39 protein-coding genes and 1 pseudogene are annotated in these 43,331 nt (G+C 39.1%); 13 read left to right on the forward strand and 27 right to left on the reverse strand.

From position 1 onward, the window contains the following. The 3 genes from AC33VI_RS10205 to AC33VI_RS10215 all read right to left on the reverse strand — a co-directional run. On the reverse strand, positions 1-1,750 hold a 1,750-nt coding region (locus AC33VI_RS10205), incomplete at its 3' end, for a tetratricopeptide repeat protein (RefSeq protein ID WP_491782155.1). A 27-nt stretch (positions 1,751-1,777) separates the two neighbouring features. Continuing rightward, on the reverse strand, positions 1,778-4,780 hold the full coding sequence (locus AC33VI_RS10210) for a two-partner secretion domain-containing protein (RefSeq protein WP_491782156.1): 3,003 nt from the start codon (positions 4,778-4,780) through the stop codon (positions 1,778-1,780). Positions 4,781-5,027: 247 nt separating this feature from the next. After that, positions 5,028-6,212 (reverse strand): hypothetical protein, encoded by a 1,185-nt coding sequence (locus AC33VI_RS10215; RefSeq protein ID WP_491782157.1) that lies wholly within the window; start codon positions 6,210-6,212, stop codon positions 5,028-5,030. Between the two features lie 367 nt (positions 6,213-6,579). Between AC33VI_RS10215 and AC33VI_RS10220 the strand changes: the two genes are divergently transcribed. Next, positions 6,580-7,596: a pentapeptide repeat-containing protein gene (locus AC33VI_RS10220; protein ID WP_491782158.1), complete on the forward strand. Its 1,017-nt coding sequence runs from the start codon at positions 6,580-6,582 to the stop codon at positions 7,594-7,596. Positions 7,597-7,674: 78 nt separating this feature from the next. On the opposite strand, the gene AC33VI_RS10225 is transcribed toward AC33VI_RS10220, so the two are convergent. Further along, the gene (locus AC33VI_RS10225) at positions 7,675-8,037 is read right to left on the reverse strand and encodes a TSUP family transporter (protein ID WP_491782159.1); all 363 of its coding nucleotides are present in this window, start codon (positions 8,035-8,037) and stop codon (positions 7,675-7,677) included. Positions 8,038-8,263: 226 nt separating this feature from the next. Here AC33VI_RS10225 and AC33VI_RS10230 point away from each other — a divergent pair, with 226 nt between their 5' ends. Further along, on the forward strand, positions 8,264-8,785 hold the full coding sequence (locus AC33VI_RS10230; RefSeq protein ID WP_491782160.1) for a sll1618 family protein: 522 nt from the start codon (positions 8,264-8,266) through the stop codon (positions 8,783-8,785). A gap of 31 nt (positions 8,786-8,816) precedes the next feature. Here AC33VI_RS10230 and AC33VI_RS10235 read toward each other — a convergent pair whose 3' ends face one another. Continuing rightward, positions 8,817-9,530, reverse strand: a complete 714-nt coding sequence (locus AC33VI_RS10235) for a response regulator (protein WP_491782161.1) — start codon at positions 9,528-9,530, stop codon at positions 8,817-8,819. A gap of 180 nt (positions 9,531-9,710) precedes the next feature. Here AC33VI_RS10235 and AC33VI_RS10240 point away from each other — a divergent pair, with 180 nt between their 5' ends. Beyond that, entirely contained in the window at positions 9,711-10,343 is a 633-nt protein-coding gene (locus AC33VI_RS10240) for a YqiA/YcfP family alpha/beta fold hydrolase (RefSeq protein WP_491782162.1), read from the forward strand. 16 nt (positions 10,344-10,359) lie between these two features. Here the strand turns inward: AC33VI_RS10240 and AC33VI_RS10245 are convergent, their stop codons facing one another. The 4 genes and pseudogenes from AC33VI_RS10245 to AC33VI_RS10260 form a co-directional block, all read right to left on the reverse strand. After that, a complete protein-coding gene (locus AC33VI_RS10245) occupies positions 10,360-11,508 on the reverse strand; it encodes a pyridoxal-phosphate-dependent aminotransferase family protein (RefSeq protein ID WP_491782163.1) in 1,149 nt (382 codons plus the stop codon). Positions 11,509-11,650: 142 nt separating this feature from the next. Continuing rightward, positions 11,651-11,878 carry a macro domain-containing protein gene (locus AC33VI_RS10250; RefSeq protein ID WP_491782164.1) on the reverse strand — a complete coding sequence of 76 codons (228 nt, stop codon included), beginning with the start codon at positions 11,876-11,878 and terminating at the stop codon, positions 11,651-11,653. A 47-nt stretch (positions 11,879-11,925) separates the two neighbouring features. Beyond that, a pseudogene (locus AC33VI_RS10255) lies at positions 11,926-12,036 on the reverse strand (transposase); the annotation flags it as partial. Between the two features lie 52 nt (positions 12,037-12,088). Further along, on the reverse strand, positions 12,089-12,457 hold the full coding sequence (locus AC33VI_RS10260; protein ID WP_491782165.1) for an IS630 transposase-related protein: 369 nt from the start codon (positions 12,455-12,457) through the stop codon (positions 12,089-12,091). A gap of 834 nt (positions 12,458-13,291) precedes the next feature. On the opposite strand from AC33VI_RS10260, the gene AC33VI_RS10265 reads away from it, so the two are divergent. Further along, the gene (locus tag AC33VI_RS10265) at positions 13,292-13,564 is read left to right on the forward strand and encodes a helix-turn-helix transcriptional regulator (protein ID WP_491782166.1); all 273 of its coding nucleotides are present in this window, start codon (positions 13,292-13,294) and stop codon (positions 13,562-13,564) included. 17 nt (positions 13,565-13,581) lie between these two features. Here the strand turns inward: AC33VI_RS10265 and trpA are convergent, their stop codons facing one another. From trpA to rimI, 5 genes are all read right to left on the reverse strand, one after another. Then, a complete protein-coding gene (trpA, locus tag AC33VI_RS10270; protein ID WP_491782167.1) occupies positions 13,582-14,376 on the reverse strand; it encodes a tryptophan synthase subunit alpha in 795 nt (264 codons plus the stop codon). A 30-nt stretch (positions 14,377-14,406) separates the two neighbouring features. Further along, positions 14,407-14,712 carry a DUF3007 family protein gene (locus AC33VI_RS10275; RefSeq protein ID WP_491782168.1) on the reverse strand — a complete coding sequence of 102 codons (306 nt, stop codon included), beginning with the start codon at positions 14,710-14,712 and terminating at the stop codon, positions 14,407-14,409. Between the two features lie 9 nt (positions 14,713-14,721). Next, positions 14,722-14,952 carry an NAD(P)H-quinone oxidoreductase subunit L gene (ndhL, locus tag AC33VI_RS10280; RefSeq protein ID WP_491782169.1) on the reverse strand — a complete coding sequence of 77 codons (231 nt, stop codon included), beginning with the start codon at positions 14,950-14,952 and terminating at the stop codon, positions 14,722-14,724. Positions 14,953-15,156: 204 nt separating this feature from the next. Further along, entirely contained in the window at positions 15,157-17,628 is a 2,472-nt protein-coding gene (locus AC33VI_RS10285; RefSeq protein ID WP_491782170.1) for an ATP-dependent Clp protease ATP-binding subunit, read from the reverse strand. 113 nt (positions 17,629-17,741) lie between these two features. Next, positions 17,742-18,302 (reverse strand): ribosomal protein S18-alanine N-acetyltransferase, encoded by a 561-nt coding sequence (rimI, locus tag AC33VI_RS10290; protein ID WP_491782171.1) that lies wholly within the window; start codon positions 18,300-18,302, stop codon positions 17,742-17,744. A gap of 136 nt (positions 18,303-18,438) precedes the next feature. Here rimI and lysA point away from each other — a divergent pair, with 136 nt between their 5' ends. From lysA to uppS, 3 genes are all read left to right on the forward strand, one after another. Then, positions 18,439-19,848, forward strand: coding sequence for a diaminopimelate decarboxylase (gene lysA / locus AC33VI_RS10295; RefSeq protein WP_491782172.1), 1,410 nt, complete (start codon positions 18,439-18,441; stop codon positions 19,846-19,848). Between the two features lie 120 nt (positions 19,849-19,968). Then, entirely contained in the window at positions 19,969-20,889 is a 921-nt protein-coding gene (gene cdaA / locus AC33VI_RS10300; protein ID WP_491782173.1) for a diadenylate cyclase CdaA, read from the forward strand. Between the two features lie 45 nt (positions 20,890-20,934). Further along, entirely contained in the window at positions 20,935-21,687 is a 753-nt protein-coding gene (uppS, locus tag AC33VI_RS10305; protein WP_491782174.1) for a polyprenyl diphosphate synthase, read from the forward strand. 101 nt (positions 21,688-21,788) lie between these two features. On the opposite strand, the gene AC33VI_RS10310 is transcribed toward uppS, so the two are convergent. Then, entirely contained in the window at positions 21,789-22,334 is a 546-nt protein-coding gene (locus tag AC33VI_RS10310) for a TetR/AcrR family transcriptional regulator (RefSeq protein ID WP_491782175.1), read from the reverse strand. Positions 22,335-23,100: 766 nt separating this feature from the next. On the opposite strand from AC33VI_RS10310, the gene fusA reads away from it, so the two are divergent. Both fusA and AC33VI_RS10320 read left to right on the forward strand, forming a co-directional pair. Continuing rightward, positions 23,101-25,185 (forward strand): elongation factor G, encoded by a 2,085-nt coding sequence (fusA, locus tag AC33VI_RS10315; RefSeq protein WP_491782176.1) that lies wholly within the window; start codon positions 23,101-23,103, stop codon positions 25,183-25,185. A 269-nt stretch (positions 25,186-25,454) separates the two neighbouring features. Then, positions 25,455-27,401, forward strand: a complete 1,947-nt coding sequence (locus tag AC33VI_RS10320) for an ABC1 kinase family protein (RefSeq protein WP_491782177.1) — start codon at positions 25,455-25,457, stop codon at positions 27,399-27,401. A 213-nt stretch (positions 27,402-27,614) separates the two neighbouring features. Here AC33VI_RS10320 and AC33VI_RS10325 read toward each other — a convergent pair whose 3' ends face one another. Then, positions 27,615-28,205, reverse strand: coding sequence for a rhomboid family intramembrane serine protease (locus AC33VI_RS10325; protein ID WP_491782178.1), 591 nt, complete (start codon positions 28,203-28,205; stop codon positions 27,615-27,617). Between the two features lie 328 nt (positions 28,206-28,533). Between AC33VI_RS10325 and psbU the strand changes: the two genes are divergently transcribed. Continuing rightward, on the forward strand, positions 28,534-28,944 hold the full coding sequence (psbU, locus tag AC33VI_RS10330) for a photosystem II complex extrinsic protein PsbU (protein WP_491782179.1): 411 nt from the start codon (positions 28,534-28,536) through the stop codon (positions 28,942-28,944). A 102-nt stretch (positions 28,945-29,046) separates the two neighbouring features. Next, positions 29,047-30,687 carry an L-aspartate oxidase gene (gene nadB / locus AC33VI_RS10335; protein ID WP_491782180.1) on the forward strand — a complete coding sequence of 547 codons (1,641 nt, stop codon included), beginning with the start codon at positions 29,047-29,049 and terminating at the stop codon, positions 30,685-30,687. Positions 30,688-30,727: 40 nt separating this feature from the next. Here the strand turns inward: nadB and AC33VI_RS10340 are convergent, their stop codons facing one another. The 10 genes from AC33VI_RS10340 to AC33VI_RS10385 all read right to left on the reverse strand — a co-directional run bounded on the left by AC33VI_RS10340 (position 30,728) and on the right by AC33VI_RS10385 (position 41,267). After that, positions 30,728-30,940: a hypothetical protein gene (locus tag AC33VI_RS10340; RefSeq protein ID WP_491782181.1), complete on the reverse strand. Its 213-nt coding sequence runs from the start codon at positions 30,938-30,940 to the stop codon at positions 30,728-30,730. A 574-nt stretch (positions 30,941-31,514) separates the two neighbouring features. Beyond that, a complete protein-coding gene (locus AC33VI_RS10345) occupies positions 31,515-32,909 on the reverse strand; it encodes an ATP-binding protein (RefSeq protein ID WP_491782182.1) in 1,395 nt (464 codons plus the stop codon). Between the two features lie 117 nt (positions 32,910-33,026). After that, positions 33,027-33,953 (reverse strand): histone deacetylase family protein, encoded by a 927-nt coding sequence (locus tag AC33VI_RS10350; RefSeq protein ID WP_491782183.1) that lies wholly within the window; start codon positions 33,951-33,953, stop codon positions 33,027-33,029. Between the two features lie 107 nt (positions 33,954-34,060). Then, positions 34,061-34,621, reverse strand: coding sequence for a COP23 domain-containing protein (locus AC33VI_RS10355; RefSeq protein ID WP_491782184.1), 561 nt, complete (start codon positions 34,619-34,621; stop codon positions 34,061-34,063). Positions 34,622-34,765: 144 nt separating this feature from the next. Then, positions 34,766-36,088 carry a tetratricopeptide repeat-containing S1 family peptidase gene (locus AC33VI_RS10360; protein ID WP_491782185.1) on the reverse strand — a complete coding sequence of 441 codons (1,323 nt, stop codon included), beginning with the start codon at positions 36,086-36,088 and terminating at the stop codon, positions 34,766-34,768. A 285-nt stretch (positions 36,089-36,373) separates the two neighbouring features. After that, complete coding sequence (locus tag AC33VI_RS10365) at positions 36,374-38,206, reverse strand: PilW family protein (protein WP_491782186.1); 1,833 nt, start codon at positions 38,204-38,206, stop codon at positions 36,374-36,376. A gap of 288 nt (positions 38,207-38,494) precedes the next feature. Next, positions 38,495-38,953: a 50S ribosomal protein L9 gene (rplI, locus tag AC33VI_RS10370; RefSeq protein ID WP_491782187.1), complete on the reverse strand. Its 459-nt coding sequence runs from the start codon at positions 38,951-38,953 to the stop codon at positions 38,495-38,497. An 82-nt stretch (positions 38,954-39,035) separates the two neighbouring features. Continuing rightward, positions 39,036-40,463 (reverse strand): thioredoxin-disulfide reductase, encoded by a 1,428-nt coding sequence (gene trxB, locus AC33VI_RS10375; RefSeq protein WP_491782188.1) that lies wholly within the window; start codon positions 40,461-40,463, stop codon positions 39,036-39,038. A gap of 140 nt (positions 40,464-40,603) precedes the next feature. After that, positions 40,604-40,822: a glycogen debranching protein gene (locus tag AC33VI_RS10380; RefSeq protein ID WP_491782189.1), complete on the reverse strand. Its 219-nt coding sequence runs from the start codon at positions 40,820-40,822 to the stop codon at positions 40,604-40,606. 64 nt (positions 40,823-40,886) lie between these two features. Then, the gene (locus AC33VI_RS10385; RefSeq protein WP_491782190.1) at positions 40,887-41,267 is read right to left on the reverse strand and encodes a thiol-disulfide oxidoreductase DCC family protein; all 381 of its coding nucleotides are present in this window, start codon (positions 41,265-41,267) and stop codon (positions 40,887-40,889) included. A 441-nt stretch (positions 41,268-41,708) separates the two neighbouring features. On the opposite strand from AC33VI_RS10385, the gene AC33VI_RS10390 reads away from it, so the two are divergent. Together AC33VI_RS10390 and AC33VI_RS10395 are read left to right on the forward strand one after the other, a co-directional pair. Continuing rightward, positions 41,709-41,927 (forward strand): hypothetical protein, encoded by a 219-nt coding sequence (locus AC33VI_RS10390; protein WP_491782191.1) that lies wholly within the window; start codon positions 41,709-41,711, stop codon positions 41,925-41,927. A 3-nt stretch (positions 41,928-41,930) separates the two neighbouring features. Next, on the forward strand, positions 41,931-42,407 hold the full coding sequence (locus tag AC33VI_RS10395; protein WP_491782192.1) for a hypothetical protein: 477 nt from the start codon (positions 41,931-41,933) through the stop codon (positions 42,405-42,407). Between the two features lie 226 nt (positions 42,408-42,633). Here AC33VI_RS10395 and AC33VI_RS10400 read toward each other — a convergent pair whose 3' ends face one another. Continuing rightward, entirely contained in the window at positions 42,634-43,044 is a 411-nt protein-coding gene (locus AC33VI_RS10400; RefSeq protein WP_491782193.1) for an ArsR/SmtB family transcription factor, read from the reverse strand. Between the last annotated feature and the right edge of the window lie 287 nt (positions 43,045-43,331).

The raw sequence follows: 43,331 nt of genomic DNA on the forward strand, positions 1-43,331 counted from the left end.
GAACATATTTTACTTCTTTGGGGTTTAACTTCATTGCCTGTTGATAGCAAGAAATCGCTGCGGACAAGTTATTTTGGCTGGCTAAAATAGTTCCTAATTCCCAATAGGCTTCTGCATTGGGACTAATTTGCAAACCCATTTGATAAAAAGCAATGGCGGAAACAGCTTGATTTTGTTGGTGATGAACTCGTCCTAACAAAAAATAAGACCGAGCATTATCGGGTTGCATTTCGATCGCTTTGTAATAGGAATGGAAATATTCTGGTTCTAATTTAATCGCTTGATGGTAGCATTCTAAGGCTTCTTCAAAGTTGGCTTTTCCGTTGAGATTAAGAGGATCTATCTGGGAACTCAAGATATCTCCTAACCTTTCCCAACCATAAACATTAGACTCTAGTTGATTAAAACGACGGTAGGTAGCGATCGCATTATCCCATTGAGATAAACTGGCAAAAGTCTCTGCCAGGTGAAAATAAGACCAAGCAAAATCAGGATCTAAGGCGATCGCTTGTTTAAACACAGGAATGGCAGCTTGGTTCTGTTGGGAGCGTTTTAAAGCCATTGCTAGATGGTAATAAGACCAAGAATTGCCAGGATCTAGCTCGATCGCTTTGTTTAAAACCTTTTCAGCCAAAGAAAAATTTTCTAATTCAATAGCAGCTTCTCCCATTTGGCAATAGTTATCGGCACAATCTGGTTCGCGAGCGACAATCTGCTGATAAATCTCGATTGACTCAGAGTAATTACCACTTTTGACTAATGCCGTAGCAAAATTGCGATAATCTTCTAGGGAAGTCGAATATAATTCCAAAGCTCGACGATAGGCGACAACTGCTTCCTGATATTGCTTTTGTGCTAGTAAAGCTCGCCCTAAATCAGCCCAAACCTGTGGATTATTGGGTTCAAAAGCGATCGCCTTGCGACAACATTCGATGGCAGTCGTCCATTCTTCCAGTTCGATTAAAATTCGTGCCGATTCTTCATAGGCAGCAGTGCAACGATAATTGAGTTTTAAAGTTCTTCCATATAAAGCCACTGCATTATTTAATTTACCCTGAAGAGCGTAAATTCTGGCAAGATTGTAATAAGCTTCCCAGCAATTAGGATCTAGTTGAATCACTTGACGGTAACTCTCAATCGCTTCTTGCCAACGTTCTTGTTTAAATAGTGCTATTCCTAAGTTGAGATGGGCTGGTAGATAATTAGACTGGCGAGTGATCGCCCGCCGATAACAGGCGATCGCTCGTTCTAAATCTCCTTGGGAAAATAAAACTCGTCCCCAATGGCAATGTTCTTTTGCCGTAACTTTGGCTGGTTCTAACTCCAATGCCCTCAGCCAAGATTGCACCATTAAATCTTCCGCACCAATTTGTTGATAGGCTCTAGCTAAGTTACGATGAGTGGCTGCATAATCCTCCTGAATGGCTATTGCTTTGAGATAACAATCAATTGCCTCTTGCCATTGTTGCTGCTGAAAAAATAAGCTGCCTAAATTAAGATAAACTTCTAAATCTTGAGGATTTATGGCGACTGCCTTAGCATAGTAACCAATTGCCTCGATGGGCTTGCCTCTCTGGTGTAAAATGTTGCCCCAAACCTTATAAGCTTCAGCATAATTGGTTTCGAGTTTGAGAGACTCCTGACAGGCTTTAATTGCCCCTTGCCACTGACCTTTTTTATTTAATAATTTAGCTTGTTGCAGATAGACGACCGCTCCTGGATTGTAGTTGTTTTTTCCTTCCTCGTTCATCACTCATTACTTATTACTTATTACTTATTACTTATTACTTCGGCAGTTATAGGAAGCCACAAGATTCCGTTGTTTAATTTCAGTAGTAGGATAAGCAGTTAAAACAATCGTGCCATCTTCTCCAACTATTGCTCCTCGTGCGGGATAAATATCTCCTTTGTGGGTTGAGATCGGTTGATATAGACTATTGAGGGTTTTGCCAGTGGCGTTGTTTTGGGATTGGGAGATGGAAAGTTCGTCAACTAAAATGCGATCGCTAGATAATTTATCCACTGGTTTGGGAGGTACGCCCCCCTTACCCGAAACTACAAAACTACTGTTGTCATTAGCCGTCTGATTACCAGAGCAACTCCTGGCGACAGAATCATCTGGTTGCACGATATTAGAAGACAAATCCACAATTCCTTGAAGAGAATTAATATCGGGAGGATCGATAGAAACGTTGCCATCAAAACCAAACTCGGAACTAGCATCAATATCGTTAGTTCCATTACCAGGAGTTGCCACTCGCTCTTGCAAGCCTAAAATTTCTTCTGCCGTAATCTCGATATTTCCCCCCTCTCCTCTTTCCGCACTAGCAGTAATATCGCTGCCATTGGGACTTGAGGGAAAAGCGATAATGAGATTTGTGTCAATAGTCAGATTGCCTCCATTGGCATCATTAGAGGCGCGGGCGGTAATTAAACTATCATCTCGTAAAATAATGCGATCGTCGATCGCCAGAGTAATAGATCCCCCTTCTCCAAAGGGAGTGGAAGCAAAAATCGAGCCATTATTACTCAACTGCAATTCTTCTGCTTCAATCAAGATCGAACCGCCACTACCCCCACCTTGACTGGATACGGATATTTGCGCTTCGCCATTAGCAATATCAATTGTGGCATTGGGGCTAGTAATGTTTATATCGCCTCCATCACCGATTGCTCCCAACCTATTGCTAGCCAAAATTCCCGTAATACGTTCCAACTCAACATCTTGGTCGAGAAAAGGGGCAAATTCTGGAGGTATGGATGGAGCATTGCTGCCCTCAATATTAATGTTATTGGCAATAGTTAAATTAATATTTCCCGCATTACCACTACTGTTAGAAGTATTGGTCGCTATTTTTCCCCCAGAGATTAGATTGAGGGTATTAGCATTGATATTAATATCTCCTCCCAAAAACTCGTTGGCTCTAGTAGTGTTAATAATCGAAGCATCAATAATTGCTCCTTCTGACAAACTAACAGTATTAGCATTAATCTCAATCGCTCCAGCATCACCCCCAGCATTTTCTCTAACATTAGTGGCAATTAAAGCAAAATTGCTGACTGACAAAGAATCTGTGGTAATTTCTATATCTCCTGCGTTACCGTCGCTCGTAGTTCCCGCACCAATAGAAGATCTTCTGGCAACCATCAGTTCGTTGGTAGCATTGATGTTAATCCCTCCTGCATTGCCCGTTCCCTTAGTATCGGTAAAAATCCCCGAAGCTGTAGGTATTTGACTGGCAGAGTTAAAGATTTTCAAACTGGGACTGTTAATCGTAACGTTACCGCCATTACCGCTAGCATCTTCATCAACTTGAGCCAATATCGAAGCATTATCGAAAGTTACCGAATTCGCAGCATCGATTTCCACATTGCCTGCATTGCCTGCCCCGCGAGTATTAGAAAAAATTAAACTTCTAACTTCGGCAGAACCTTCTAGAGTTGCTGCATTTAAAATATTGGTATTGATTTGAATATTGCCTGCATTGCCAGAACCCCCTTCCCTGACCAAACTGCGTAAAGAACTGCCACTGTTAATCGAAATTGTATCTGCTGCGTTAATGGAGAGGTTTCCCGAATTACCCAAGCCAAAGGTTTGACTGCCCACAAAAGAACGATTATTCAGAGTCAAAGAAGAGGTTTCTAAAGCAATATCCCCTGCATTTCCCGCCCCTGCTGTCCCTACCTCGCTAACAATAAAACTATTCTCAGCTAAATTGATACCCGAACCGCTAATAATCTCAATTCCTCCACTATTCCCTTCAGCATTACTACCCGCACGATTGACGATAAAACTATTGCCTTCCAGATTGAGATTGCCCGAAGCATCGATCGCAATATTGCCTGCCTGAGATGTGGGCGCGCCGCTATCATCTGCTATCCCTGCGACTAAACGACTGTTTTCCGCTAGGCTGACATCATTACCATTAATCGAGATCGAACCACCATCATTAGAGGTGACATTAATCGCAACATCATTATTTAGAAAAATATCTGCCAAGGCTATATCTGCGGGAAAATTCAACCTGAGATTTTCATCTAATTCTACTGTTCCACCACCAGATATTGCTCCCAACTCAACATTTGCCCCAGGAGTAAATAGTTGAACTCCATCTCTCAAAGTGAGATTACCTCCCAAAAGGGTCAAACTTTGTCCCGATGCTACTGCCAAGCTAGAACCGTTAACTTCAATGGGAGCGGGATTGTCCCGAAAATTTAAACCTATAGGAGCATTAATCGTCAACAAGGGAGAATTATCAAAATCTGTCGCGCTAAATTCTCCCCCATCAAAAAGAATACTGTCTGCGGTACTGCCGTAGAAAGAACCACCGCCTAAATTCAGACTCGCATTATTGCCAAAAATAATTCCTGCGGGGTTGATTAAAAATAAATTAGCACCGTTCCCTCTGATCGCACCATTGATATTAGAAATGTTTCCTCCCGTAACGCGAGAAAAAATATTATCTATGTTCCCCCCACTATTAAAAAAAGCTTCGTTGCCACTAGAAATAGAAAAATCTTGAAAAGAATGAAATAAGTTAGCTCCTCTAGCCGAACCTCCCCCAATTTCCGTAACATTACCGTTCTGGTTAACTTCAGTATTTAACGATCCATCTGTAGTAATCTGAGCCAACAATAAGGGGTATTCTTTAGCTTTAACTTGGTAAGTTGTTACAGTTGAAATATTTTGAGCTTTAACGGCTGTGTATTCACCTAAAGCAAGAATATAGGCGATCGCACCTAGACTAATCTGCCCAGAGAGATAGAGATATTTACTCATAATTTTGAGGAACTAAAAAAGCATAAATAAACATTCGATTCAAAGCCAAGATTGTCGGTGTCAACTATTATCTAAATCTTATCTATTTTGAGAACTATAAATTTTTGTCAGGGTGGGTTAAAGGAAAAGGGAGAATGGGTAAAGGTTGAACTAGTAACTCTACGGCTAATTGTCAAATTCTAGTTTTCAATTTGAACAAAATTTGAAATAGCTTCTTTAGGAAAAGTATCTCACTAATTTGAAATATTTATTCAATGGGGAAAGAATAGTAAGCAATACCTTCAAATTGAAAATCATTAAGATTGTCTTCGACAAATGCTCTTTCATTTTCCGAAGGGCTATAGAAATGCGCCCCAGTAGTAGTGTTGAAGAAACGATAGATAGGAATAGTACCTTCAATTTGATTTCGATAAGCAAAGAAAGCCTCTCCCTCAAAGACAAAATTATCGAGATTATCTCGCACAAAATCCCGTTCGTTTTCATCAATAGTATAAAGATGTACTCCAGTATCTCGGTTAAAGAAACGAAATACGGGAACGGGTTGGGAATTCCCTGTTAAGGGATCGACTGCCAAAAAAGAAGCTCCCTCAAAGACAAAATTAGTCAGATTATCTCGCACAAAATCCCGTTCGTTTTCATCAGTGGTGTAAAGATGTACTCCCAAATCTCGATTTAAAAATCGATAAACGATATCTCCCTCATTAGAACTATTAAAACCAACTAGTTCTATATCTCCCAAAGAAATATCCAGTCCTGGGGACAATTGGGCTACCGAGCGATCGCCCGAAGCAACTATTCCAGTTTCGGCATCGTAAACTAATTCCTCTTCAAGCAGATCGCTATCAACAATCAAACGATCTTCTCCTGGCTGAAAATCAGTAATGCGATCGAGGTTGGCTGCGGTTTCGGCAATGGAATTCAATCTGAATATATCTCTGCCTGCCCCGCCAGTTAAAACGTTGTTTTCTCCTTCTTCCACAACCAGAGTGTCATTGCCCAACCCTCCATCTAACTCATTATTCGACCCTCTTACTGTCAATTCGTCTCGATCACCTCCGCCATCGAGAATATTAGAATTGCCAACTGCAACTATCGTATCGAGACCTGCACCACCAATCAGAGTATCGCTCCCCAAACCCCCTTCTAGAGAGTCATTTCCTGCCGAGCCTTCAAGACTATCATTACCCCGATTACCCCGCAAAATATCGTTACCAGCTTCGCCAAAAAGGCTGTCATTATCCCCCAACCCTTCGATAGTGTCATTTCCTGCAAACCCGCTTAAGATATCTGCTAAGTTTCCTCCTGAAATTAAGTCAGAATCTTCTGTTCCTTCCAATCTATTGATTTCAGCTTCAAAACCTAGAATGTCCAATCCTCCTTCAAGGTTTGGTGAAGAACTAGCGGGTTCAGTTGGATTAACAATTCTCGACATAAAACTTGTACGTAGTATTTAATACTAAATTTTCATATATTACTATTCAGTTTTCACATATTACAATGGTTCGGAAAAAAATTAGGCAGCAGATTCATTGTTACGAATGTTACAAAGCTGTGAGTAATATTAATTATTCAAATATACTACTACTTGATGACAACCTGGGAGTAATGACATCTTTTTATTTGTTAACTTAATTGCTTACATAAAAACAACTAATGTCTATAATTATAAAAAATGACTAAACCATCCAAGTCTGTCAACAACTATTCTAAAATTAAAGTTAATTCGTAAATTTTGACACGATCGTTTCCAGATAGTTTAAGTACAACTTAGGTAGCATTATTAAGGAAGGATTGCCATAGTGGTTCAAAACTTAGAAAAACACTATAAAGCCTTGGGACTCAAACCAGGAGCATCTTTGGAAGAGGTCAACCAAGCTTACAAAGATTTAGTATTTATTTGGCATCCCGATCGCCTTCCCCAAGAAAACGAGAGATTGATCCAAAAATCTGTCGAAAAGCTACAGCAAATTAACGAAGCTAGGGATTCTTTGCGTTCCTATCACCGACAAAACCCCAAAGCTGCCAAAACTAAGACCACAGCAAACAGAGAAGCTCATTCAACTACCTATCATCCTAGAGGCTATTCCAGCCACAATCCTAGAAGCAATGACTCTCATCGGAGTTATTCTAATCGAGGGTATTCTCGCAATAGTAATAGAGACCCCTATCGGGGTTACTCCAGTCATAGCAACAATTACAATAACTACAGTAACAGCGATCGCGCTAGCAGTCATCAAAGCGATCGTCAAAATACCTATTCCCAAAGCAATTCTCAATATACTCGAACCCATCGCCCCAGAGATACTTGGGACTATCGAGCCTATTACTATTCTCCCAAAAATGCTGGAGAGGGTAATTCTCGCACAAAAGATGGCTATCAAGACTTCCGCCAATCTAGTAATAATGACAGTACGACTCGTCAGTCCAATACTAATTACAAAAGACCCTATCAAAAAAGCTTGCGCGGTGCGGATTTAAGTCACTCTAACTTTAAAGAAAGAGACTTTTCTGGTAGAGATTTAGCTCAAGCGAATCTATCCTATGCCGACTTGAGCGATACTTTTTTACACAAAATTATTTTAGAAGAAGCCAACCTCCAGGGTGCTAATCTTAAGGGTGCTAATTTGCTTCAAGCCAACTTGAAAGGGGCTAATCTTAGAGAAGCCAATTTAATTGGGGCAGATCTGAGCGGATCGGATCTAAGTGGTGCGGATTTTACAGGGGCAAAAGTTGGTTTTAACGACAAAATTATGGTGAAGCTAACCGCAGTCAAGTTAACGGGAGCAATTTTACCCGACGGCTCGATTCATCCTTAGATCTAATATCTTATGGAATATATAATATTCATCAAGAATTTTTGCTCAATGGGTAATTCCTAACTTATACAAAAATACTTACTTAGAAAGCATCATCTTGATACCTAGGGCGCACATTGTCAGTCCAAAAATTCGTCTCAACCAAAAATCTGACAAACTAACAGCAAATTTAGCTCCCAGCAAACCGCCGATAAAAAAGCCAATGCAAATTAGCCCTGCTACTTTAAGATTGACATCTCCCTCTTGATAGTAAGTCCAAGCTGCTAATAAACCGATAGGAGGAACTAATAAAGCAATAGTCGTTCCTTGTGCGCTGTGTTGGGTAAAACCAAAGAGAAATACTAAAGCAGGAGTTAGTAAAACCCCTCCTCCAATACCAATGATGCCACTAATAATTCCAACAAATAGACCTAAAATAATAAAAAGACTAGCCTCTAGCAAAGATAACTCCTAATAGACTTGTTGCAACTAGTAATAAAAGCTTTTGCCTAGATTCACTTGGCAATAAAATTAAGTAATAAAATTAAGTAATATATTTCTTAATATAATATCATTTAGTCAGAGATTATCTCGCTCCCGCTTTATTATCCCCCTTGAGGGGGAGACGGGACTATGCCGTAAAACGACGAAGTTGGCTCTAATCGTTGGTCAAATTTATTTTTCATATATGACAGTGAATCAAAACCTTTCTTTTCCTCAAGCTATCGAAACTACACAATCTTTAATGGAAAAAATCGATGCGGGAAAATTAGATGAAGCAAGTATAGAACAAGAAGTTGCTAACCTAGTCAGTAGCAAAAATGGCGGTAGAGGATTTTTTGTGGCTTATTTAACCAGTGAAATGTCTCTTGCAGATCGACCTTCTATGGGAGTAATTAACGGTTTGAAATCTTCAACTGCTGTTGTAACGGAACTATTGGTCAAAAATTTAGCTATGTCTTCTGCTATGATAGTCGCTCATAGTCGCAACGACGATACCGATAATATTAGAGGATCGCAAACTGTTTGTCGGCGAACCAGCAATTTAATTCAACAAATTCAATTAAATGCGATCGCCCAGGAACTCGACAAGCTAAAAACTACAGTTTCTGAGGGAAAAGGCGAATACGAGGAGTTTATCAAACGTTGGGGTTATGATGCCGAGCAAAAAAAAGCGATCGAAACCGCAATTGCTAGTCTTTCTAGCTAGTTAAAGTAATCTAGTTAGATCGATCGCAGTCTTAAACTGGGTTGGAAATAGGATCGACTTCAAACTTGTAACCCACACCTCGAACGGTCTGGATAAAAGAAGGTTCTGCGGAATCTACCTCAATTTTCTTCCTAATCTGACCGATATGAACGTCTACGACCCTTTGATCTCCTACGTAATCATAGTCCCAAACATTTTGAATTAGCTCGTCTCTGCGCCAGACTCTTCCTGGTCTGGTAGCTAAAAAATGTAGCAAATCGAATTCTAATGCGGTTAATAAAATCAGTTCCTCATTAATTTTGACTTCTCTACGTACTGGATCGATAATCAAATTGCTAAATACTAGAGGTTGCTTTTCGGAAGTAGTGACAGTTCTTTGTCGTTTTAAAATAGCTTTAACTCGATACTCCAACTCCTGAAGATCGAAGGGTTTGGTTAAATAATCGTCTGCTCCTTTTAAAAATCCTTCTTTTTTATCGGCAGCATCAGAACGACTAGTTAGCATCAAAATAAATACATCAGTATTGCTCTGCATCTCTTCGCAGAGATTATAGCCCAGAGCGTCTGGAAGATTGACATCGAGTATTACTAAATCTGGGTTAAATTGCTCGAACACTTTTAAAGCAGTTTGTCCGTTTTCGGCAGATTCCAAAACATAGTTTTTTTGGCTGAGAAAACGGTAGATTAGATTGCGAATAGCAGGATCGTCATCTACGACTAAGATTTTTGCAGAGGCTGTGTGCATAATTTTAAGTAGTAAACTAAAAAATTGAATAAAGAAAAATTTACAGATTAATTAGGAAAACTTGTTCTTTTATATTCAGTCTTTTATGTAATGCCAACAACATAGATCACTTTTATAGTTATGTCTATCATTTATCTCGATTTTTCGGTGTTATTACGCCCTTAAACAGTAATAAAAAATATGGAATATATCTACCTTCATGGTTTTGCTTCTAGCCCTAAATCTAATAAAGCACAGTATTTAGGAGATCGCTTTAAATCTCAAGGTTTCGATCTGAATATTTTAGATCTAAATCAAGGTGATTTTAGCCATCTCACTCTTAGCAGACAAATCCAACAAACCATTGCTGCCTTTTCCGAGTCCGAGAGTCCGATAACTTTAATCGGATCTAGTTTTGGCGGGTTAACTGCCGTTTGGGTGGCAAATAAATGCGATCGCGTGAAGCAACTAGTTCTCTTAGCCCCCGCTTTCGGTTTCCCTCAAAGTTGGTATTCTCGATTAGACCCAAATCAGATCGAACAATGGCGAGAATCTGGTTGGCTGTCGGTTTACCATTATGGAGAAGGCAAACAAATTCCCCTCAAATATCAATTTCTTGAAGATGCAGACAATTATCCTATTTCCCAATTAAAACGCAACCTCCCTACGTTAATTATTCACGGTATCAATGACGAAGTAGTACCGATTCAAGTCAGTCGCGACTATGCCCGCAACCATTCTCAGGTAAATTTAATCGAATTAAATAGCGACCACGGCTTAAACGATTCCCAAGAAATTATTTGGCAGGAGATTCAGAAATTAGATCTGTTTTGAAAACAGACAAAGTCTTTTATCGCTGCAAAACTTTTTCTAAAGCATCCAATAATAAAAGAACGTTTTCAGGACGGCTATTGTAACCCATCAAGCCGATCCGCCATACTTTGCCACCTAATTCGCCCAAACCGCCAGCAATCTCAATATTGTATTCGGTCAATAACTTACGAGCGATCGCTTTTCCATCTACACCATCAGGAATTCTCACTGTAGTGAGGGTAGGCAAGCGATATTCCTTGTCTACATGACAGGTTAAACCAAGTTCTGCCAAACCAGACCAGAGCATCTCTGCATTTTGTTGGTGGCGTTTCCAGCGTTGTTCTAGTCCTTCTTCGGCGACGATTCTCAAAGACTCCCGCAAACCATAATTAGAATTGATGGGGGCGGTATGGTGATAAACTCTTTGTTCGCCCCAATATTTGGCTAGCAAAGACATATCCAAATACCAATTGGGTACGGGTTTAGCTCGCTTGTTTAGTTTTTCCATAGCCCGACTGCTCATCGTAAAAGGAGATGCCCCAGGAGGACAGCCCAAACCTTTTTGACTGCAACTATAGGCTAAGTCTATACCCCAATCATCGATATATAGAGGTACTCCTCCCAAGGTAGTTACTGTATCCACAATTAATAAACAACCGTGCTGGTGACACAATTCTGCTACTCCTTCCAGGGGTTGACGCGCCCCTGTAGAAGTTTCGGCATGAACTAAAGCTAGTATGGCGGGTTTGTGGGTTTCCAGATTGGTTTTGATTTCTTCGAGGCTAAATACCTGTCCCCAAGGCTTAGTCATGGTGCGGACATCTCCTCCATAGCGTTCCGCCATATCTACCAAACGATTGCCAAAGTAACCTTTGACTCCCACTAAAACTACATCCCCAGGTTCAACAGCATTGGCTAAAGTAGCTTCCATTGCTGCAGTACCAGTACCGCTTACAGAAATAGTTAGTTCGTTTTCAGTTTGCCAAGCATAGCGCAATAGATCGCGAATCTCATCCATCAATGCTAAATAAGACGGATCTAGATGACCTACAGGACTAATACTCATTGCCGAGAGTACTCGTGGATTAACATTAGCAGGACCAGGACCTAACAACAGACGAGGAGGCATATCAAGCTGCTTGGTTTTTATCCGATAGCGATCGCTAATTCCTATAGTTGTCACCATATTTTTAAGCCTCAAACTGATTGTTTTGTAACACTTTTCTCAGCCTAGTTTACTTTACGGGACTACCTGTAATAATTTATCTGTTGAATAATTTATTAAAAAGTTATTAGTTATTAGTTATTAATTTGAATGATGTTAGATATTAGGGAGAAAATTCAACTAGAGTGCAATCTTCCCCTGCTAATTGGCGATCGATAATTTTGGCAATAGTATTCCAATCACCTTTAGCTAATCCAGCACCTATTTTAGGAAATGCGATCGCTTTACCGCTAAATTTCTGTTTGACGGTTTTAAACACGGATATGACCCTATCATAATCAACTAAAACATCATTGCCACGCCAATTGTATTGGGTATAGCCGTTAACCACAATTAAGTTGGAATTATCTCGTTTTATCGTCGCATAACTAATCGTACCGTTAATTGAGCATTTAATAGTTGACCGACTTCGTTAACAACCAGGTGAAGCTTGAACCCAAAAAACCAATTCACTGACGTTTTTCCTCTTTGAACCAAACCATCAAGGACGATAATTTTACGTAAATTTCTCAACAAGCTAATTCGCTCACTATGCTTGCGCTCACTGTATTTCAGTGTTTTGTCTTGGTGCGCGTTCCCTTGCGGAGGAAACCTCCGCGGGGTCGCACCGCTTTTTACGAGTCAGCTTCATTTGCTTGGTGGCGTACCCGATCGCACTCCTATGCACTCCAAAATATTGCGCTCTTTCTCTCAACAAAGCATCTGGATTTTCTTGAATATGTTGAGCAAGTGCCTTCCAGTCCAGTTTTCGCTTTCTTCCTAATTGTGGTGCTGGAGTTAAGTTCTTTCTTTGACACCAATCATTGACACACCACAAACTTACTTCATATCTTCTTGATGCTTCGACTTTTGAGCTTCCATCAGCTACAAAGTTTACTACACGCTTGAGCAAATCTACGCTATAAGTCATTTAACTTGATGAACTTCTCAGCTAGCTTATATTATTCCATATTTCATATGTTTCCTATTTAGAATGACTATACATACCAGAAACTTGACCAACATCTAATGATTGACCAAATAATTTGGAAACTTGTACTACTGCGATCGCCAAGTGTCCATAATAATATTCCTGGTTTCCAATGATTTACTACTGTTGGTTTCTTTATTTCTGAGAGATTAGAGTCTTGATGGATAGATATATCAACTTTTCCTGACCTATTTACAAGCCATCAAATTGTTTTATGTCTCAGATATTTAATAATTATTCGCTTCACTGATTTTAATATCAATTAGTTGACAATCTCGCTTCAGAATAATTACCGACATTTTAACTGCAAATTCAACTCTCAAGTGTTTAATAAAATAGTCACAATCTGAGTATCCAATTTCTTTTAAGTACTTAGAGATAGAATCTTTTAATATTATTAAATTTCGGTGTTTTTGCCAATAGTCTTATCTATTTTTTTTGTTAGTATGGGACAAAATTGAGCGTATAAATCGAGCGTATAACTTCTTGATGATATTCAACTTTACTCGTAAAAGTATTGCTAAAATATTGCTAGAAAGATTTTGACGCTGTATTTTCAGTTCGATTATTACTTATATTTTATTCCAACACAAATGGCATAACTGATAACTGATAGATAGTTTTATCTCTATTCTATAGTAGTTAAAGTATTAATTGACAATAACTAAATATTGATTGCTTAGATTTGTTTTTAAAGCTCAATTTAAGCGATTTTTGTTGTCAAAAAATATCTATTCAGTCAATCCTATTGTAATTAACCAACTTAGTATTATTATGACAAGACCTAAAAAAGCCGAACAGCAACAAACCAACTCTCCTTTTAAAAGATTGAGATTGAACGTGAAGCTATCTCAAGAACAATTAGCTAGAGAAATTGGTGTAGCTGTGTCAACTATCAGAAGGTGGGAAAAAGGGCAAGCCGAGCCCACAATGACAGTAGCTCAAATGAAAGAATTTTGTCGCGCGGTTAAGAAAAACTTTGAAGATTTACCCAATTCTTTATTACCAAATGGCAATTCTCAGGGTATGAGAAACGGTACGCCATAACTCTCAATCCAGGATATCTAAGAGATTGCTTGTTTGAGAGAAGAGCAAAATTCGGCGATCGCTTTCAAGCTTGACTCGGTCGTCCCCTCTGCTAGTCGTTTGACTATGGCACTACCAACAATTACGGCATCTGCACCCCAATCTTTGACTTGCTTTGCTTGTTGGGGACTGGAGATACCAAAACCTACTCCAATGGGTTTATTGGTTGTATCGTGCAGATTTTCGAGAAGATCTTTAACCTCTACTGCCATTTCAGAGCGGACTCCCGTTACTCCAGTTACAGAAACCAAATAAATAAAACCTTCAGATTTATCTGCGATCGCTTTGATGCGTTCTTCCGAGCTAGTAGGAGCAACCAATAAGGTCACCTCAATACCGATTTCTTTGGCTGGTTTGAGTAATACTTCTGCTTCTTCTAAAGGTAAATCTGGAACTACTAAACCGCTTATTCCTGCATCTTTTACTTGCTGTAAAAAAGATTCAATACCACGGTAATAAATTGGATTGTAGTAAGTAAATAAAATAAGCGGAATTTCTATTTTAGGAGTTACTTGCTTAACAACTTCTAAGACATCATCCAATTGCACTCCTTGTGCTAAAGCTCTGGTGGCTGCTGCTTGGATAGTAGGGCCATCAGCTAGAGGATCGGAATAGGGAACGCCCAATTCAATCATATCTGCACCACTGTTAGCTAATGTTTCGAGAGCTTGAGCGGTAGTTGACAAATCTGGATCGCCAGCCGTAATAAAGGGGATTAAAGCACATTCAGAATTTTGTTTTAGTTGTTGAAAACGACGAGCGACAGATTTCATTGGGGAATTTTAATCTTGTTCTTAATATTTCTACGATTGTTGTTCTCGCTCAATTTCCTGTTGCAATTGAGCTATTTCTTCGGGGGACATCTCTGACAGACGTTTTTGCATGACTGCTTCTTCATAGTCTTTTAATTGTTGGTTGTAGGTCATGTTTTTTGTGCCGACTCGAAATAAATAAGTCAAAGACCAGCCAACTAACCCTATTACCAAAAGAGCTTGAGTCCAAATTCCTGCGTTAATACCATCTAGTCCCAATATTTGTAGTGCTAGATATACTAATCCAGCCGCAACAAATACTCCAAGACCGATACCTAGTGCATCAATTCTACGCATATGATTACTTTAAGCTTGTAGTTCGCGACGTTTGGGACGGAAATTGAGGAAAGGACTTAATAAAAGCATTCCAGGAAAACTTAAAAAGACAAAAAGATACATTATTAGTCTTTCAATCGAACCTGCTGTATACCAACGATTTTTCAAGTACAAGTAAACTAGGGCGGGCAAGACTAAAAGATACGTGCCACTCAATCCTAGATATAACAAAGCAACTAAATTAGTTTCTGTAAGTAGCATAATTATCTTTAGCTATAAAAACATTTTCAATATGAATATTTTAGCAGGGCATTGTCTTTAGTAACCCATAACCTATAACCCATAACCTATAACTCATCTATTATTTTCTACACGAAAAAGAGTTATCCAACAAAAAGGGTAAAGCTCGTCAAAGCCCTACCCAATGGTTTAATTGATTTTAATTGTTAAGTCGATGGAGACTTTTTAAGAAGAAGGTAATAACTCTACTTTGTCTTTTTGGGGAGTAATTTTAACCTTTTTCTCTTCGTCAATATCAACCGTAGCAGTATCTCCCTCGCTCAAGCGACCAGAAAGAATTTCTTCTGCCAAAACGTCTTCTAATAGACGCATAATTGCTCGACGCAAAGGACGCGCGCCGTAAGCGGGATTGAATCCTTCGTCTACCAAACGCTCTTTGAATTTTTCAGTTACTTCAAGAGTAATTTCTTTTTCAGTTAAGCGTTGGAAGACTTCTTTGAGCAAGATTTCGCTGATTTCTTTGACTTCGTCTTTGTTCAATTGACGGAAGACAATAATCTCGTCGAGACGGTTGAGGAATTCAGGGCGGAAGTAGTTCTTAAGTTCTTCTCGAACCAAATTACTGATGCGGTTGTATTTAGCTTCCTCGCGATCGTCGTCAAACTCAAAACCAAGACCGCCACCACCTTTTTCGATGACTTTAGAACCGATATTAGAAGTCAAGATTAAAAGAGTATTCTTGAAGTCTACAGTTCTGCCTTTGGCATCGGTCAAGCGACCATCTTCTAAAATCTGCAAGAGCATATTGAAGATATCGGGGTGTGCTTTTTCAATTTCATCAAATAGCACCACGGTATAAGGACGACGGCGTACCGCTTCAGTTAACTGACCGCCTTCGTTATAACCGACATACCCTGGAGGAGAACCAATAAGCTTAGAAACGGTGTGACGTTCCATATATTCGGACATATCCAAGCGAATCATCGCTTCTTCCGAACCAAAGAAATAAGTCGCCAAAGCTTTGGTAAGTTCAGTTTTACCTACCCCAGTAGGTCCAGAGAAGATGAAACTGGCGATGGGACGGTTGGGATTTTTCAAACCAACTCTAGCTCTTCTAATTGCTCTAGAAGTTGCTTTAACTGCATCCTCTTGTCCGATAATGCGCTGATGGAGGGTATCTTCCATGTGCATTAATTTCTCAGACTCAGATTCAGTGATCTTGTTCACTGGAACTCCAGTCCAAGAAGCAACGATGTGAGCGATTTCTTCCGCATCAACCAAAGGAGAGTCTTCACCGCTATCATCTTCATTCTTCTTATTAGAAGCAATGTTGCGAATTTCTTCTTTGATTTCCATTTCGCGATCGCGCAATTCCCCTGCTTGGTCGAAGTCTTGGGAACGAACTGCATCGTCTTTTTGCTTGAGAATTTCCCTTAACTCCTTATCCAACTCTTTAGCTGCTGGGGGAAGTTGAGAATTAATTAAGCGTACTCTAGAACCAGCTTCGTCGATTAAATCGATCGCTTTATCTGGTAAATAGCGATCGCTGATATAGCGATCCGATAGTTTTGCTGCTGCTTCTAATGCTTCGTCTAGAATTTTTAGTTTGTGGTGTTGCTCGTAACGTTCCCGCAAACCAAAGAGAATTTCAATGGTTTCATCTACAGATGGTTCGCCCACCTGTACGGGTTGGAAACGACGTTCTAAAGCTGCATCTCGCTCGATGTGCTTGCGGTATTCATCGAGGGTTGTCGCACCAATACATTGCAGTTCTCCCCTTGCCAAAGCTGGCTTGAGGATATTTGCTGCATCGATCGCCCCTTCTGCTGCACCAGCACCGATTAGAGTGTGAACCTCGTCAATTACCAGAATTACATTTCCAGCCTGACGGATCTCGTCCATGATTTTTTTGAGACGCTCCTCAAATTCCCCACGATACTTAGTACCAGCCACTAATAGACCGATATCTAAAGTAACAACTCGCTTTTCTTCGAGAATATCGGGAATATCTTTGTTAGCAATTCTTTGTGCCAATCCTTCAGCGATCGCCGTTTTCCCAACCCCTGGTTCTCCAATTAGAACTGGGTTGTTTTTCGTACGTCTGCCGAGGATTTGAATTACCCGCTCGATTTCTTTTTGTCTGCCCACTACAGGATCGAGTTTGCCCTCTCCTGCCATTTGAGTCAGATTCGAGCCAAATTCATCGAGAGTTGGAGTTTTATTTCTGCCTTGGTTGCTGCTAGAACCCGCAGCTACTTCTGCAGTTTCTCCCAACATTCTGATCACTTGAGTGCGGACTTTTGACAAGTCTACGCCCAGGTTTTCGAGGACTCTGGCAGCGACTCCTTCTCCTTCTCTAATTAACCCTAAAAGTAGGTGTTCTGTGCCAATGTAGTTGTGACCCAACTGGCGTGCCTCTTCTAAAGATAATTCCAAAACCCTCTTGGCTCTTGGAGTAAAGGGAATTTCTACTGCGACAAAACCAGAACCGCGACCGATAATTTTCTCAACTTCAATACGAGCATCTTTAAGATTGACTCCCATCGACTTGAGAACTTTGGCTGCGACACCAGTTCCCTCTCCGATCAAACCCAAGAGGATTTGTTCCGTTCCTACGAAGTTATGACCCAGGCGGCGTGCTTCCTCCTGGGCTAACATAATTACTTTTATTGCCTTCTCTGTGAAGCGTTCAAACATTGTCTTTTACCATCCACCTGCTGCTTGCCCGTGATATGGTGATTCTAGCACAGCCTATTAATTTCATGACCCAGTATAAAAGGGAGGAAAATACGGTATTGGATCTAACCATTTTACTCTACGTACAAATGGTAATGGTTATGACGTAAAGAACCCTCTAGCTTTTTCCGCCACCCGTCCAAACTACTTTGAAAACTAGAATCTTGTATGTTTTTCAGCCACAGGATCGAAGCGTCATCTCCCGTTGATTGATAATATTTTTTTCTCGTTCCAACTACTTCAAAACCGAATTTCTGATATAACTTAATGGCACTTTGATTGTTAACATTAACTTCCAAAGTAGCCCATTCTAGTTGTCGGGCGATCGCATTTTTTAATAAAGCTAGTAATAGTAAAGTTCCTAACCCTTGTCTGCGGTATTTAGGATGGATTGCTAACAAGGTAATATGGGCTTCTTCTAAAATCGACCACAGAGAAGCAATGCCGATAATTTTAGAGTTGGCTTTTGAGGTAGAGCTATTACTTAGCCTCAAAATCAACAAGTTACTATTAGGACTATTAATTTCTCTGGCATATCCTTCTGCCGTCCACAAACCTCCCAAACAGATTCGATCTAAAGCAACTATTTCTTCTATCTGAGAATGTTTTAAAAGTTTAATTTCTAAAATTTTCACTAAATAATAAATTTCACCTAAATAGCCTCCAGCTGCTAGTGAGTCTTTTATCTGTTTTTTGACATCTCCTAACTGTAGACTAGAGAATAGTTAATCGCACAAAAAATTACTTTACTGATTTAAAAACAAAAAAATTATGCTTTCGACCGATCGCAGTTTACCAAATACTGGTCATCGTTATGTCCCACAAATTACAGATCTAACAATCCCTCCTTCTCCCAATCAAGAGTTGATGCCTTTGACGGCTCAAGTTAATGACGAAGATCGTCTAGAAATTGGTGGCTGCGATTTGCAAGAGTTAGTTCAAAAATATGGTTCTCCATTATATATTTTAGATGAGTTTACCCTCAGAACTGCTTGCCAACAATATCGCGATAGTTTTACTACCTATTACAGCGGGGAATCTCAAGTAATTTATGCTTCTAAAGCCTGGAGTTGTCTGGCAGTTTGTCGCATTATTGATAGCGAAGAAATTGGCTTTGATGTAGTTTCTGGAGGAGAGTTACACACTACTCTAGAAGCAGGAGTTAGCCCAGAAAAAATTTATTTTCACGGCAATAACAAATCCGTAGCAGAACTAGAATTTGCGGTAGAAGTTGGCTGTACTATCATGGTAGATAATTGGTTGGAGTTAAAAACTTTGGCAGAAATCGCTTCCTCAGAAAGGGGCAAACCAGTTCCAGTCATGATTCGCCTCACCCCTGGAATTGAATGTCACACTCACGAATATATTCGCACTGGACATTTAGATAGTAAATTTGGTTTCGATCCCAACCAGTTAGAAGAGGTATTTATTTTCCTAACTCAACAATCTGGCATAAGCTGTATTGGTCTGCACGCTCATATTGGCTCGCAAATTTTTGAACGCCAACCCCACCAGGATTTAGCTGGGGTTTTAGTAGACTGGATGAACAAAGCCCAAAGTTATGGATTACCCGTAACCACTCTTAATGTTGGTGGCGGTTTGGGAATTAAATATGTTGAATCTGACGATCCTCCAACCATATCAGAATGGGTGCGAGCGGTAAGTACTTCTATCGAACAAGCTTGTAAAGAGGCTGACATAGCTTTACCCAAAATAATGGCAGAACCAGGACGTTCTCTAATAGGCTCTGCTTGTGTTACAGCCTACACTGTTGGTAGTCGCAAAGAAATTCCCGATTTTAATACCTACATAGCAGTAGACGGGGGGATGTCTGACAATCCTCGCCCTATTACCTATCAATCGGTTTATCGTGCGGTAATTGCCAATAAAATGTCTGCCCCTATCGACGAAAAAGTAACTGTAGCTGGAAAACATTGCGAATCGGGAGACGTAGTAATTAAAAACGCCGAACTGCCTAAAACCGAGATGGGAGATATTTTAGTAGTGCTAGATACAGGAGCTTATAACTACAGCATGGCATCTAACTATAATCGTATTGGCAGACCAGCAGCAGTAGTAGTATATGAAGGAGAGGCAAATTTAATTATCGAACGAGAAACTTATCACAATCTAATCGAGCGAGATCGTCTTCCCGAACGACTGGTAAAACCAGAAAAGTAGATTTAGTATAGAAGCCAGCATACTGTTTTTCAGTTGCTGGTACGAGTTTTTGCAAGATTAATTTTATACCTTGCCGTGTAAGGTATTTCCCTAACCATTCATAGCTGAGTAATAAAAGTAATGTCATTGTCGGGTGTTGTTCCTGACTTAGAGCGGGTTCTTTCCTGGTTACCAGATTTAATCAATATCATCGATTTGGGCTTAGTTTTAGCCCTCAGCTACGCCTTGCTATTAATTATTGGCGAAGGAGAAAGACGTAGCTTGTGGATGGTGAGGGGTTTTATTGTCTTGATGTTAGCAACCGTCATCAGCGGACAGTTGGAACTCAGGTTGCTTAAATTTTTATTAGAAAAATTGGTATTGGGTTCTGCTGTAGCGATGGCAGTAATTTTCCAATCTCAATTTCGTCGTTTTTTAGAACAGATTGGTCGAGGAGAAATATTACCTCTGTTCAAAAGTTCGGGAAGACCCAGGACTCAACCCGATAGCGCGATCGATCGCATTGTCGAAGCCGTAAAAGAACTATCCCAAAACCGTACGGGAGCATTAGTCTTAATGGAAACCACAGGATCTTTAGAAGAAGAAGATTTTGTGTCTCCTGGAGTGACTTTAAATGCCGAAGTATCGAAAGAACTTTTACAAACCATTTTTCAAACTAGTACTTTGTTACATGATGGTGCTGTGCTAATCAGTGATTCGAGAATTTTAGCCGCAGCAGTAATCTTACCTCTCTCCGAACGTACTGCTTCTCGTCAGTTGGGTACTCGCCATCGCGCTGCAATGGGAATTACCGAACGAGTTGAAAAATGTTTGTGTATTGTCGTATCGGAAGAAACGGGTTCGATCTCGTTGGCAGAAAAAGGAACGTTAAATAGACCCCTAACCAGTAGTAAACTTAAAGAATTGTTGCAAGCTAGATTTGCTCCCATAGTAGAGCGAGATGCAGCAGCACGTCTGAGTAGGAAGATTGGTTTTCAAGGAAAAGTTTTATTGGAAAAACTCTTGCGCCTGCGACCTTCAGATTTTCATAAGAAAAATTAAACAACGAAGTTTAATAACTGCCCGTTCGACATTAGATATTTAAAGATGAGCCTAGAGCCTGTTACTTTGGAACAATTACCCACAGATTTGGACGCAAACCGCCTGCCACAGCACGTAGCAGTAATTATGGACGGTAACGGTCGCTGGGCAAAAAATCAAGGAAAACCGCGCATTATAGGTCATCAAAAAGGAGTAGACGCCCTCAAGAATTTGTTACGTTGCTGCAAAGATTGGGGAATTCCTGCTTTAACGGCTTATGCTTTTTCAACGGAAAATTGGGGTAGACCCCGCAATGAAGTCCAGTTTTTAATGACTTTGTTCGAGCGCGTTTTGAGGCGGGAATTGGAGGAAATGAAACAAGAAAACGTCAGAATCCGTTTTGTGGGTAATCTGGAAGATTTACCCGAATCTCTTCGCCAAGAAATCGCTCGCTCGATGGAAGATACGAAAAACAATCAAGGAATTGAATTTACGATCGCGACTAATTATGGTGGCAGACAGGAAATCGTTCGGGCTTGTCAAGATCTTGCTTCCAAAGTAGAACTAGGCTATTTAGAACCTTCACAGATTGACGAACAGTTATTCGAGCAACATTTATACACTAAAGATTTGCCTCATCCCGATCTTTTAATTCGTACCAGCGGAGAAATGCGCATTAGTAATTTTTTACTCTGGCAAATGGCATACGCTGAAATTTATGTCACTCCGACTTTGTGGCCCGATTTTGATCGCCTTGAATTTCACAAGGCTTTATTGACCTATCAAAAACGCGATCGTCGTTTTGGCAAAGTTAAGTAAGATGAATTACTTAAATGTTTGCTACAAATGGAGTTTCAAAAATAAAATCCCACCCTGTAATAGATGGAATCTTAGATGAGGTAAGGTGAAATAGTACTTTTTTAATCTAATAATAAAATTTTAGGGATATTGGCGATTGTTCTTTGAAACGGTTGTGTATTGCCCGTAACTCTGACAAGCACTAGCGCACCTTGAATTGATATCATGGCATCTTCCGCTCGAATGATTGCTTCTTCTGGTGTCACGCCTGTTTCTTCTACTACCTTAGCTAATTCGTTTAGCCATCTTTGAAGGGATGCTTCTAATTGTTGGTGAAATAAATTATCTGCTTCGCCCAAAGACATCACCGCCAAAATACAAGGAGATTGACCGCTTTTGTAGAATTTATCTAAGCCTTCTGTCATGGCTAAAATACGCTCTCTTACCGTTCCAGGCGATTGCAAGGGAATAAAGATATTTTCCTCAACCCAATCGGCAATCTGTTCTAAAACTGCTTTCGCCATCTGTTCTTTGCCTCCTTGAAAGTGGTGATAGAGGCTGGCTTTTTTCAACCCTGTTGCTGCTGACAATCGAGATACAGTTGCTCCTTCATAGCCATAATGGCGGAACACGGGAATTAGTTTGGTAATTATTTCTTCTTTTGGCATTTAATTAAGATTACTTCTTGGTTGATTATACCGAATGTTCGTTAGTGAATATAGGAGATCCCTAGAAAAGGAAAATTCATTGTTAACACTTTCACCAAGTGTTCGATATTTCCAACGCAATGACTAACCAAACAAACAGGCTGAATTAAAAAAGTTTTTTTGTATTTTTCTTGACTTAAATAAATTTCAAGCTATACTAATGATCGTAGTAAAAAATAGCCTCTTGCCAACAAGACAAGGACAATGAATATCTAGACAAGCCATTAATCAATAGATCTTTTCCTGAGACATATAGGTCACTTCCAAGACAAACAAGAAAAGAGTCAGTCAATCTACAAAACTAGACTGAAACCCGTTGATTAAGATATCTGGCATAGGCTTAAGTGCCACAGATTTTATTGCTAATTTAAGGTGAATCAAGGTATTCGATCGGGACAGTTGTGAAAGCAACCCATTGTCTAGTGGGCATTTTTGTCACGATCTGGCGAGCGATATATCTTATCATTAATTAACAATTAGCATTATAATAGGCATCGTTGCCATCAGAAATTAGATTGGTAGCACAACATCCCCGATCTGGGTTGAAATTCAAACCCTAAACGGTTAGATATGCACCAATTCGCGACCTCATTAAATAGCACGTAAAATCTACTGCGCGGTCAGCGTTTCGAGGACACCTCGAAACTACGCGCACTGAATAGTGTTACTTCCAGGTAATCTATTGCGATCGTGCGGTCATAAATTAATCATAAACCTATAGACAAAAATGAAAGACCTTACTCGATATCGGAACATAGGCATCTTCGCCCACGTAGATGCAGGAAAAACCACTACTACCGAAAGAATCCTCAAACTTACTGGTAAAAGCCACAAAATCGGTGAGGTTCATGATGGAGAAGCAACAACTGACTTCATGGATCAAGAAAAAGAGCGCGGTATTACAATTCAATCTGCTGCGACTAGCTGCTTCTGGAAAGATCATCAGTTAAACATCATTGATACTCCTGGTCACGTTGACTTTACCATCGAGGTATATCGTTCCTTAAAAGTATTGGACGGCGGTATTGGCGTGTTCTGTGGTTCGGGTGGGGTTGAGCCTCAGTCTGAGACTAACTGGCGTTATGCTAACGAATCCAAAGTAGCAAGAATCATCTACGTAAACAAGTTAGACCGTACTGGTGCTGATTTTTACAGCGTTTGCCAACAAGTTGAAAACATTTTGGCTGCGACTCCTTTGGTAATGGTATTGCCTATCGGAATCGAAAATGATTTTGTTGGTGTAGTCGATCTTCTAACCGAAAAAGCTTGGGTATGGGATGATTCTGGTCAACCAGAAAACTTTGAAATCAAAGATGTTCCTGCAGACATGGCTGACAAAGTAGCGGAATATCGCGAAAAACTAATTGAAACTGCGATCGAACAAGATGACGATTTGATGGAAAAATATCTCGAAGGAGAAGAGCTTTCTATTGATGAAATCAAAGCTTGTATCCGTAAAGGTACTCGCGAGTTGGCTTTCTTCCCCACTTACTGTGGTTCTTCCTTTAAAAATAAAGGGGTACAGTTAGTATTAGATGCAGTAGTAGACTATTTACCTAATCCTACAGAAGTTAACCCTCAGCCTGAAGTGGATTTAGAAGGTCACGAAACTGGTGAATACGCCATTGTCGATCCCGAAAAACCCTTGCGTGCTTTAGCATTCAAAATTATGGATGACCGTTATGGCGCGTTAACTTTCACTCGGATCTATTCTGGTACGTTGAAAAAAGGCGAATCTGTACTTGATACTGCTACTGGTAAAACCGAGCGTGTCGGACGTATGGTTGAGATGCACGCAGACTCTCGCGAAGAGATTGACTCCGCCCAAGCAGGAGATATTATTGCGATCGTCGGTTTGAAAAATGTACAAACAGGTCACACTCTTTGCGACCCCAAACAGCCTGCAACCCTAGAACCAATGGTCTTCCCCGACCCTGTAATTTCTATTGCCGTAACACCCAAGAACAAAGGTGCTTCGGAAAAAATGGGTATTGCACTCAGCAAGATGGTACAAGAAGATCCTTCTTTCTATGTCGAAACCGACCACGAAAGTGGTGAAACTATCATTAAAGGTATGGGCGAACTTCACCTAGATATTAAGGTGGATATCCTCAAGCGCACTCACAAAGTAGAAGTAGAAGTAGGTAAGCCTCAAGTAGCTTATCGCGAGTCGATCACTAAAACTATTAGTGATAGTTACACTCACAAGAAACAATCTGGTGGTTCTGGCCAGTTTGGTAAAATCGATTATACTATTGAGCCTGGAGAGCCTGGATCTGGTTTTGAATTCGAGTCCAAAGTTACTGGCGGTAACGTACCTCGGGAATTCTGGCCTGCGGTAGAAAAAGGTTTTGCTAACAGTTTGGAAAAAGGCGTTTTAGCTGGATTCCCTCTAGTAGATCTGAAAATCACTTTAAACGATGGTGCATTCCACCCCGTAGACTCTAGTGCGATCGCTTTTGAAATTGCGGCTAAGTCTGGCTACCGTCAATCCATACCCAAAGCAGGTCCTCAAATTCTTGAGCCTATTATGAACGTTGATGTATTTACTCCTGACGATCATATGGGTGATGTAATTGGCGACCTTAATCGTCGTCGCGGTATGATTAAGTCTCAAAATACTACTCCTATGGGTGTCAGAATCAAAGCCGAAGCTCCTTTAAGTGAAATGTTTGGTTACATTGGTGATTTGCGTACTATGACTTCTGGACGCGGACAATTCTCGATGGAATTCTCCCATTATTCTCCTTGTCCTAGAAACGTTGCCGAAGAAGTAATTGCTGAAGCTAAAGCACGTCAAGAAGCTAAGTAAATCTCCCTCGATTTAAAGATTGTTTTGTTTGCTAGATCGATATGTTATCTAGTCAAGTAATCAATAGTTGAACCGTCTACTAAATTAATAGTAGACGGTTTTTTAACAATATTTTTAATTAAAGAGTTGAATTTATTTTAGTGAATGTCAATATACGGTAATACCCCATGTTCGGGAATCAACAGAAAATATTAAGCTATGTATAGAGTTGTTCTACTCAATATCTTGTTACAATTGTTTACAAAGTTGTCAGCGTCAGTCCTAAATTTATGCCTCAACAGACATTATCTACAGTAAACACCATCAACGTTCCCTCTCAGGCGATAGACACCTACGAAGATACCGCTTTGGCATACGACGAACCAGATGCCGACTGGCGTTACAACCCAGAAACTAATAACGCACGATATCGCAATCGTCCTTTTGCTGTCTTAGGTAGATTTTTCGCCATTGTTTTTCCATTTTCCATTTTTGCTTTGGGAGTTTGGTGGGACAATTTTACGGGAAATTCGATTATCAAGCAGAAACAAAAAGCCCGTCAGTTAATCAAAATTTTGACTAAGCTAGGCCCTGCATATATTAAAATTGGTCAGGCTCTTTCTACTCGACCTGATGTAGTTCCTCCTACTTATCTAGAAGAATTAACTACCTTACAGGATAAAATTCCCTCTTTCCCCAATGAAGTAGCTTTCCGTTTTATTGAAGAAGAATTAGGTAGAAGACCAGAAGAAATTTATGCCGAACTTTCTCCTCAACCCATTGCAGCCGCTTCTTTGGGACAGGTTTATAAAGGTAAGTTGAAAACAGGAGAAGAAGTAGCCGTTAAGGTTCAGCGTCCTGGGTTGAATAATCGCATTAGCTTAGATATCTATATCATGCGTTTATTAGCTGGTTGGGTACAGGATAATGTTAAATTTGTTCGCTCCAATCTACGAGCTATCATTGACGAGTTGGCAGAGCGAATTTTTGAAGAAACCAATTATAACCAAGAAGGACGTAACGCTAATAAATTCAACGAACTTTATGGCTATATAGAAGAAATTTATGTTCCTAAAATCTATTGGGAATACACTGGTAAGCGGGTTCTCACTATGGAGTGGATTGATGGCACTAAACTTACCGACATTGAAGCAGTACAAGCCCAGGGGATTGATGCCACCCATCTAGTCGAAGTAGGGGTAGAATGCTCTCTCAGACAGCTTTTAGAACACGGCTTTTTCCACGCCGATCCCCATCCAGGTAACTTGTTAGCCATGAAGGATGGTCGGTTGGCTTATCTAGACTTCGGCATGATGAGTCGAATTAAGCCTTATCAAAGATATGGTTTGATTGAAGCTGTCGTTCACTTGGTAAATCGAGATTTTGAGTCTTTATCCCAAGATTATGTCAAACTAGACTTTTTGACTCCTGACACTAACTTAGAACCAATTGTACCTGCCTTAGCTAACGTGTTTGGCAATGCTTTAGGAGCGACAGTAGCAGAATTAAACTTTAAAAGTATTACCGATCAAATGTCGGCAATGATGTATGAGTTTCCTTTTACCGTACCTGCTTATTATGCTTTAATTATTCGTTCGATGGTAACTTTAGAGGGTATTGCCATTGGTATCGATCCTGAGTTTAAAGTACTTAGTAAAGCTTATCCTTACATTGCTAAAAGATTGCTAACTGACCCCGCACCAGAATTGAGAGCATCTTTAAAAGATTTGCTATTTAAAGAAGAAGGCTTTCGCTGGCATCGTTTAGAAAACTTGCTCAACAATGCTACTGGTTCTAGAGACTATGACTTTGACGGAGTAGTAGATCAAGCATTAGATTACTTATATAGCGATCGCGGTATTTTTATCCGCGAAAAAATTGCTGAAGAGCTAGTCAATGTCATTGATAGTTTTGGACGCAGAGCTATTTTCAATATTTCTACTGCTTTTCGCCAGCAAATTGGTTTGGCAGTCCAAGAAACTCCCGCAGAGTTTCAAGAAGATTCTTACACCATGACTCATTTAAGAAATATCATTGGTATTCTCCAGCAAACTCCTGGTTTCGACCCAGGTCGCTTAATTTCTGTGGTCGCCAAAATTATTACCAGACAAGAGACCCAGCAAATTGGTCAGCAAGTAGCAGAAAGACTAGCTCAGAAAATGGCAGCTAGATTAATTAGAAATCTTTTGTTAGAAGAAAACTCTACTCAACAGCCAAAAGCATTACCAGCTAGTTAAGTGAAAAGATAGAATAATGAAGAAAGAAAAAGAAGCACTATGGTCATAGTGCTTCTTTTTAACTATATTACCGAGTTGATAGTGATAAGAGAAAACTTGTCTGCTATCACTAAAATAATTATTTCATAGGTGTTTTGTAATTCAGCCAACTTCATTTAATCTTCGCCGAGCATATATCTTATCTATACATAAAAATATTCCAGCCAAGATATATTAAAGAGGTTTTTTCTCGGTAGCAATCATTCTCGCTGCGATCGCACCACCCAGAAAACCAAACAAATGCCCTTCCCAAGATACGCCAATACGACTAGGAAGCACTCCCCAAATTAGACCGCCATAAATAATTGCCACAAATACTGACAAAGCGATCGAGGGAAAGTTTTTTTGGAAGTAACCCCGCAATAACAAAAATCCCAGATAAGCGTAGATTAAAATGCTCGCACCAATATGAACCGAATTAGGCGCGCCAAAGATCCAGACTCCCAAACCACCAACTACCGTCCCGATAAAAGTAACGATATAAAGATCGCTAGTTTCTTGTAACATGGTTAACCACCCCAAAACAAGAAAGGGAACGGTATTAGCAATTAGATGACCAAAACCTCCATGTAGTAGGGGGGCGAGAAAAATTCCCCACAATCCCGATGCTTGACGAGGTTTGATGCCGTATTGGTCTAGATTGCCTTGAAAAACTAGCATATCTAAGATTTCGACCGCCCAAAATAATGATAGCGAAGCAATTAATACTTTTAATTCTTTCAAAACTGGTTTCTTTCTAGCTGACTTTCGATAATAGCTACTCATATAAATTATAGATTATTTACTTACTAGATATAGTGACAAACAGAAAGAGTACAAAGTTTCTTTAACAAACTTATGCTTAGATAAACAGTTTAATTATGTCTGTGGTCTGGTTGTTTTGTCGAGGGAAGAATCAGCAAGGGCAAAGTTGAGGTTTGAAAAATGGAATGAAAGAATTATGATATATATCAACGCCATTTGCTATAAGGTTTAACTTGTTTGCAGAGCATTAAAACCGCAATAAAAAAGAATAGGAAACAAAAATTAATATTTACAGGGATTTTTGGTCTTTGTGAATAGAACATTTTCAGATTAGGAGGAATTAAATTAAATGAAGAGATTTGTAGGCATTATAGCTGCCTTGTTGTTAATCTTGGGTTCTTGGGGATTTGCAGGAGCAGCCCAAGCTAGTGAAATGGGGATGTTTAATGTCCAATCTCCCGCACTTTTGGCTCGTATTAATACAGCAGATGCTAAGCGTAGAGAATTGGTTAGAGGCAAGTTGGATTTGAACAACAGTGATGTTCGAGAATTCCGCAAATTACCTGGATTTTATCCTACTCTTGCTAGCAAAATCATCCAAAACGCGCCTTACAATGATGTAAACGATGTTTTGGATATTCCTGGCTTAAGCGAACGTCAAATCGAACGTCTGCAAGCAAACATGGAGCAATTTATTGTTACTGATGTTGAAGCTTCTATGAATGCGGGAGATGACCGTTATAATCCAGGACTATATTAAAAAAACTTAACTAATTAAATTATTGAGTTTTGATCGAGCCACGTTTGTCAATCGAGCGTGGTTTTTTGGTCGGGATGTGGCATGATAAATTTCAATTAAGATGTGTCAGCAAAGTTAAAATTGAATTATTCTAAGTTCGATGTAATAGTAGTAGGTTCGGGTGCAGCAGGACTTTATGGAGCGTTGTGTCTGCCTTCGGATTTACAAGTTATCCTGATTACCAAGGACAAACTTAACACGGGAGCGAGTGATTGGGCGCAAGGAGGGATAGCCGCAGCAATTAGCCCTGAAGATTCTCCTCAATGGCATTTGCAAGATACTCTCAAGGCTGGTGCTGGGTTGTGCGATCGCGATGCAGTTGAATTTCTGGTTAATAATGCAGCTAAATCGATTAAATCTTTAGTAGATATGGGAGTGGCATTCGATCGCCATCAAAATCAACTGGCAATGACTCTAGAAGCTGCTCATTCTCGACCTAGAGTACTTCATGCAGCTGACACGACAGGAAGGGCAATTGTGGCTACTTTAGCCCAACAGGTATTACAGCGAGATAATATACAAGTTCTTTCTGGAGCTTTTGCCTTACAACTGTGGCAAGATGAGGATAACCAAGCCTGTCGGGGAATCAGCGTCCTCAAATCGGGAAAAATTAGCTGGATTCGTTCTTCAGCAGTGATTTTAGCTACGGGAGGAGGAGGACAGGTATTTTCCCAAACTACCAATCCCGCAGTCAGTACTGGAGATGGAGTTGCGATCGCTTGGCGTAGCGGAGCGACCATTAGAGATACAGAATTCGTGCAGTTTCATCCCACCGCTTTAACCGTGACTGGCGCGCCCCGTTTTTTAATCAGCGAGGCTGTTAGAGGAGAAGGAGCGCATTTAATCGATAAAACAGGCAACCGTTTCGCTTTTGACTACCATCCCGATGGGGAATTAGCCCCCAGAGATGTTGTCAGTAGAGCTATTTTTACCCACTTGCAAAAAACGGGCGACGATAATGTCTATCTAGATCTGCGGCCGATTCCTCAAGAGCGCATTCGCTATCGTTTTCCCAATATTATTCGCGTCTGCCAACATTGGAATGTCGATTTATTTAGCAGTCCTATTCCTGTTGCTCCTGCTGCTCATTATTGGATGGGAGGAGTGGCAGTAGATACTATGAATCGCACTTCTATTCCTGGACTTTATGCCGTGGGAGAAACTGCTAGTACTGGAGTTCATGGAGCAAATCGTCTTGCTAGTAATTCTTTACTGGAATGTGTAGTTTATGCTTCCCAACTAGCTAAATTACAAGCTATGCCTTTAGAAATAGATTCTTCTCCAAAGATTTTAGAGGTGGATGAAAATTGGCAAGAAGCGGTCGATTTGATTAACTCAGTAAGACAAGAGTTACCAGATTTAGTATGGCAAAGTGCGGGTATTTGTCGTCACGAAACAACTATGACCCAAGCAATATCTAAAGTAAAATTGTGGCGATCGCAATTTATGAATTTACCTTTAAAGCAATATTTATTGGATTTATCTCCCCAACAAGAGATTGTACTTAATTCTCCCCAAGCAGAATGCCAATTAAAACTTTATGCAGAAACTTTTAACCTGCTCAATATTAGTTATTTAATTCTTAAAAGTGCTATTTATCGCACTGAAAGTAGAGGGGGACACTATCGCCTAGACTATCCTCAAGCTTCCCCAGAATGGGAGCTACACACAGTCATCAACGGAGAATCGATCGACCGTACATAGCTAGAGAAAAATAATTAAATTGAATAAATTAAATTTAAAACTAGAGTTGTGAAAACTTACTAGTAGCAGCTAATAATTCTCTTGATTCTTGTTTGACCATGCCTACCATAGCAGCTTGTTGTAAATTGATAAATGCTTCTAGATCTTCTAGCTCGTATTTATCTTTTAACTTTTTACGCAGTTTATCTTCTGCTTCCAAGGTCAAGTAGCCTGTATGTATCGCCTGTTTTACTATTTCGCGGATGAGTTCCATAATGAATTATTAACTCCTAATTTTTATATTCTTTGGGATTTAATCACTCTAGGCATATATAAAAAAATTTAAATAAATTAAAAAAGTAAGCCAAGAACTTTATTTAGATAACCGTATCTATCGATATGTTTATCTAACAATTATTAAATTTTAATTAAAGTTGAGTGTTTATCCTGTAATTTCGATCGCGCGATCGATATCCATAAACTCACAATTACAAGTTAGAGGGCTAACTAGACAACAATACTTACAATAGACAGTAAACCATTGATTTAGTAAGCTTTAGCAATCGTTCGGTGGTTAGAAAAACTTCTCAGTTGCTTATATAAAATAACTAAAAAAGTAGACCATATTATTTTAAGCTATGTGCAAACACTCAAAAGATGATTTAAAATACATCTCATATCAGTAATTTTACTCACTATTATGCCTTCAGTTTTATAAAATGGTACTATGAATACACAAAATATATTATTTAACGGATGTTACCCACTTATTCATCAATCTGCTGGTATTGGGTAAACGATTGCTAATGCCTACTCTATAGTCTTCTCAGATCCCAAATTGTCTAAAATCAGTCAATTAATTCTAAAGGTACTGCGGGCATCGATATTTTGAAATTACTACCCTTGCCTACTTTGCTATTTACAGAGATAGATCCGCCACAACGCAAGACTAATTGCTGTACTAAAGTTAGACCCAAACCTGCTCCTGTTACTTCTTCGGCAATAGTTGGCTTAGTCCGATAGAAGCCATGAAAAATCTTATTGATCTCGCTATTAGGAATCCCTACTCCCGTATCATTAACTGAGATTTCCACATAATCATTATCATTTTTAAAAGTCGCTTGAACGAATACTCTTCCTTTGGGTGAAGTAAACCTCAAACTATTACTGAGGAGATTAATAATAATTTGTCTAAACCAAGTACGGGGGCAAAATATAGGAGGAATATTTGTGGGGATGGTGTAGCCTAGCTGAATATTTTTTTCTTCTGCCAAAGGTTGATAGGTGCTAACTATACCAGGTACTAAATCATTAAGGTGCAAATACTCGGCTTCTATAGGAGTGTCTAATTGCAGCAATTCTAGCAAACCTCCCACCAGAGAATTTTGACGATCGCATTCATCGCTAACCATTTGGAGATAGCGTTGACGTTGTTCTCCCTTAATTTGTTTTGATTCGAGTAAGCTAAGAGCCGTTTTCATGTGAGTGATCGGCGAGCGCAATTCTTGAACTAATTTATTCAGAAAATCTTCTTGCAAGCCAAGCACCGTAGCACCTTTTTCCGTTTGATGATTGGTTTTAGCTAAAGAATTTAGATTTGTTTGTATGGTTTCGCTATGACTAATTTGTTTTAACAGTAATTCTCCAGAGAATTTATTTTGAGTATTAAAATCGACATTAGTTACTAAATGCTGTTCTGGAATAGGGAAAAGTCTTGAAGAAACATTTGTCGAAATTTCTCCTAAAATTCGCTCTATTACTGCGGTATCGAAACTAGAAACCATTTCTAAATAAGGTTGCTGCAATCTTTTACCTGAAGATTCTATTTGGATTTTTCCTTTTTGCCACTGAGCTATAACTAAAATACAAAAATTAGGAGCAGAAACAATTAAGAAAGATTCTTTTTGTAAGATAGATGTTCGCTCAAATTTTAAAGAAACAATGGGAGTTCCTTCAGTGTTTTTATCGAAAAAAGTGCTAGTAGGATAGTTGTGTTTGCTATTACATAAATAAATTTTTTCTGTATTACCCTCTTGCTGTAATTTTTGTACTTTATCGAACCAGCTCTTCGTTTGAGGTAATTTTACCCAAACCGTTGCCCGTAACTGTTTCTCAATTACTAAGTCAATAATGCAACTAATGTGGGATTTGAGAGTCTCTGAACCAATAGATATAGAAGCAAGAGGTCGTTCTAAGTTCTGGGTTAACTGGAACAAAGAAAGTTCGGAGATAGCAATATTCATATGATTTAGAGATGCACTATTAGAGCTAGCAGAATTAGAGGTTAAAGGGTAAAGAAAACCCAAAATTAAAATAATGAAGAATAAACTTAGGTAAGATTATCGATAAATAATTAATAACTATGGCAGACAAATGCTTAAAGTGGCAACTACAGATTTAGCTAAAGCTTCTAAAGCATAACCTCCTTCTAGCCCGAATAAAGGAAAATTCGTTATTTTCAAGACATATTCTGTTAATAAATTATAATCTTGAGGCTGCAAAGCCATAGCAGCTAAGGGATCGTCTTGATTGGCATCATAGCCAGCACTGACAATTAAAATGTCTGGCTTAAAATTTTGAAAAAAGGGTATTACTTCCCTTTCAAAAACTAATTGATAGTCGGCAATTTGGCTACCTTCTATCATTGGTAAATTGAGAATATTATTATATTTACCTGTTTGGTGTTGGTTAATTCCCGTACCTGGGTAACAAGGATGTTGGTGCAAAGAACAATATCCAATTTGAGGATTATCTTTGACAATCGCTTCCGTACCGTTACCATGGTGAACGTCCCAATCTAAAATCCCGACTCGTTCGATTCCTGGCTTGGTTAAGGCATATTCAGCAGCGATCGCTGCATTAGAAAATAAACAAAAACCCATGGCTGTATCTCTGGTAGCATGATGACCTGGAGGACGAGATAAGACAAATGTCGGTTGGCGATCGCTCAAGATAAGATCGATTCCATCTAGCCAAGCACTTACTGCTAATAAAGCGACATCATAACTCCGCGCTGATATGGGAGTATCTCCATCTAAGTAACCCCCTCCTTTTTCTGCAACCCGTTTGATGCGCTCGATATGTTCTGAAGTGTGTACTTTTTGGATTTCAGACAAGACATTTCTCTCTTGGCTGGGGGTTGGTAAATGCCAGGCTATTTCTTGTTGCCATTCTACTTGTTTTAAGGCTGAGGCGATCGCTGTCAATCGTTTGGCTTTTTCTGGATGACCGTATCCCGTATCGTGTTCGAGGAATTCTGGCGAATAGATGACCGAGATTTTGCTCATAGTTTAGAGGTCTATTGGCGATATTCCTCTTTCATCATAAAGAAGTTCTCTAGATCGTAGATCGCATATCTCGATTTATTTAGATTCTTTTAATTTTTTTAGTCAAGCTATCTTCCAGGATTGCCATTATTATTTTCTGCTTCAATAAATAACTGTTCTAAAATTTCCAGATCGTAATAAGCATTACCATTAATATAACTTTCTAACTTGCCATCTTTACCACTAACTTCTAGTAATCTTCCCCTAGACAATCCTCTAATGTCCATTAGTTTTCTAGCTTGTAAAACTGGATCTGTTCCATTGGGAAGGGTGACCAAAATATTTTTGCTATTACAAAGATCTCCTTTCTCAGCTACCGCACAAAGTACGGGAGATTGATTCACATGACCCGCACCGATATATCTTAAAATATCATTGTCGTAGAAAGTTTGGAATCTTTGAGCTACAGTTTGACAACGTTTTTCTGCAGACCATTGTTCCGAAACATTGCGCTTAAAGTTCAACATATTCATATTCCCCCTAATAGTACGAGCAGAAACATAATAATCATTATTAATTTTCTGACAACTATATTTATTACTCGATGCTTCCGCAGCAGGAGTCAATGCTGCAATCGTAGTTGAAATAGCCAATAAAGCAATTATTTTGCCAACTGAAGGGGATTTCATTTCAGCACTCCAAATTTTTTAGTAACATTTTATAGTTATATAATATGTATATAGTACTAGGGATTATGCAAAGTTTATAAGAGTTGCTGTTTAAAGCTTTAATGAAGAATACTTTTTAGAAGTTATACAGATTATAAATCGCGATTAATTGTAATAGTTATTAGCATACTGAGGATTAAGATTAACAGCCTGATTGTAATCGGCGATCGCCTGTTGCTCTTGTCCTAGGGTATGATGAACAAAACCCCGATGATAATATGCTTCGGCAGCTTGGGAATCGATTTGAATAGCGCGATTGTAGTCGGCGATCGCTCGTTGATATTCTTCTAAATTAAAATAAGCTTTTCCCCTACCAATATAAGCATCAACGGCATTGGGATTGAGAAAAATAACCTGATTGAAATTAGCCACTACTTGCACGTCTTGACCGAGTTCTAGGTGTTTCAAAGCTCTTTGGTAATAAGCTTCTATATAATCGGGATCGAGAGCGATCGCTGTAGTGTAATCAGCGATCGCTTTTTCCGCTCGATCTAATTGACTGTAGGCAGATCCGCGATAGAAAAACAAACTAGCATTACCGCCATCTGCCTCTAAAGCAGCATCAAAATTTTCAATAGCAGCGGTAAAATCATTTAAACCATAATAAGCCTCTCCTTTACCCTGCCAAGCATCAAAATCCGCTGCATCTAGCTCCAAAGCTCGAAGAAATTGCGCGATCGCGCCTCGATAGTCTTGTTGCTGTAATTTTTCTCTGCCAATAGTTACTACGTCGGCAGGACGAGTTACAGTTGTCAGAACAGTAAAAGATTCTCGTTTATCGAGATAAATCTCTACTGGTATTGCCAAACCGCGATGCGCCCTACCAAATTCATCGGAAATAGTCCGACCATTTACCCCTACCAAATAACCATCTAGATCGAAAATCCCCCCACCCGAAGCACCGTCAGTAGTAGGAGTATTATGAACGATGCGATAGCCGTTTTCTCCTGTTTCCAGATTGCTAATAATCATGGTCTCTTCAAAAAAATAAGACCTTTCTGGTATCTTATAAATAGGATCGGGATACCCTGCTACATAACCATCAATCGATTCTGCCAAATCTTCAGAACTGCCCAATTCTGCCATTGCATAATCTTCTTCACTAACAAAATAGGCAACTGCCAGATCGATCTTAAAATTATCCAAACTCTTAACTGCAATTACATTGTGGATCTGACCATCAGCTGTTTTAACTTGAAAACTCCCCCCTCCTTTAAAAACGTGCTTACAAGTCAAAATAGTATACCGATTGCCAGTTTGCCCGATAATTGTCCCCGTTCCAGTATCGTGTTTTCCTTCCAGTTGGACTGTATATTCTCTAACGATTTCCTTGACCTCAGCAATATCTAAAGCCATTACTGATTGAGCAGTTAAAGCGATCGTCGTAACAATTCCCATAACAGGAACAAAAGGTAAGTATCTATTCACGGTAAGGAGGTTTTTTCTTGATTCAACTTAGGATAACTCATACCAAATTAATTAATGTTGGCGACAGATAAAAATAATCTAATGGTGGGGTGGGCAATGCACTAAAGTACTTCCTTCGGTCGCCCACTCTACAAATTATCTGTTGCATTCTTGTTTGTATTTAGTATTACGTTAGATTGGAAAAAAAGAGATTGTTTAATATCAAAAAACTTTGGTAGAAAAAACAAAAAAGAGAATCACCATTGATTCTCTAGCTTAATTTTGATGTTTGACATTAAATAAAAATTAATTGACTACAGAATAACTATTAGGATCGTCTGGAGTACTGTTGTAAGTTTGACTAAAAGCATCGTTTTGAAGGACAAAAATATTGTCTTGAAAATCCACTCCAGGGGTATTTGCTGGATCGGAAACATCACTTTTGCCTACCTCAAAAGCAATTATTCGTTCGTCATTTTCTAAACCATCGATAGTATACACGCCAGTAGGGCTTTCTGTTGCCAGTCCTTTACTAACCAAAAATTCTCCTAAAGATATTTGATCGCCAGAATCGACTGTAATAGTTCCATCATTATTCATATCATAGGGCGGATAATCATTTACAGAAATAACAGACCCTTCTTTAAACATCCTTACATAAGGATTTGATGAAGTTTCTCCTTGGTTGTAAACATATCCATTACTGTCACAACTACTGCCACTACAACTTGTAGGAGTGCCATTAAAAGTTCTCGGATCGTTAAAATCAATTACATGGGAAATTGCGACAACATCGTTATCAGGATCGGTATGCCAATCGTCATTTGCTCCTAAAGCTTTGTTACCTGCAAAATCTTGTATATCGGTAGTGTTACCATGTCCATTACCCAATCTGCTGTTGAGACATTGAGTACCAGAAGCTACACCTCTGGGCACAGAAGAGATAATTAATGTATCTCCTTGTATTTGTATTGGTTGAGGTTGTCGATTTGTTTGATGATCCCACTTACTTAAATCGCTGGGATTACTTGTGCTACTACCAAAATCTGTTCTCATCGACCAATCAACTTTAGGAGTTCCTCCTCTACAGGAAAAACTGGGATCGAGAGTTCTAAAAGAAGTTACATATCCGCCAAAATCAATAGAATTATTATCTGGTGCGGTTCTAGCTCTAGCTACAGCTTTAGTATCTGCGGAATAAGTATCGGTATTTATGCCATCCGCTTGTTTGGTTTCTCCAGTAAAGTAAAGCTGGGCGGTAATTGCTAGTCCATCTATATCAGCGGCATCATCATTGTTTACCAATCCATCATTGTTAATATCTAATGCACTATCAGCAATAGTAACTTCGCCATCGCCATTTGTATCGGTTAAATTGTCTGCATTGTTATATACACCATCTCCATTAAGATCTGCTGCGGTATCGTCGGCAAAGGTAATTAGACCATCGCCATTTGAATCTGCTGCATTTTCAGCTATACCATCGCCGTCATTATCTACGATACAAGCAAAGAAACCCTGGTAATTAACTGTTTCACCAGCATCAGCAACATCACCATCTGCATTATAATCACAACTAGCAGTTTGATTTGCATCGCTTACACCATCCACTAATGCTTGGTTCTCCCAATTTGTAATATTACCAGCATCAGTATAGTTACCATTAGCATCAAAGTTAGGTCCCCATCTATAAATTACTAAAGGACCTTTCCAAGGAGAGTTATTTTCTGGTGGAGCAACAGAATATACTACGGCTTGAGTAACTCCAGGAATTTGTAAAGCTAACCTCGCTGTACCTCCCGTCGGAAGAGAGTAACCAGGAGCAATTGTTTCATCAACTTCTGTTGTACCAGCATCATCATTAGTATTCAAATTTCCAATAGATGTATCGACTACAACAGCACTAGCTCGACGCATCTCATCGGAGATAAACTCTGAAGCGCGAGATAGGTCATTTCGGACTAAAGTTTCGGAATTTCCTTTTTGAGTCAGTCGCAATACTTGCATTAAGCCAAATCCTAATGCACCAATTACGAAAATACTCATAATCAAACCAACTAGTAGTTCGGTAAGAGTAAAACCCGAATTAGAATTTAATTTATTTTTTTTTAAAAGTTTGTGAAACTCTTTGTTTTTCATATTGAGAAAAGCTTTTGTATATAAAACTAAAAATAGTTATTTAGTACTCAGACAATCAGTAATTAATGAAAAATACAATTACCTATAATTGTCGTAATTTATACTATTTACTATCCCAATATAGTTGGAGAATTTAAAGAGTGTAAATTGGTAAAGACACCGATTTTTAAGTGAAGCTGGGGTAAAGATCGGGCAAATTACTTTGGTTTTTAATCAATTTTTTTATGAAGTAAGGTGGGCATTGCCCACCCTACCTAAATCTTTTATTTACGTAGATTAATTTATTATTTATTCTGGAATAACTTGGAATTCAACAGTGGCAACAACTTCGGGGTGTAATTTTACTGTTGCTTGGTAGTCTCCAGTAGTGCCAATATCGGGAACTTCAATCCCGCGACGATCTACTTCAATACCTGCTTGCTCTTTAATAATGTCAGCAATTTCTTGAGTGGTAACAGTACCAAAGATAGAGTTCTCTTCCCCGACTTTCTTGCGAATAGTTAGCTTACCAATAGTTTTGAAAGCAACTTTTTTGTTTTCTGCTGCTTGTTTTTCAGCTAGTTTTTGTTGTCTTTCTTTTTCTCTTCTAAGTTCTACTTGTTTGATGATTCCTTTGGTTGCCAGACTAGCCAATCCTTGAGGGATTAGATAGTTACGAGCATAACCAGGAGCGACATCTACTAAATCGCCATTATTACCTAATTTACTTACACTTTGATTTAATACAACTGATTCGCGTTTTGCCATTTTTTAAAATTCTCCTATATTGATTGCATTGTAATGGGAGTCGGGTTAAATCTTTATCTCAGAATTTCCTATTATATCAGTCTTATTTCCAGAGTAAACTACCAAATATCAAATTCAGCAACGCCAAATAAACGCTAGCGGGTAAATAACTTTCAATAATCTGACGGTATTCGCTTTTTTGTTTCACTCCCCGAACTTCTTGGAGTAATTCGCGATCGCGGAAAAACTGTATCGTTGGAGTACCGACTACTTGACCCATTTGAGCAATTTCTGGATCGGCAACAATATCTATTTCGACAAAGTGAATTCGACCTTCATATTCTTGGACTACCTTATCTAAAATAGGCGATAAGATCTTACAAGGACCACAAGTAGGAGAAACATATTTAACCATTAATAGGCGATCGCTTTCGTGGAATAGTTTTCGTAAAGCATAACCGCCAACGTAGCTAGTATGGTTGATATCAAATGTCTCTTCTGTGGTTGCTGTCTCCTGACTAGTAGTTTCGCCAGTTTCTATTTTTTCTGTTTGGGGTTGCTGGCTGTATTCCACAATCAGATTATGTTCTGAAAGCCATCTTTCTGCTGCTAGGGCTGCCATACATCCCGTACCTGCTGCAGAAACCGCTTGACGATATTCATGGTCTTGTACGTCTCCTGCTGCATATACCCCTTCTACAGAAGTTGCTACAGTGCCAGGGGTAACTTTTACATAACCTACATCATCTAGTTCGATTTGATTCTCAAATAAATCGGTGTTGGGCTGATGACCGATCGCATAAAATAAACCGTTACTGGGAATCTGGCTTTCTTCTCCCGTTTGGGTATTGCGGACGGTAATTCCCGTCATTAAGTTGTTTTCGCCGTAAACATCTACTGCTTCTGTATGCCAATGAATGGTTATTTTAGAATTATTTAAAACCCGATCTTGCATCGCTTTACTAGCGCGCATCTCTCCCCGACGCACCAATAAATGAACCTGTTTGCCATATTTAGTTAGGTACACCGCTTCTTCCGCTGCGGAATCTCCTCCACCAATGACTACTAAATCCTTACCTATGAAAAGAGGACTCGCACCATCGCAGATTGCACAGGCGGAAATTCCATTATTCCAATATTGCTTTTCCCCAGGCAAGCCCAAACGTTTGGCTGTTGCACCAGTAGCAATAATAATGCTGTTGGCTTTAACTTCTCTGTCCGTAGAAGTAATGGTAAAAGGACGCTGAGATAGGTCTACCTTAACCACATCCTCGGTATAACATTCAGTACCCCAACGGACTGCTTGCGATCGCATTCTTTCCATCAGTTTCGGTCCTGTAATTCCTTCGGGAAACCCAGGAAAATTCTCTACCTCAGTGGTAGTCATCAACTGTCCCCCAGGTACTCCCCCAGCCTGGAAACCTTCAAATAAGACTGGTTTAAGATTAGCTCTTGCTGCATATATCGCTGCCGTATATCCCGCAGGACCAGAACCAATGATAACTAAATTTTCTATATTTTGCTTGTCCATAGTTTTGAATAATCTATAAATTATTTATTAAAAAATAAACTCATAATGACTTCGTTTTTCAAATTGTAACGCCGCTTAATATAGAAAGGCAAGTTTCAGGATAGGTAGTAGGTAGTAACCAAGTTTCCTTAATACCCCAGCTAAAAACTTAGTTTGAGAGCATTAACGGGAACATCATCCCAAGAATCTACAGTGCGGAGGCTAGCAACCCAACCACTTTGTTTTTGTTGTTCTGTAAGGCTATTTTGCCAATTCTGATGACAATCATTAGCCGTTTCTTCATTCATACAGGCGATACAAGCATGAATCAAACCACCTGGATCGATTTGTTCGTTGACCCAAATTACTTGTTTAGACATATTTTCTACTTTGTTTCTATCGTTTTTTACAGCCTAACTCGATTGGTATTGGTTAATTGGAAAATTAAGGGCAATTGCAAGTTTCTTCTCTTTCTCCAAACCATTGATAACGATTGTCGCGGATTTGTTCGTAACTGCGATCGCCCAGCCATTTTATTCCAGGAATAGCGCGATAGGCATTAACAAATAAATCTCCCATCGGTAGCAAACTAGCAATTTCTTCTGCTGCTTCGCTACCCTGCCATCTTTGTTCTGGATGGCTGGCATCGATCAAAATCATTCCTGCTTCGCAATCTTTGGCAGTAATGTCAAATTCTGTTGCCAACCTGGTTTCATCCTGCATGGGAATGTAAGCAAACATTTTTTCTCGGTCGAATTGCTTGAGAATTTGGGCAAAATTAGTGCAGAGATTGCACTTGCCATCAAAGACAACGTAATATTTCATTTTGATTTTTCTATTTATTTTAAAAATATATTCATAAAAATGCTCTGAGGTAAGCATCATTCAAGGTAGATTCTATCGTAAAGGTAACCCAGAAAGTATTGAGGAAATTTTGACTTGCGATCGCACTTGTTTTTTTTATCTCTATTGTAATTATAGCGATCGCCTTTAACTACCAAGAACTATACTTTGGTTAATAAGTCACCGTGTAGTTCTATTGAATATATTGAAGCGAAAGTATCGGCATAAAGATTGGTTAAAAGTGATCGCATTTGTTTTTTCATCACTATTGTAATTAGAGCGATCGCTTATGAAACTGTTTTATTCTAAAAAGATTAAATTGCTGAGGTTGACCATAACAGAGTATTTGTATTGACTATGTTTCAAAAAGTATCTTTTTGGGAATTATAAGAATACATAGAGTCAATTTCCATTTGTAGTTTTATGAACCTGTTGAAAAATACTTTTATTCAAGCTTTAGGTGTAGCAGCCCTAGTTTATATTACTCTTCAGGCTCTCGGTTGGGGTTTAGAGTCTATTTTGAATATCTTGGAAAGTTTTGCTCGTTGGTATAGATTTAGTGGTAGTAAATGGTTGGAAGAAATAGCTATTGCTGCTGGTGTAGCATTTTTACTTTTTGCAGCCGTTATAAATAGTAAATAGATTATGTTCAGACGCAGAAGCAATATAGTTAAACAAGTTGGTAAAAGATTAGCACCCAATAGTAAACAACTTAAAGCGATCTTCCAAGACTTTTTTCTAAATCCTGTGTCTGAATCTCAACATCGACAACAGCAAGATATTGATTTAGGTAATAATTCCAAAGTTAATCAACCAAAGGAAAAACGTAATGAAAGTTACTATCGAGATAAATTAGCCAAATCCTTAAATGGTCAAATAGAGATTCAAGTTCCCTCTGGCAGAATAGACATATTAACTAACAATCAAATTATAGAGGTAAAGCATATCAAGAAATGGAGTGCTGCTTTGGGACAAATCATAACCTATGGTTATCATTATCCTAATCATCAAAAGCGTATCCATTTATTCGGACTAGAGAACAATAGTTCTAAAATTAACTTAATTAAAAAACAATGCCAGGAGCAAAATATTATCGTAACTTTTGAAGAACATAACATCTAATTTTTCAATCATTTTAAAAAGCTCTGCGTCTTTGCCCAGAATACGAAGCTAGGTAAACGCCTTTGCCAGAGATATGACTCTCACCCACATAAAACACCATAAACTCTCAAAAGCGATCGCTGTGAAATCTATATATTTAATATATTGCGATCGCGATCTAATGATAAATAAAAAAAGTTATCGATCGACGCTCTTTCTATCCAGTAAGTTAAATTAGGAAGAGCATTTAATCTATCTCGTCTAGATGTTCGGCGACAGATTGGTAAAGTGCTAAAACATGATGGTCTTGAAGACGATAGAAAACTTTTCGTCCTCTTTTTTGATAACTTACCAAGCGCATTGTTCTTAAGGTACGCAATTGATGAGAAACAGCCGACTCGCTCATATCTAGGGTAGCGGCTAAATCGCAGACACATAGTTCTTCACGCGCCAGCACGGAAAGAATACGCAAGCGATTGGGATCTCCCAGTAAACTAAAAAACTCTGCCATGCGCTGCGCCTTTGGTAGGCTAAGAATTTGCTGGGGTAACTCTGATAAATGTACATTTTCTATAGGATGAGGAGGATGACAAGTTAAATCATCTTGACTCTCTTGAGAGGTGGCAAGATTTTTTTTGAGTGGAGTGGAAGAATCCATTTGATTAATTGCTGAAAATACTTTCATGTATTCATTAATTATACTTCCTAACTTTTTCTGTCATCTTCAATTCATGTAATCGAATTAGAAAACAATGACAGTAAGTAGTGATTACTGTTATCCCTTGACCTAGGGGTGAAAGCAGTATTTTTTTACTTAAGTAGGTAGGCATAAATAAGTATAAAACTAAAATAAGTTCTAACTTTAGTCTATCTACTCGTTAGTCGTTAATCGTTAATCGTTAGTCGTTACTCGTTACTCATTACTCGTTACTCGCTAGAGAAAAC

This window comes from Waterburya sp., assembly GCF_058530065.1.

Excerpts from the sequence above, each read along its gene's own strand:
- AC33VI_RS10210 (WP_491782156.1), bottom strand. The coding sequence starts at position 4,780 with ATGAGTAAATATCTCTATCTCTCTGGGCAGATTAGTCTAGGTGCGATC.
- AC33VI_RS10215 (WP_491782157.1), bottom strand. The coding sequence starts at position 6,212 with ATGTCGAGAATTGTTAATCCAACTGAACCCGCTAGTTCTTCACCAAAC.
- AC33VI_RS10230 (WP_491782160.1), top strand. The coding sequence starts at position 8,264 with ATGACAGTGAATCAAAACCTTTCTTTTCCTCAAGCTATCGAAACTACA.
- AC33VI_RS10235 (WP_491782161.1), bottom strand. The coding sequence starts at position 9,530 with ATGCACACAGCCTCTGCAAAAATCTTAGTCGTAGATGACGATCCTGCT.
- AC33VI_RS10240 (WP_491782162.1), top strand. The coding sequence starts at position 9,711 with ATGGAATATATCTACCTTCATGGTTTTGCTTCTAGCCCTAAATCTAAT.
- AC33VI_RS10245 (WP_491782163.1), bottom strand. The coding sequence starts at position 11,508 with ATGGTGACAACTATAGGAATTAGCGATCGCTATCGGATAAAAACCAAG.
- AC33VI_RS10260 (WP_491782165.1), bottom strand. The coding sequence starts at position 12,457 with ATGACTTATAGCGTAGATTTGCTCAAGCGTGTAGTAAACTTTGTAGCT.
- AC33VI_RS10265 (WP_491782166.1), top strand. The coding sequence starts at position 13,292 with ATGACAAGACCTAAAAAAGCCGAACAGCAACAAACCAACTCTCCTTTT.
- trpA (WP_491782167.1), bottom strand. The coding sequence starts at position 14,376 with ATGAAATCTGTCGCTCGTCGTTTTCAACAACTAAAACAAAATTCTGAA.
- AC33VI_RS10275 (WP_491782168.1), bottom strand. The coding sequence starts at position 14,712 with ATGCGTAGAATTGATGCACTAGGTATCGGTCTTGGAGTATTTGTTGCG.
- ndhL (WP_491782169.1), bottom strand. The coding sequence starts at position 14,952 with ATGCTACTTACAGAAACTAATTTAGTTGCTTTGTTATATCTAGGATTG.
- AC33VI_RS10285 (WP_491782170.1), bottom strand. The coding sequence starts at position 17,628 with ATGTTTGAACGCTTCACAGAGAAGGCAATAAAAGTAATTATGTTAGCC.
- lysA (WP_491782172.1), top strand. The coding sequence starts at position 18,439 with ATGCTTTCGACCGATCGCAGTTTACCAAATACTGGTCATCGTTATGTC.
- cdaA (WP_491782173.1), top strand. The coding sequence starts at position 19,969 with ATGTCATTGTCGGGTGTTGTTCCTGACTTAGAGCGGGTTCTTTCCTGG.
- uppS (WP_491782174.1), top strand. The coding sequence starts at position 20,935 with ATGAGCCTAGAGCCTGTTACTTTGGAACAATTACCCACAGATTTGGAC.
- AC33VI_RS10310 (WP_491782175.1), bottom strand. The coding sequence starts at position 22,334 with ATGCCAAAAGAAGAAATAATTACCAAACTAATTCCCGTGTTCCGCCAT.
- fusA (WP_491782176.1), top strand. The coding sequence starts at position 23,101 with ATGAAAGACCTTACTCGATATCGGAACATAGGCATCTTCGCCCACGTA.
- AC33VI_RS10320 (WP_491782177.1), top strand. The coding sequence starts at position 25,455 with ATGCCTCAACAGACATTATCTACAGTAAACACCATCAACGTTCCCTCT.
- AC33VI_RS10325 (WP_491782178.1), bottom strand. The coding sequence starts at position 28,205 with ATGAGTAGCTATTATCGAAAGTCAGCTAGAAAGAAACCAGTTTTGAAA.
- psbU (WP_491782179.1), top strand. The coding sequence starts at position 28,534 with ATGAAGAGATTTGTAGGCATTATAGCTGCCTTGTTGTTAATCTTGGGT.
- AC33VI_RS10340 (WP_491782181.1), bottom strand. The coding sequence starts at position 30,940 with ATGGAACTCATCCGCGAAATAGTAAAACAGGCGATACATACAGGCTAC.
- AC33VI_RS10345 (WP_491782182.1), bottom strand. The coding sequence starts at position 32,909 with ATGAATATTGCTATCTCCGAACTTTCTTTGTTCCAGTTAACCCAGAAC.
- AC33VI_RS10350 (WP_491782183.1), bottom strand. The coding sequence starts at position 33,953 with ATGAGCAAAATCTCGGTCATCTATTCGCCAGAATTCCTCGAACACGAT.
- AC33VI_RS10355 (WP_491782184.1), bottom strand. The coding sequence starts at position 34,621 with ATGAAATCCCCTTCAGTTGGCAAAATAATTGCTTTATTGGCTATTTCA.
- AC33VI_RS10365 (WP_491782186.1), bottom strand. The coding sequence starts at position 38,206 with ATGAAAAACAAAGAGTTTCACAAACTTTTAAAAAAAAATAAATTAAAT.
- rplI (WP_491782187.1), bottom strand. The coding sequence starts at position 38,953 with ATGGCAAAACGCGAATCAGTTGTATTAAATCAAAGTGTAAGTAAATTA.
- trxB (WP_491782188.1), bottom strand. The coding sequence starts at position 40,463 with ATGGACAAGCAAAATATAGAAAATTTAGTTATCATTGGTTCTGGTCCT.
- AC33VI_RS10380 (WP_491782189.1), bottom strand. The coding sequence starts at position 40,822 with ATGTCTAAACAAGTAATTTGGGTCAACGAACAAATCGATCCAGGTGGT.
- AC33VI_RS10385 (WP_491782190.1), bottom strand. The coding sequence starts at position 41,267 with ATGAAATATTACGTTGTCTTTGATGGCAAGTGCAATCTCTGCACTAAT.
- AC33VI_RS10390 (WP_491782191.1), top strand. The coding sequence starts at position 41,709 with ATGAACCTGTTGAAAAATACTTTTATTCAAGCTTTAGGTGTAGCAGCC.
- AC33VI_RS10395 (WP_491782192.1), top strand. The coding sequence starts at position 41,931 with ATGTTCAGACGCAGAAGCAATATAGTTAAACAAGTTGGTAAAAGATTA.
- AC33VI_RS10400 (WP_491782193.1), bottom strand. The coding sequence starts at position 43,044 with ATGGATTCTTCCACTCCACTCAAAAAAAATCTTGCCACCTCTCAAGAG.